The sequence below is a fragment of the Azospirillum sp. genome (genome assembly GCF_035628975.1).
Lineage (GTDB): Bacteria > Pseudomonadota > Alphaproteobacteria > Azospirillales > Azospirillaceae > Azospirillum.
Window position 1 is genome coordinate 1 of record NZ_DASPIS010000053.1, and the last position, 49525, is coordinate 49525.

Sequence of the window (49525 nt, forward strand, 5' to 3'; positions counted from 1 at the left end):
GTGGCGTCGGCCGCCATGATCCTGCTGCAGATCGCGCTGGGCATCGCCACCCTGCTGACCGTGGTGTGGATCCCCGTCGCCGCCGCCCATCAGGCAGGCGCGATCCTGGTGGTGTCGATGCTGGTGTGGCTGCAGTTCGAGTTGCGGCCGGTGCGGCGGGAGTAAGGGCATCCGGACTCCGGCAACGATCACCGCTCCGGATACAACGTAATTTGAGAAGACGCAGTGTGGTTCGGAAACTAAGGCGTGACGGCCTGCGTCACGCCCCTTCGGCCAGATCGTACATCGCGTCGATGTCCGCGATCAGGACCTTGTTGCCTTCCTGGAGCGAGATGACGCCCGCGGTCTTCAGCTGGGTGAAGGTGCGGCTGACCGTCTCGGTGGTCAGGCCCAGATAGTCGGCGATGTCGGCGCGGCTCATCGGCACGAAGACCGGATTTTCCTTGTGGCCGCGGCGGGCGGCCCGCTGGGACAGCATCAGCAGGAAGGAGCAGATCTTCTCCTTCGCCGTCTTGCGGCCCAGCAGGAGCATCTGGTCCTGAGCGGCGGCCAGTTCGTTCGACGCCATCGAGAACAGGCGCCGCTGCATCTTGGGGAATTCCTCCAGCAGCGCGTCGATCTTCTTGCGCGGGAAGCGGCAAAGCGAGGCGCTGGTGACGGTCTCCGCGGTGTAGGCATAGCTGTCGTTGACGGCCAGCCCCAGGAAGTCGCCGGTCACCAGGAAGCCGGTGATCTGGCGGCGCCCGTCCGGCAGCAGCTTGTACAGCTTCACCGTACCGGAGGTGACGTTGTAAAGCGCGTCGGCCGCGTCGCCTTCGGCGAACAGGGTGTGGCCGGCATCGATGCGCACATTCTGCAGAATGTCGGCAAGACGGCGCAGCTCCTCCGGTTCCAGCGCGGCGCAAACCGTCAGGCTGCGCACGGGACAGGCCCCGCAGGGATTCATTTCCGTCGCAGCGCTCTTTTCCCGAGCGCGAACCGTATCAAAAGGTGGCATGGACGAACCCAGCCTTTCATTCCGCATGGGCTCATATTGGTGGCAATCGCTGAGAATCGCAACCTCGCACGCATACAACCTTTTCTTTGCCCATACGGGCTTTGGCACTATTGCCTCCGGACAGCCTCCGGGGCGGCCGGTTCGGTCCCGGACCGGGGGGCCGCCGGCAGGTCGTCGTCGAACAGGACGCGGTGCGCCGCGCCGTCGAGATCGTCAAACTGGCCGGACTTCAGCGCCCACAGAAAGGCCGCCAGCCCCAGACCGCCCAGGCTGAGCGCGATCGCGATCAGATAGAGAAGCTCGTCCATCACCCGAATCCTTACCCGGCAGATCCCGCACAGTCATATCCTGGACGGGAACATCCTTGACGACGGCACCGCGGGCCAGCCGCAGCGCGTTGAGAATGACGATCAGCGACGACGACGACATGGCGAGCGCCGCCAGAAGCGGCGTCAGCATGCCGCCCATCGCGAGCGGCACGGCGCAGAGGTTATACACCAGCGCGATGCCGAAATTCTGCCGGACCAGACGGCCGGACCGGCGGGCGACCTCCACAGTCTCGACGATCGGGCGCAGCAGGCGGCCCTGGAACACCACGTCCGCCGTGGTCTGGCTGACGTCCACCGCGGTGGAGGGCGACATCGACACCGCCGCCGCGGCCAGCGCCGGGGCGTCGTTCAGCCCATCGCCCACCATCAGGACGGTGCGTCCCTCGGCGGCCAGTTCCGCCAGCACGGCGGTCTTGTCGGCAGGCGTCTGCTCGGCCCGCCAGTCGGCGATGCCCAGCCGCTCCGCCACCGCCGCAACAGCGCCACGGCGGTCGCCCGACAGCAGCCGCACCTCCAGCCCGCGGGCCTTCAGCGCCGCCACCACGGCCGCGGCGTCCGGCCGCGGAGCGTCGAGGAACAGGATTCGCCGCGGCTCCTCGCCCGGACGGGCGAGCCACAGCTCCGGACCGGCGGCGTCCTCCGCCTCCAGCGGCGCACCGGTGAAACGGCGGCTGCCGAGCCGGACCTCCCCATCGTGGGTGTCCAGCGACAGGCCGGCACCGGCGATCTCGCGCACGCCCGCGGCGACCGGCACCTGCGGCGCGGCGGCTGCGAGCGCGCGGGCCAGCGGATGCCGGCTGGCCGCGGCCATCGAGGCCGCCAGCGCCAGATCCTCCGCCGCCAGCCCGTCCAGCCGCGGCACCGGGCGTCCTTCGGTCAGGGTTCCGGTCTTGTCGAACACCACCGTGTCGATGCTGGCCAGCCGTTCCAGAGCGGTCGGGCTCTTCAACAGGGTGCCCTGGCGCATCAGGCGGCCGCTGGCGATCACCTGCACGACCGGCACCGCCAGCGCCAGCGCGCAGGGACAGGTGATGATCAGCACGGCGATGGCGTTCATCAGCGCGTCCTGCCACATCGCCGCGCCCAGCAGCATCCAGGCGGCAAAGGTGCTCAAAGCCGCCAGATGCACCACCGGGGCATAGAGGCGCGACACCCGGTCGGCGATGGCGACATATTTGGCGCGGCCCTGCTCCGCCACCTCCATCAGCCGGACGATCTCGGCCAGCAGCGTGCCCTCCCCCACCGCGGTGACGGTCAGGCGCAGTGGCGCGGTCAGGTTCAGCGTTCCGGCGAAGACCTGGTCGCCCGGCCGCGCGGTGCCCGGCACCGTCTCGCCGGTGATCAGGCCGGTGTCGAGGTCGGAGATGCCGTCGGACACCCGCCCGTCCACCGGGATGCGTTCGCCCGCCGCGACCAGGATGGTGGTTCCGCTGGTGACCTGTTCCGGCGGAACGACGGCGCTGGTGCCGTCCTCGCGCAGGATGGTGACGGCGTTGGCGCGCAGGCCCAGCAGCTGTTCCGCCGCCGAGCGCGCCCGGCCGCGGGCCCGCTGGTCGAGATAGCGGCCTACCAGCAGGAAGAACAACAGCATGACGCCGCCGTCGAAATAGGCATGGTCGCCGCTGTGGATCGTCTCGAACAGGCTCATGCCGGTGGCGAGCAGGACACCGATGGTGATCGGCACGTCCATGTTGGTGCGGCCATGGCGCAGGGCCGACAGCGCCGAGCGCGCGAAGGGACGCAGCGCATAGGCGATGGCCGGCATGCAGATCAGCGCCGAGATCCAGTGCATCAGGTCGCGGGTGGCGGTGCCCATGCCCTGGCTGTGGCCGGCCCAGACCGACACCGACAGCAGCATGACGTTGCCCATGGCGAAGCCGGCGACGGCCATGGCGCGCAGAAGCTCCTTCTCGCTCCTCGCCTGGGCGCCGCCCAGCCGGTCCGGATCGAAGGGCACGGCGCGATAGCCCAGTTGGGCGACGGTGCCGACCACCGTGTTGGCATCGGTGACCTTGGGGTCCCAGCGCACCGTCAGCCGGCGCGTGGTCATGTTCATGCGGGCGTGGCCGACGCCCAGCTGGCGGCTGAGCGCCGATTCGATCAGCCAGACGCAGGCCGCGCACTGCATGCCGTCGACCATCAGGTGCAGGCTGCGGGTGCCGTCGGAGTCCTCGCGCGCATGCGGTTCGTAATCCACCGTCGGGGCGTCGTCGGGGCGCAGCGGGCGCGCGGTGGGATCGACGCTGCGGCGCTCGTAGTAGCGCTCCAGCCCCAGGCCGCGGACGAGATCGTAGGCGGCGGCGCAGCCGGTGCAGCAGAAGGGGCCGGCCCCGTCGGTGGCCGTCGTGGCGGAGTTGGAGTTTGAAGCGGCGGCTTGCTCGCCCAGTTCCTGTCCGCAATGGAGGCAGACGCTCATCTCACATCACCCCGATGATCCCGGCCCGGCAATCGCTGCCGATCGGCCCCTTCAAAGCTCACTGCACCCAGACGCGCTTCTGGTCCTGATAGTCGCCGGTGGAGTGGGTGATGACGAAGCGCATGTCCCACTGGCCTTCCAGGTCCAGTTCCACCGGAGCGCCGTAACGGCCTTCGCCCAGATACGGCAGGGTCAGCGTCTTGTCGTGGCCGACGGTGGTCGGACGGATCATCGACACGGTAACGCCGGCATCCTTCAGGACGCGGCCTTCCTTGTCGCGGGCGGTGATGGCGACCAGGGCCTTGCGGGGCTCGGTGCTGGTGAATTCCGCCTGCACCTGCCAGCCGCGTTCGGCCTGGGCGCGGGCACCGGCGAGATCCTTGTTGTAGCTGATGCCCTTGATGAAGTGGTTCTCGGTCTGCACGCCGGTCCAGCTCGACATGGCGAAATGGACCATGATCGCGTTCACCGACAGAACGATCATGAAGAGGCCGACGAAGATCCAGGGGATGTACCAGCCCTTCTGGCGCGGCGGCTTGACACGCTTCGGAGCGGTGGGGCGGTTTCCGGTGGTCGTGCTGATGGTCATGGTCGCTGGCTGCCCTTCGACTGGTCGGCGGCTTCTGGTCGGCAAATTCCGGTGGCCGGTCAGGGCACTATGGCGACCGATTGCCGCAGGTACATTGCGCTGGATCAAATGACAGGAAGTTCACGGAACCGCCAGCCGGCAGGCCGCTTCCCATAGGAAAAGGGCGCCGGGGAGCGAACTCCCCGACGCCCTCCCGGTCGGTTCCGAACGTGTTCCCGGATCGGGATCGGCTTACTTGCCGCCGCCCAGGTTGTGGACGTAGACCGCCAGCGACTTGATCGTCGCGTCGTCCAGACGCTTGGACCAGGCCGGCATCATGCCGGCACGGCCGTTGGTCACCGTGTCCATCAGCGTGGCCTTGTCGCCGCCGTAGAGCCAGTTGGCTTGGCGAAGCGGAGGAGCGCCGATGCCGTCGAGACCGGCGGCGACCGAACCCTGACCAGCGTCGCCGTGGCAGGCGGCGCAGTTCTCGTCATAGACGGTCTTGCCCTTGGCGACCTTGCCCGCATCGGCGGTCTTGCCGTTCAGCGACAGCACATAGTCCGTGACCTGGTCGATCTGGTCGCGGTTCAGGATGCCGTCCTTGCCGAAGGCGGTCATGCCGACGTTCGGCACGCCACGGGTGTCGCCGTCATCCGAGCGGATGCCGTGCTGGATGGTCTTGTAGATGTCGGCCGAGGAGCCGCCCCACAGCCACACGTCGTCGGCCAGCGTCGGGAAGCCCTTGGCACCCTGGCCGCCGGCGCCGTGGCAGGCGGCGCAGTTCTCGTTGAAGTAGGACCGGCCGCCGGCCATGGCGAAGCCCAGCAGGTCCTTGTCCTTCTGGATTTCGTCGACCGACTTGGCGGCGATGGCGGTCAGGAACTTGGCCTGGCCGGCCTTCGCCTCCGCCATCCTGGTATCGAGTTCTTCACGCTGCGAATAGCCGAGGATGCCCTTCGTGTAGGTCTTGCCCAGCGGCCAGGCCGGGTAGAACACGTAGTACACCAGCGACCAGGCGATGCAGACGTAGAAGAGGTACAGCCACCACTTGGGCAGCGGGTTGTTCAGTTCGCGCAGTCCATCCCACTCGTGGCCGGTGGTCTCGACGCCGGACAGCTCGTCCTTGTAATTCTGTGCCATGGTCTAAAGCTCCTGACCATCATCCTTGAGCGGGATCTGGGCGGCGTCGTCGAAGGTGCGGCGGTTGCCGGGCCACATGGCGTAAACCAGGATGCCCGTCAGCAGCAGCATCAACCACACCGTCCAGAAGGACCGAAGCATCACCGTGATCGAATCCAAGTCCATGGATTCCTCCCCCGATTACTGCTGCAGCTGCTTCGGCGACTGGTACTTGGTGAAGTCCACCATGGTGCCCAGCACCTGCAGGTAGGCGACGAGAGCGTCCATTTCGGTGACGGTCTTGTTGCCGGTGAAGTTCGCGACCACGGCCTTCGGATAGCGCTTGGCCAGGGCGGCGGTGTCGCCGTCCGGGTTCTTCTGCGCTTCCAGGTCGGCCTTGGCGTTGGCGATCTGCTCGTCGGTGTAGGGAACGCCGACGATCTTCAGCGCCTTCAGGTGATCGCCGATGTCGCCGTAGCTCAGCGGACGGTCCTTCATCCAGGCATAGCCCGGCATGATGGATTCCGGCACGACAGCGCGCGGGTTCACCAGATGGGCGACCTGCCAGTCGTTGGAGTACTTGCCGCCGACGCGGGCCAGGTCCGGACCCGTGCGCTTGGAGCCCCACTGGAACGGATGGTCGTACATCGACTCCGCAGCCAGCGAGTAGTGGCCATAACGCTCGACCTCGTCACGGAACGGACGGATCTGCTGGCTGTGGCAGTTGTAGCAGCCTTCACGGTAGTAGATGTTCTGCCCGGCCAGTTCGAGCGGCGAGTAGGGACGGACCCCCTCCACCTTCTCGATGGTCGATTCGATGGTGAAGAGCGGAACGATCTGGACCAGACCGCCGATCGACACGGTGATCAGCACGAGCACGATCAGAAGAAGCGTGTTCCGCTCGATCAGATCGTGGCTGAAGCCCTTTTTTTCCTGAGCCATTTCTCGCATCCTTCCCTAGCGTCAGGCCGCGCCGACCGCCGCCTTGTGCGGGGTGGTGACATAGGGCTTCTCGATGCGGACATCGCCCTTCGCCGTGCGCCACAGGTTGTAGACCATGATGAGAGCGCCGATGACGAACAGGACGCCGCCCATCGCGCGGATCACATAGAACGGGTGCATCGCCGCCACGGTCTCCACGAAGGAGTACTGCAGGAAGCCCAGGTTGTCGTAGGCGCGCCACATCAGGCCCTGCATGATGCCCGACACCCACATGGCGGTGATGTAGAGCACGATGCCGATCGTGGCGGTCCAGAAGTGGTAGCTGACCAGACGCATGCTGTAGAGCTGCGAGCGCTTCCACAGCACCGGCACGAGATAGTAGATCGCGCCGAAGGAGACGAAGGCGACCCAGCCGAGAGCGCCGGAGTGCACGTGGCCGACGGTCCAGTCGGTGTAGTGCGACAGGGCGTTGACCGGCTTCACCGACATCAGCGGGCCTTCGAAGGTCGACATGCCGTAGAAGGCGACCGAGGTGACCAGGAAACGCAGGACCGGGTCGGTGCGCAGCTTATCCCAGGCGCCCGACAGGGTCATGATGCCGTTGATCATGCCGCCCCAGGACGGCATCCACAGCATGACCGAGAAGGTCATGCCCAGCGTCTGCGCCCAGTCCGGCAGGGAGGTGTAGTGCAGGTGGTGCGGGCCGGCCCAGATGTAGAGGAAGATCAGGGTCCAGAAGTGGACGATCGACAGGCGGTAGGAATAGACCGGCCGCTCGGCGCGCTTGGGCACGAAGTAGTACATGATGCCCAGGAAGCCGGCGGTCAGGAAGAAGCCGACCGCGTTGTGGCCGTACCACCACTGCACCATCGCGCTCTGCACGCCCGACACGAAGCTGTAGGACTTCATGCCGAACAGCGACACCGGGATGTTGACGTTGTTGCCGATGTGCAGGATGGCGACGGTCAGGATGAACGCCATGAAGAACCAGTTCGCCACGTAGATGTGCGACTCGCGCCGCGTCATCACGGTGCCGATGAACTGGACCGCATAGAGCACCCAGACGACCGTCAGGTACAGGTCGAGGATCCACTCGGGCTCGGCGTATTCCTTGCCCTGGGTGTAGCCCAGGACATAGCTCAGCGCCGCAAGCACGATGAAGACGTTGTAGTTCCAGAAAACGAACTTCGCCAGCCCTTCGCCCCCGAAGAGATGCTGACGGCAAGTCCGTTGAACCGAATAGAGCGAGGTGGCGAACAGCACATTGCCGCCGAACGCGAAAATCACGGCCGAGGTGTGGACGGGGCGCAGGCGCCCGAAGCTCGTCCACTCCAGCCCGAGATTCAGCGCCGGGAAGGCCAGCTGCAGAGCGATGAAGGTGCCGGCCAGGAAACCGACCACGCCCCAGAACACTGCAGCGATCACGAAGAGTCGGATGGCGTCCTCATGGTAACGCACGTCTTCCGACACCCGCTGGCTGCCCAGGGTGGCCCCTGAAGTCAGAGTCGCTGATGTCATACAATCTCTCCCGTTTGCCCCGGGCGGCCGTGAGGCCGCGCCGTCTGGGTTGCACCACCACTGGGTACGTACTGTTAAGGAGCGGGACAGGTTGCACTCGGGAATGCCAAGAGGGACGCCGGGCGCGCCTGTCTCCAATGGGCCCCACTATGTGTAGGGGGGGCTTGTACAACATTGATCTACGTCAACGACCCTGGCGGGCCCGCCCTGCCATCGTTCAGTGTCCTTGCAATCGGCCGGACTGAAATGGACGACAGTTTCATCGCGAAACCCCTTGGTCGACGCCAGATCGACCAAGCCTACCCGCTGGTCTGCGCAATCTCGCCGGGACTGGGGGTCGATCAATGGCGCGCATTTGCCGCAGCGGTGTTGGGCACCGCATCCAAGGGTAGTGGCGCCGGACGCTCCGGCCTGCCCGCGGATGCCGGCATCATCACCGTGCAGAATGCCCAGGGCTATATGCACGGCCTGTTTTCCTACGCGGTGGAGCCGCACCTGCGCCACGGCCGGGTGCTGAGCGTCGACAACTTCGTGGTGCTGGACCTGTTCGACGTGGCCGGCATCGCCGAGACCCTGCTGCGGGCGATGGAGGCGCTGGCCCGACGGCTCGGCTGCGCCGCCATCCACACCACCCTGCCGGAGCGCACCATCCCGCTGGATGCCCGGCGCAACCCGATCCCCGAGTGTTTCCGCACCGAAGGCCACCGGCAGGAGACGATCCGCTTCTGCAAGGATCTGGCCGTGGTCAACGACAATGCCCCCGTCGTGGCGGAGGGCCTGCGCGGGGTGGAGTAGAACCCGCCGGCCGCGCGATACAGGGATCCGTTGCGCGGCGGCAATTTGCCGTTAGGATGCGGCCCCATGAGCGACACCGGCACCAAACCCGTCAAGAAGTACCCGCCGATCCACCTGCAGGCCGGCCGCCAGCGGCGCGTCATGCAGGGGCATCCCTGGGTCTATTCCAACGAAGTCCAGATGGACACCATCGCCAAGGCGGTCCCGCCCGGCAGCCCGGTGCGGCTTCTGGACCCCGGCGGGACCCCGTTGGGCATCTACACCTTCAATCCGCACACGCTGATCGCCGCGCGGCTGCTGTCGAGCGATCCGGCGACCGTGGTGGATCACGCCTTTGTCACGGACCGCCTGCGCCGCGCGGTCGAGCTGCGCGAGCGGCTGTTCTCCCGTCCGTTCTACCGCGTGGTCCATGCCGAGGCCGACGGGCTGCCCGGCCTGATCGTCGACCGGTTCGACGACGTGGTGACGGTTCAGGCCAATTCGGTCTTCATGGACAACCGGATCGACGACATCCTGGCCGCCGTCGACGAGGTGATGGCGCCGCGTGCGATCATCCTGCGCAACGACAGCACTCAGCGGGCGCTGGAAGGGCTGACGGAGGAGACGCGGCTGGCGAAGGGCGAGATCGACGGCCCGATCCGGCTGGAAGAGAACGGCGTGACCTTCTTCGCCAATCCGCTGGACGGCCAGAAGACCGGCTGGTTCTACGACCAGCGCGACAACCGCGCCTTCATCGCCTCGCTCGCCAAGGGCGGGCGGGCCATCGACTTCTACAGCTACAATGGCGGCTTCGGCATCCAGTGCGCGGTGGCCGGCGCCACCCAGGTTGTCGCGGTCGACCGCTCCGCCCTGGCCCTGGAGAACGCCACCCGTGCCGCGGAAGCCAACGGCGTTGCCGACCGGTTCGAGGCGCGCAAGGCCGACGCTTTCCAGGAGATGGAGCGGCTGGGCGCCGCCGGCGAGACCTTCCAGGTGGTGGTGGCCGATCCGCCGGCCTTCGTGAAATCGAAGAAGGATCTGGGAGCCGGTTGCCGCGCCTACCGCAAGATGGCGCGTCTGGCTGCGAAGATCACGGCGCCCGGTGGCTTTCTGCTCTGCGGGTCGTGCAGCCACAATGTCGATCCGCCGACTTTTGCCGAACAGGTCGCCCGCGGCCTGCACGATGCCGGCCGCACCGGCCGCATCCTGCGCAGCGCCGGCGCCGGCGCCGACCACCCGGTCCACCCGCATCTGCCGGAGTCGGCCTATCTCAAGGCGATCGTGCTGCAGTTGGATTGAAGGCGTTCAGGCTTCGGATTGCCCCCTCCCCGACCCTCCCCCGCTTTGCGGGAGAGGGAGTTAAGTGCGAATACGGCGGAGTTCCCTCTCCCACGATCGGACCGGCCTTCGGCCGGCCGAGGATGGGGGAGGGTTAGGGAGGGGGCATCAGGCCCTCACCGCTCGAACAGGCCAACCACCTCGACATGGGCCGACCACAGGAACTGGTCGACCGGCCAAACCTTCACCAGACGATAGCCGCCATCCACCAGCACCCGCGCATCGCGGGCGAAGCTCGACGGATTGCAGGAAACCCCCACCACCCGTGGCACCTTGCTGCCGGCGAGCGCCGTTGCCTGGGCTGCCGCACCGGCGCGCGGCGGATCGAACACCACGGCATCGTAACGATTGAGGTCCTTGGCGCTCAGCGGGTTCTCGAACAGGTCCCGCCGTTCCACCGTCAACCGCAGCCCCTGCACCGAGCGGCCAAGCGCCACCACCGCCGGCTCGTCGCCTTCCACCGCATGAACTGCGGCTTGTTGCGCAAGCGGAATGGAAAAGGTGCCAATGCCGGCGAACAGATCGGCGATGCGGGCCGCCTCCCCCACCCCCTCACGCACCGCCGCAACCAGGGCGGCTTCGCCCTCGGCGCTGGCCTGCAGGAAGGCGCCGGGCGGCGGCTGGATCGGAACGCCGGCGAAACGGATGAAGGCCGGGCGGCGGTTCGCCACCGGTTCCGGAGCCGCGCGGTCGGTGGGTTGCCAGGCGATGCGGGCGATGCGCTCCGGCTCGAAGGCGACCAGCGCCTCGCGCACGGCACGGTCCAGGCTGCGCGGCCCGACCAGCAGCAGGTCGGCCCCGCCCTCCAGGTCGGTCAGCACCACATCGGCGTCGCCGCCATCCGGCAGGATTTCCGCCAATACACCACGCAGGGGCTCCACCAGGGCGAACAGGCGGGGCGCCAGCACGGGGCACTCCTCCAGGTCGACCAGCCGGTGGCTCTGGCGTTCATTGAAACCGAACCAGACGCGCTTGCCCCGTTTCAGCGCCGCAAAGCGGGCGCGGCGGCGCGCACCGGCCGGCGTACGCGCCAGCGGTTCCAGCGGCACCCCACCCAGCCCGACCCGTTCCAGCGCCCCGCTCACCATCCCGATGTTCCAGGCCGCGTACGTCGCATCATCCATGTGTTGGAGCGTACAGCCGCCGCAGCGGCCGAAATGGCGGCAGGGCGCCACTTGGCGGCCAGGGCCGGGTTCAAGGATTTCAACAAGTTCGGCCCGTACGCCTTCCCCCTTTCCATCGCTGCCGCCGATGCGTACGCGCACACGGTCGCCGGCCACCGTATAGGGCACGAACAGGCGCAAGCCGTCGGCGAACGCGATTCCATCGCCGCGCGCACCGACGTCGGTGATGGCGACCTCCACTTCCCGCGTTTCGGCGGGTGCATGGTTGGTCTTGCGGGCAGGCGGGCGTCCCTTGGCGAAGGGGCGCTTTGCGGGGCGCGTCATGACGGGAGGTCCGGTGAGGGAGATGTGGGCCTCCCTTTACGCCTCCAGCAGCTTGGCGCGCAACGGTTCCGGAATCGGGGTCGGGCGATGGGCCGCCTTGTCGACGATCACCGCCACCGCTTCCTGGGTGGCGATGCAGAGGTCGCCCAGGAATATGGCGCAGCCCAGCGTGATCGAACTGGTGCCCAGCCGCAGCGTCCGCGCGCCGACCCGCACGGTGTTGGGATAGAGCAGCTCCGCCTTGTATTCGATCACGCTGCGGGCCAGCACGACGGTCCAGGGAACCTCGTCGGTGAAGCCGCCGACCTGATGGATCAGGGCGACGCGCGCCTGCTCGAAATAAACCCCGATGGCGTTGTTGTTGACGTGCCCCACCGCATCGAGGTCGTTGAAGCGCACGCGCTCCTCCCACCAGAAGCGATAAAGGGCGGAGCTGGTCAGGTCGGGCGTGCCGGTCATGCTGTTCCCTTGCCGTATAGGTCAATCCGCTTCCGGACTGTGGCGTATGGTCGGGGGGTGGCGCAAGCCCGGCCTCCCGTTTACGGTCGCTATTTGCGGCGGCCCCCGCGAATTCCCGCGCCAATCGCCGATTGGGCGTGTTATTGGAGTCGAACCAACCCTCCGCAACGGACCGGACGATGAGCAAGGACACCACCAACCAGACGGCCGAGGCGCTGTTCGAAAAGGCGCTGTCGATCGCCGAAAAGCATCTGGATGAGGCGATCAAGGAAGGTGGCCCGCTCGGCCCCTACATCGCCGTCGCCATGATCGAGGCCGCGGTGAACGCCGCCGTGGACGAGACCAGCCATGAAGACGTGATCGACATGCTGCGCGACCTCGCCGCCCAGATCGAGGCGGACGCCGACGAGGCGGAAGAGGACTGAGCCTCAGACAGTTACGGACCCTGCCTGCCGGCGCGCCTCGCGCCGGCGCAGGATCTCGTAGACGACGGCCCCCAGGATGGTCAGCGCGATCAGCACCAGCGACAGCGCGTTGACCGCCGGGGTCAGGCCGGTGCGCACCTTGGTCGCGATGTAGACGGTCAGGGTGGTATCCAGCCCGCGCACGAACAGCGTGGTGTTGTAGTTCTCGAAGCTCTGCAGGAAGGCCAGCAGGGACGCCGACAGGATCGCCGGCATCAGGTACGGCAGCGTGATGCGCCGGAACACCTGCCCATGCGTGGCGCCGAGGTCGAGCGCAGCCTCCTCCAGCACCGGGTCGAACCGCTCCAGCCTTGCCGAGAACAGCAGCATGGCATAGGCGGCGATGAAGCTCGATTGCGCGACCACGGTCAGAAACAGCCCGCCGCTGACCCCGAACCACTCCCGCCAGAACACCAGGGTGGAGATGCCGACGATCACCCCCGGCGTCAGCAGCGGTGACACCATCAGCGCGTAGAGGAAAGTCTTGGCCCGGCTGTGCAGCCGGTCGAGCAGCAGCGCCGCCGCCAGCCCCAGCGGCACGGCCAGTGCGATCACCCCCGCCCCCACCATCAGGCTGGTGCCCAGCGCCGCCCACATGCGCTGGTCGTCCCACAGCGCCTGGAACCAGTTCAGCGTGAAGCCCATCCACGGCGTCACGGTGGGAAAGCGGCTGCTGTTGAAGGTCGCCGCCGCCATGATGCCGAGCGGCAGGAACAGATAGCCGAAGAACAGCACCAGATAGGCGCCGGTCAGCAGGCGGCGGAGGCGGGCGGCGGTCATGGTTGCGGACTCATGTCGCGACGGCTCATTTCGCAATATCGGCCAGCCCGACGCGGAACAGCCGCATCGCGCCCAGGATGAAGCCGATGCACAGCACCAGCAGGATGAAGGCGTAGGCCGCCCCCTGGTTCCAGTTTCCGCCCTCGAAGAACCAGTTGTAGATGATCTCGGTGAACCAGCGGCTGTTCGGCCCGCCCAGCAGGGCCGGCACGGCATAGCTGCCGGCCGCCAGCATGAAGGTCATGATGCAGCCGACGGCGATGCCGGGCTTGGCGTGGGGCAGCACGATGCGACGGTGGATGCGCAGCCAGCCGGCGCCAAGGTCCCGCGCCGCCTCGATCTGGTTGCGGTCCAGCGATTCGATGGCGTTGTAGAGCGGGAAGACCATGAACAGGATGTAGACATACACCATGCCGACGATCACCCCACCATCGCCGCCCAGGAAGCGCCGCGGCTCGTCGATGATGCCGAGATTCAGCAGGATCGCGTTCAGCGGCCCGTTGAAGGCCAGGATGATGTACCAGGAGAAGGTGCGCAGCAGCTCGTTGATCCAGAAGGGAACGACCAGCATCAGGATCAGCAGCGGCAGCCGCCGCTTCGGCGCCACCTGGGCCAGATAGAAGGCGACCGGATAGCAGACGGCCAGCGTGGTCGCCGTGACCAGGGCGCTGGCCCAGATCGTCTTCAGGAAGATCGCCAGATGGATCTGGTTGGTCCACAGCGTCAGGTAGTTCCTGACCGTGAACACGTCCTCCGGCCCGCCGAGCTTTGAAGGCGGCAGCGACGGCCGGAAGGAGAAGCCGATCATCATCAACTGCGGCAGCACCACCAGCAGCGCCAGCCACAGCGCCACCGCCAGCAGGATCACCCCGGTCAGGACCGGGCCGTACCGGCGAAGAACCTCCGTCATTCGGGCGCTGCTCCAGCCTGTTGGACCGGTCCGACGCCTAACATGGGGATTCCCGCCGGCGCAAGCGCGGCTATATGACGATGACGTTCAGACGAGGGGCAGCCTGATCAACCCAGATTGTGCTTGGCCACCACCGCGGCGAAGTCGTCGCCGAAATGCTCGCCGACGCGGATGACGGAGACGCCGTGCGGGATCTCCTTCAGCGACGGGTGGTCCAGGTTCAGCGAGGTCAGCAGCGCCATCGGCACATGATGGGTTACACTCATCGCGCGCAGGCCGCGGATCAGGTCGAGGCCGGACAGGCCGTCCATCACCATCGACGCGATGACCATGTCCGGGGGTACGCGGACGGCGAGGCTGATCGACTCGATCGGGTCGGTCACCGTCATGGTGCGGAAGCCGCAGGCCGCCAGCTCCGTCCCCAGCTTCTTGGCGACGACCTTGGAGGGGGTGACCAGCATGATCTCGACGTTGCGGACCTCGACGTCGGTGACCTGGAACTCGTAGCGCACCGGAAGCGCGCGGATGATCCGGTTGGTCTCGGCCAGCAGCGGCTGTTCGGCGCGGTCGACCAGTTCGGAGATGCGGTCGATGAAGGTCTGGGCGTCGATCAGCTGCTTCTCGTCCAGCCGCTTCAGGCCGCTGAGGTAATCCTCCAGACGGTGGGCGACGAGGCTGACGGTGGGATAGCCGAAGCTGGTGCCCATGCCCTTGAAGTTGTGGGCCTCCAGCCGCAGGACGCCGATGGTCTCGGCATCGGTGCGCTGACCCTTCACGCGGTCCGCCAGCGTCGCGTTCATCAGCTCCAGCCGATCGCGCGCGTCGTCCACGAACTCCATGCGCAAGCGGTCTTCGAGGTCGTCGGTCGACAGGTACGAGGCCATGGAGCGGATTCCGGCGCGGGGAGAGAGGTACCCCGAACGTACACCAAAACCGTGCGCCGAAACAGACGCGGCGCGCCCCTATGTGCAAGGGCGCGCCGCGCGTAACGAAATTACCGGGTCGTGCAAGATGTCAGAGCCGCGCCAGCAGCCCCTGGAACCAAGCCAGCCGGTCTTCGGCCTGGGCGATGTCCAGATCGAGCCAGGAGGCGAAGTGGCTGTCGCTGCCGACGTCGCTGCCGACATCCGCCCGCTTCAGGTCGCCCAGCCGGGCCAGTTCGGTCTCGCAGAGCGCCACGAGGTTGTCGATCTGGTCGCGCTGCGACTCGACGTCCAGCAGGTGCAGGAAGCGCAGCTTCAGCGCGATGACCAGCTTGTTCAGCCCATCGGCCGACGGTGCGCGGACATTGGCGCGCATCAGCGTCTCGAACTCCGCCCGGCCGGTCTCGGTCGGCCCCAGCAGGGCGTTGTCTTCCATGCCGCTGCCGTCCAGCGCCTCGATCAGCCCCTCGTAGCGCAGCATCTCAAGCGAGGTGCCCATCAGATCCAGCGACGGACCCATGATGCGGTCGAGAAAATGACGAACGGAGCCGGCCAGATCGGCGTAGCGCAACGGCCCGCCCTGGATCAGGGTGCCCAGGACGACGAGGCGCACGGCCTCCTTCGGCATCAGTGAGTTGTCACGGTACATGGCGAACCCCCTGGGCGATGCCCCGGAAAGACGAAAGGACGGAATGGACGGCACGGTCACGGCCGGCCCGCAGCAAAGAAACTGCGAACCGGTCGCAACACTATCCCCAAGTTAGGGATGGCCGACCCATATGTCCAGAGGACAAAACGTCCTTGCCGCCAAAGGGGTCTTTGACAGGGGCCTCCGCCTCAGGCGGCGAGCCGCAGATCCAGCCGGCTCCACACGTCCAGCAGCGCGTCCACCAGCATGCCCATCTGCGCATCGGTGTGCAGCGGGGTCGGGGTGAAGCGCAGCCGCTCCGTCCCGCGCGGGACGGTGGGGTAGTTGATCGGCTGGACGTAGATCCCGTGCCGCTCAAGCAGTTCGTCCGAGGCGCGCTTGCAGCGGTGGGCGTCGCCGACCATCAGCGGAACGATATGGCTGACCGACGGCATCACCGGCAGGCCGGCATCGGCGAACATCCGCTTCAGGGTGGCCGCACGTTCCTGATGCTTCGTCCGCTCGGTCTGGCTGTTCTTCAGGTGGCGGATGGAGGCCAGCGCCCCCGCCGCCAGGACCGGAGACAGCGAGGTGGAGAAGATGAAGCCCGCGGCGAAGCTGCGGACGCAGTCGATCAGCGCGCTGGAGCCGGTGATGTAGCCGCCCTGCACGCCGAAGGCCTTGCCCAGCGTGCCCTCGACGATGGTCAGCCGGTCCATGGCCCCGTCGCGCTCGGCCACGCCGGCGCCGCGGGCGCCGTACATGCCGACGGCGTGCACCTCGTCCAGATAGGTCATGGCGCCGTGCTTGTCGGCGACGTCGCACAGGTCATGGATGGGGGCGATGTCGCCGTCCATCGAATAGACGCTTTCGAACGCCACCACCTTCGGACGGCCGGGAGCGATGCCGGACAGCAGTTCGTCCAGGTGCTTGGGGTCGTTGTGGCGGAAGATGTGCTTCTCGGCGCCCGAGTTGCGGATGCCGGTGATCATCGAGTTGTGGTTCAGCGCGTCCGACAGGATCACGCAATTGGGCAGGATCTTGCCCAGCGTGGTCAGCGTCGCGTCGTTCGACACATAGCCCGAGGTGAAGAGCAGCGCCGCTTCCTTGTGGTGCAGGTCGGCCAGTTCGCGTTCCAGCAGCACATGGTAGATGTTGGTGCCGGAGATATTGCGCGTGCCGCCGGCACCGGCGCCGACCTGGTCCAGCGCGTCATGCATCGCCTTCAGCACGCTCGGGTGCTGGCCCATGCCGAGATAGTCGTTGGAGCACCAGACCGTGACCGGACGCTCGCGCCCGTTGGAATCGCGGAAGGTCGCCGTCGGGAAGTTGCCCGCATGGCGTTCCAGGTTGGCGAACACCCGGTAGCGGCCGTCCTGCTTCAGGGTCGCAATCTGGTTGCGGAAGAAAGTTTCGTAATCCATCGCGCGTTTCCGTTCGCGTTCGTCCACACGGTCGGCTGCACCGCTCAGGGCATAAGGGCTAGGCCATTCGTCCGGCGCATCGAGAGAATGGCATGATCCTTACCGATACGCCACCCGGCATTGATCGAAATCAAGCCGCCGTCGCATGGGACCTTCGCACAAGTGGGATGGTCCCATGCCCTGTGGATAGCGCATGGCCGCTTCCCGCCATCAGGCCGGCAATCGGCCATGACTTGGGACCGACACGGCAAATATGGGCTGTACTTCCACAATGACCATGCGTTCAGTCCGGGAATACGTGCGCATGCCTGTCTTGACCCGGCGGTCACTGGAAAGAGTCGGAGAATCGTCCATACCGGTAGGAGGCCATGGCCCCCGCCGCACCAGGGTGCCGGACGCGAGAAACCGGCGCAAAAAGCCCCCATCGCGCGCATCCGCCGGACCTGCCCCAAGGCAGCCGGCCCGGCGGAATCGAACGGGAGTATCCTTACTTGGTGCCGAACATGCGGTCGCCGGCATCGCCGAGCCCGGGGACGATGTAGGCGTTCTCGTCCAGATGGCTGTCGAGAGCGGCGGTGAAGACCTTCACGTCCGGGTGCGACTCGTGGAAGCGGCGCACGCCTTCGGGCGCTGCGACCAGCGCCATGAACCGGATGTTGTGGTCGTCCACGCCATGGCGGTTCAGCACGTCGCAGGCATGGGCGGCGGAGTTGCCGGTCGCCAGCATCGGATCGACGACGATGAACAGCCGCCCTTCGGCCGGGGGCAGCTTCACCAGATATTCGTGCGGCTGCTTGGTGTCATGATCGCGATAGAGGCCGATATGCCCCTCGCGCGCCGACGGCACCAGTTCCAGCAGGCCGGCCGACATGCCGAGCCCGGCGCGCAGCACCGGCACGACGGCCAGCTTCTTGCCCAGGATCACCGGCGCGTCCATCGGCTGCAGCGGCGTCTCGATCCGCTCGGTGGTCAGCGGGATGTCGCGCGTCAGTTCATAGCCCATCAGCAGCGAGATCTCGCGCAGCAGGGTGCGGAACCCGCCGGTCGACCGTTCCTTGTTCCGCATATGGGTCAGCTTGTGCTGGATCAGCGGATGGTCGAGGATGAACAGGTTGGGGAATTCGGGCAGGGTGCGCATGGAATCCGGATCGCGGCTGACGGTAAGGTTATCGCGATCCTAGCGCGTCCGGGGGGCCGGGGCCAAGGGGGCTGACCGGAAAGCTGCTGCTTGCCCCTAGCCCCGCCCCGCCTTCACCGGAACGGCCTTCTGTTCCGGCCGGTCGATGCCATAGCGGATCACGCGGTTGCGGCCGGAATTCTTGGCCTGATAGAGCGCACGGTCGGCGCAGACCACCAGATCGTCGACGGTCAGGTCGGACACTGCCTCCACCAACCCGAAGGATGCGGTGACGGGGATCACCCGGCCGTCGGGCAGCACCACCGGCGAGCGCATCAGATCGACGCGCAGCCGCTCGATCACCGCATAGCCCTCGTCCAGCCCGGTTTCCTTCAGGCAGACCAGGAACTCCTCGCCACCCATGCGGAAGGCTTCGTCGAAGCTGCGGACGCCGCGGCTGATGACGGCGGCGGTTGCGGCCAGCACCCGGTCGCCGATGTCGTGGCCGTAGCTGTCGTTGATGCCCTTGAACTTGTCGATGTCGCACAGCGCGACGCAGAAGGGCTGGCCGGTGCGGCGATATCGATTGTGCTCGCGCTCCAGCGCCTCGCTCATGCCGCGGCGGGTGCGCAGGCCGGTCAGCGGGTCCAGGCCGGACGCGGCGGCGGCGAAGGCGCGCTCCATCCGGCGCAGATGCAGCATGAACTCCTCGAAACGGCCGATCACCCCTTCATATTCGGCCTCGGTCGGCAGTTCGCCGCCAGACGCCTTCAGCAGGATCAGCCGGGCCTGGCGATGCATCTGCTCGTGCAGGTTGGCCAGCTTCTGCACGGCCGGCTGCTGCAGCAGGTCGTCGCGGCTGGCGGCCTGACACCAGGCCTGGAAGGAGGCCGGGGCCGACGACCGCTCCCCGCCGCGGCCCTCACGGTAGAAAACGGCGCGCTGCCACTGGCCGATCCAGCGCAGATGCTCGTCGAGCACGGCGCCGAGCGCCTCGGTTGTGGACGGAGTGGTCGAATCGCTCATGGGCGCATCCTACCCGACGGCGCAGGGTCCCGCCATGCGATCAAGATAAGCCGAAGCATTCGTCTAAAACAGATCGCTTTCGGGTCAAATCGCCCCTAAAGCCCGGCGACCGTCGACAGGAAGGCGCGGACCAGCGCCGGATCCTTGTGGCCGGGTCGGTCCTCCACCCCCGACGACACGTCGACCTCGGTGGCGCCGGTGACGCGCACCGCCTCCGCCACATTCTCCGCCGTCAGGCCGCCCGACAGCATCCAGGGGCGCGGCCAGCTGCGGCCGGCCAGGATCGTCCAGTCGAAGGCGATGCCGTTGCCGCCGGGCAGCGCCGACACCTTGGCCGGAGGCTTGGCGTCGAACAGCAGCCGGTCGGCCACCTCCGCCGCCTCCAGCGCCGCGGTCAGGTCTTCCGGCCCGCCGACCCGGATCGCCTTCATCACCGGCAGGGCATAGCGACCCTTGATCTCGGTGATGCGGCGCGGCGTCTCGGCGCCATGCAGCTGGATCAGGTCGAGCGGCACCTGCCCGGTCACATGCTCCAGGAACTCGTCGTCGGGATCGACGAACAGCCCGACGGAGCGCACGCCGGTCGGCAGCAGCCGGGCCAGTTCCGCCGCCATCGGCGGGGCGATGGCGCGCGGGCTGCGCGGATAGAAGACGAAGCCGACATAACGCGCCCCGCCGGCGACGGCGGCGCGCAGGCTCTCGGGCTCGGTCAGGCCACAGATCTTGGCGGCGACGGTCATGCGGTCCCCTCAATTTCGGCGACGATACGGCGGGCGGCGGCGGCCGGGTCGGGGTCGGCGGTGATCGGGCGGCCGATGACCAGATGGTCGGCACCGGCGGCCAGCGCCTCCGCCGGGGTCATGATGCGCTTCTGGTCGTTGGTGGCGGCCCAGGCCGGACGGATGCCGGGCACCATCAGGATGAAATCGGGTCCGCAGGCGGCGCGGACCAGAGCCACCTCGGCCGGGGAGCAGACGACGCCGTCCACCCCGGACGCCTTGGCGAGCTTGGCCAGTCGGACAACCTGCTCGGCCACCGGCACCGACTGCCCGACAGCGCCGAGATCGCCCTCGTCCAGGCTGGTCAGCACGGTGACGGCCAGGATCTTGGGCCGGTCGGCCCCGGCGCTCGCCGCCGTCTCCGCCGCCGCGCGCATCATCGCCGGCCCGCCGGCACTGTGGATGGTCATGAAGGCAGGCTTCAGCGGCAGCGCCGCGCGCACGCCGCCCGCCACCGTGTTGGGAATGTCGTGCAGCTTCAGGTCGAGGAACAGCGGCGGTCCATCTTCTCCCACCACGGCGCGGACGCCGGCCGGCCCCCGGGCGATGAAGAACTCCAGCCCGAGCTTGATGCCGCCGACGGCCCCGGCCACCTGCCCGGCGATGCGGCGGGCGGCGTCGATCTCGGTGGTGTCGACGGAGCAATAGATGCGCGAGGCTGGCGCGGTCATGGGCAGGCGGTCTCCAGAAACCCGAATGCGGATGGTCCGGCACCCTAGCAAGGGATGGGGCCATGCGCCAGAGCGGGGGATGGCATCGGTCCCCGGCTCCCCGCCTGGACCCTGCTCAGGCGTGTTCCGCCGTCCACCGCTCCATTGCCGCGAACAGGCCGGCGGCGGTGGCGCAGGCGACGGCCAGCGCCGGGGGATCGGCGAGTTCCTCTTCCAGGCGAATCATCAGCGCCTTCCAGGCGCCGACCATGTCGAGCCCATCGGACGCCAGGAAGCGCGCTCCGCGCCCAGCGTCGAAGCCAAGCGCGCGGGTGATCCCCGGCAGCATCGCCCGCCCGCCATGGGCCGAACCGTCCAGGACGTAACGCGCCGCCAGCCGGGCCGGTGGACTGTCGAGCGGCGGCAGGCCGGCCATCTCCGGCAGCGCGTCCGGTTCGGTGCCGAGAACCCGCAGATCCTCGCGCAGCAGCGCCATTCGCGCCGAACCCGCCTCTCCCAGCGCCCGTTCGACCGGCGCGTTGAAGCCGTAGAGCACCGCCAGCGCGCGGGCATATTGGCCGGCCGTGATGTCCGGCCGGACCAGCGGCTGCAGCACCGCCGCCTTGTCCAGCCGGTCGTGGCTTTCCCGCGTCGCGGCGCGCAGCGCCTGCCTTGCCGGTCCCATGTTTCCTCGTTCCCCGTTCCGGTCAGGTTGGCGCCAGCACGCCGGGCAGCGGCGTCGGACCCTGGCTGGATTCCTGCTGCCGCGCCCACAGGGCCGCATAGGCGCCGCGGGCGGCCAGCAGGTCGGCGTGGCGGCCGCGCTCGATCACCCTGCCGGCCTCCAGCACCAGGATCTCGTCGGCGTCGATCACGGTGGACAGCCGGTGGGCGATCACCAGCGTGGTGCGGCCGCGGCTGACCTCGCGCAGGTTGGCCTGGATTTCCCGCTCGGTGTGGGTGTCCAGCGCACTCGTCGCCTCATCGAACAGCAGGATCGCCGGGTCCTTCAGGATGGTGCGGGCGATGGCGACGCGCTGCTTCTCGCCGCCGGACAGCTTCAGCCCGCGTTCGCCCACCGTGGTCTGGTAACCGTCGGGCAGCGCCATGATGAAGTCGTGGATATGGGCCAGCCTTGCCGCCCGCTCCACCTCCGCCGGGCTGGCGCCAGGATTGCCGTAGGCGATGTTGTAGAAGACGGTGTCGTTGAACAGCACGGTATCCTGCGGAACGATGCCGATGGACGCCCGCAGCGAGGCCTGGGTGACGTTGCGGATGTCCTGCCCGTCGATCATCACCCGGCCGCCATTGACGTCGTAGAAGCGGAACAGCAGCCGGCTGATGGTGGACTTGCCCGCCCCGGACGGACCGACGATGGCGACCGTCTTGCCGGCCGGCACGCTGAAGCTGACATCCTTCAGGATCGCCCGGCGCGGGTCATAGCCGAACTCCACCCCCTCGAAGCGCAGCTCCGCCCCGTCGACCTCCAGCGGCTTCGCGCCGGGACCGTCGGCCACCTCGCGGTCGACCGCCAGCAGGGTCACCATCGATTCGATGTCGATCAGCGACTGCTTGATCTCGCGATAGACGACGCCGAAGAAGTTCAGGGGCTGGTAGAGCTGCAGCAGATAGGTGTTCACCAGAACGAAGTCGCCCAGCGACATGCTGCCGTCGACGATGCCCTTGGCGGCCATGCCCATAACCATCGCCAGCCCCAGCGAGATGATCGCGGACTGCCCGACATTCAGCAGCGACAGGCTCTGCTGGCTGCGCACCGCCGCCGCCTCATAGCTCTGCAGGGCGCCGTCGTAGCGGCGGGCCTCATGCTCCTCGTTGCCGAAATACTTGACCGTCTCGTAGTTCAGCAGGCTGTCGATCGCCTTGGTGTTGGCCTTGTTGTCGGTGTCGTTCATCATGCGGCGGAACTTGATCCGCCATTCCGACACGAAGAAAGTGTAGAAGATGTAGCCCATCACCGTGACAAAGGTGGCCAGCGCGAACCAGATGCTGAACAGCTTCCACAGGATGGCGCAGACCAGGGCGATCTCCACCAGCGTCGGCACGATGGAGAACAGGGTGTAGCGCAGCAGCGATTCGATCGCCCGCGTTCCGCGCTCCAGCGAGCGGGTCAGGCCGCCGGTCTGGCGTTCCAGGTGGAAGCGCAGCGACAGCGCGTGCAGGTGCCGGAACACCGACAGCGCCACATTGCGGATGGTGCGCTGCGCCACCGTGGCGAAGACGGCGTCGCGCAGCTCGGCGAAGATCAGTGAGGTCACGCGGGCAAGGCCGTATGCGACAATCAGTCCCAGGGGGATGGCGACGGCCGCTCCCGCCCCCGCCCCGCCGGCCGGCGTCAGGGCGTCCACCGCATGCTTGTAGAAGATCGGCACATAGACGTTGGCGACCTTCGCCCCCACCAGCAGGAGCATCGCCAGCACCACCCGCACCCGCGTTTCCAAGGAATCCCGCGGCCAGATGTAGGGGGCCAGCGAGCGGATCGCCGCGCGCAGATCGCCGGAAGGACGGGAGAAGGCGCTGGAATCGGAGCTGGCCGGGGGGCTTGGCGGAAGACTGCGGCGCATCGGTCTGTTCAGGTCTCGGGGACTGTTCGGGACATCGTGGCGGGGATGGCGCCGTTCCGAAGAGCCGTCGCAAAGGATTGGGGTCAGGCGACCTAACCTAGGGATCCGTGCAGCGTCGTCAAAGGGGCATGTCACCTCTTTGGCACGTTTTTGGCGCGGCCCTGGGCAGCCTGCGGTGCATTTCCTGTCGCCATGGCAACGGACTGGAAACCATCTTCCTCTACCCTGCCGGGCGTATCGCGTTCGATCCGCACCGCAGACCAAGGCATTTGACCATGCAGAACGCCAGTTTCGCCGGCCGATTCAAGGTGGGCACCCGCATCCAGGTGGGTTTCCTTCTGATCCTCGCCCTTCTCACCCTGGTGGCCGCACTGGGCGTCCGGTCGCTGTGGACGGTGGAGGAGGGCTTCACCCGTTATGCGTCGATCTCCGACAACTCGATCAGAATCTCGGACATCGACAGCCTGGTCGCGAACATGCGGCGCAACGTGGTCAACTACTCCTTCTCCGGCAACGATGCCCTGGTCGCCCCGACCCAGGCGCAGCAAAGGACCTTGTCCGAAATGCTGCGGACCTCGCGGGACGCCACGCTGGATGAGGGGCGCCGCGCCCTCATCGCCCGCATGTCGCAGAAGGTCGACAGCTACAGCGCCAACTTCGCCCAGCTGGTGAAGCTGCGCGAGCAGCGCGACCGGCTGGTGTCGGACGAGCTGGTGCCGCTGGGCGTCAAGGCGCGCGAGGGGCTGAGCCAGGTGATGGCCGGCGGGATCGCCGCCGGCGACTTCGAATCCTCCGCCTATGCCGGCCAGGCGCAGGAATCGCTGATCCTCGCCCGCCTCGCCGCCCAGCGCTTCCTGACCGATCCGACGGCAAAGGCCGAGGAGGAGGTGCGCACCCGCGTAGAGGCGTTCATCAAGACCGCGACCGCACTGACCGTCCGTCTGACCGACCCGGCGCAGAAGCGCGCCGCGGAGGATGCGGTGCAGACCGCAAGCCGTTACCTGGACAGCTTCAGGCGCGTCGTCACCGCCGTCGGCGATGCCCAGACGTTGGCCTTCGTCACCATGGTGAAGGAGGCGGAGGAGTTCGGCGAACTGGTGGAGAAGACCGTCGCCTCCCAGACCGACTCGCGCAAGGCTGTGCTGACCGGCGCGCAGACCGACATGGAGCGCACCACCACCCTGCTGATCGGCATGGCGGTCGGCGCCTTCGCCATCGGTATCCTGATCGCCCTGGTCACCGCCCGCTCCATCGTCCGTCCGGTGGTGCAGATGACCGGCACGATGACGGAACTGGCCGCCGGCAACCTCGCCGTCGATGTCCCCGCCCTGGAGAACCGCGACGAGATCGGCCACATGGCCAAGGCGGTCCTGGTGTTCAAGGAGAACGCCGTCGAGAAGAAGCGGATGGACGAGGCCGAGCGCGAACGGCTGGAGGCCGAGCGTCGCGCCGCCGAGGCCCAGCGCGCCCGCGAGCAAGCCATCGGCGAGGAGATCGCCACCCTGATCGACGCCGTGTCGAAGGGCGACCTGGAGCGCCGAATCGATCTGGCCGGCAAGGACGGCTTCTACAAGACGATGTCGGAAGGCATCAACCGCCTGACCGACACGGTGGAGGCGGTCATCGCCGACCTGGGCGAGGTGCTGAGCGCGCTGGCCCAGGGCGACCTGAACCGCCGCGTCACCCGCGACTACCAGGGCGCCTTCGAGCGGGTGAAGACCGACGTCAACGCCACCTCCACCCGGCTGGCCGAGATCGTCGGGCAGATCACCCAGGCGGCCGAGACCATCGCCGCCGCCGCTGCCGAGGTGTCTCTCGGCTCCTCCGACCTCGCCGACCGGACCGAGCAGCAGGCCTCCTCGCTGGAGGAGACCGCGGCCAGCATGGAAGAGCTGGGGGCGACCGTGCGCTCCAACGCCGACAACGCCCAGCGCGCCAACGTGATGGCGACCCAGGCCCGCGGCTCCGCCGAGTCGGGCGGCGGCGTCGCCGGCTCCGCCATCGAGGCGATGCGCCGGATCGAGGAATCCAGCCGCAAGATCACCGACATCATCGGGGTGATCGACGAGATCGCCTTCCAGACCAACCTCTTGGCGCTGAACGCGGCGGTCGAGGCTGCGCGCGCCGGCGATGCCGGACGCGGCTTCGCCGTGGTGGCGCAGGAGGTGCGGCAGCTGGCCCAGCGCTCCGCCCAGGCGTCGAAGGAAATCAAGGGTCTGATCCTGGACAGCGACGCCCAGGTCAAGGACGGCGTCGATCTGGTCAGCAAGGCCGGCGACGCGCTGCAGGGCATCGTGTCGGGCGTGCAGCAGGTGGCGACCCTGATCGCCGAGATGGCCTCGGCCTCGGCCGAGCAGGCGACGGCGCTGGACGAGATCAACTCGACCGTCGCCAACATGGACGAGATGACGCAGAAGAACGCCGCCCTGGTGGAGGAGACCACCGCCGCCGCCCAGGCGATGAGCGGTCAGGCCGGCGACCTGAAGGCGCTGGTCGGCTTCTTCAAGTTCGACCAGGCCGCCGGTTCCGGCTATGGCGCGGCGCCCCATGCCATGACCGGCACCTACTCCGCCCCGGCCACCCGCCGCCCCTCGGCCCAGACCCAGACCCTGGCCCGCGGTACGGCCGCCAAGCCGGCGGCGAAGCCTGCCGCCCGCGGCACCGGCGGCGCCCACAGCCATGTTGCGGCCAAGCCCGCGGCCCGCACCGATGCCCCGGCGCGCGGCACTGCGACGGCGGTTCCGGTGCTGAAGCACAGCGTCAGCGACGACGACGATTGGAAGGAGTTCTGAGTGGCAGGGGTAAGTCGGCCTTTGCGCTAAAAGCCTGAATTAACGAATCGGTGGGGATTGCGTGCTGCAATTCCCGCCGATTTCATTTTTTGCGCTCTCGTCCCTGGAGGACACCATGTCCCGCCGCCCCCTCAGGCACCGCCTTCTCCCCCTCGCCGCCCTGCTGCTGCTCGGCGGCTCGCTGGCCGGCTGCGGTGCCGTCACCGGCGTGGCCGGCGGCGCCGTGAGCCTCGCCGGCACCGCCGTGGACATCGCCGGCACGGTGGCCGAAACCTCGGTCGACGTGGTGACCTACCCTCTGCGGTGAGGCGGAGCGTCAGGCCGGCGGGTCGTCGAAGCCGTATTGGACGAGTTCCTCAAGATTGCCCGGCCGCAGGATGCTGTTCATCGTCGCCAGGATGTCGGCGACGTTGAGATAGTAGGTCTGCATCCGGCGCAGTTCGGCGTTACCGTCCTCGCCCAATGCGGTGGGGCCATGTGTTTGGGCGATTTCGTTCAGTTCGTCGTATTCTTTTTTCCAATGGATCGCCCACTTGGCCCGATCTTTCGCTGCGCGTAGCGAAACGTCGGGCGTGACATAGACCCGAACCCGGTCGAGGAAGGCCGCGTTCTCGAACCGGCTGGTCCGCCATATCTCGCTCAATTCGAACATGCAGTTGGGCGAGCGCAGGTAACGGTCACTGAGAATCACGAAGATGCGGTCGCCCGCACCGATCCGGCGCATGAAGGCGGTAAGGCTATCGCCGACCCTCAATTCTTCCTTGTCGCGCCGGATGATGCGTCCACGCTCTTTGGCCTTCGCGCACAGATCATTGATGAATGTCGTGTGCGCCCTGCCTTCCGGACTGTCGTCGCTCCAGGCATAGGAAACATACCAGTTGGGACCGGCGGGCGCGGTTTCCTGCTGCGGCGGCTTGTCGAAAACCAAGGGTATTTCTTCCCGTTCGGGTTTGCTGCGCTTGGGATGGTCCACATTCTCGGCCCGCAGGCCGATGCGGCTTTGCGCCCGCTCGACGATCTCGATCAGGCGGTCGAGCAGCAGGGCGGCTTGCCCCTTCTGGGTCCGCACCCGAATTTCGCCCTGCCAGGGCTCCGGACCGGTCGGCACCTGTTCGATGCGCAGGCGGCTGCCACAGATCTTTTCATAGCCGCAGAGCCCGCCCTTCCAGTAGAGCGCGCGGTCGCCGGCCTTTTCGCCGATCTCCGCCATGATGGTGCGGATCAAGCCGTCATGCAGCAGGGGATAGCGGAAGACCGCCTGCTCCGTCGGCTGGTCCTCGTCCCACAGCCCGCCGAGATCGGCGCGGACGCTGTCCTCCGCCGGCAGCAGGTCGGGGGCGATGTATTCCACCACCCGCTCCCGGCCGTCCGGGATCTCGCGGTGTTTGAAGCAGATGCCGCAGGACAGCATCATGCTGACGAACAGTTCCCGGTCGGCCGGCAGATGGTCCTCCCACACCAGCCGGTCGAGCAGGTCGCGGGTGAAGCGGCCATTGTTGTGGCGGATCTGCTGCAAGGCGCCGCGGTCGCGGTCGAAGACGGCATAGATCGCCTCCAGCGCCCAATTCTGGTCCAGCACGACATGGTTGTGGAACAGTCCAGGCCGATAGAACACGGTGCCTTCAGCATCCAGCCACACCAGCAGAGCCTCCGGCGAGGACACGTCGTCCTTCTCGGCACAGATCGCCGTGAACGCCTCCATGGTCAGCAGGCGGTGGCGCCGTTCGGCGGGCGGGCGGGCTTCGTCCTCGTCCCGCATCTGCTCCAGCCGGCGCTGGACCCGTAGACGGCCGGCACCGACCTTCGCCACCCCCAGCCGGTCCGGGTCGCGCATCCAACCAACCGCATCGCGCAGGCAGTCCCTGAGGGCGTCGAAACGCCGTCCGGTCTCGGCGCTGACCCTCAGGATGTCGCAGTAGCGGTCGGGGGCGTTCAGCAACTCGTCCGGGGCGGGGGGACGGGCTTCCTCCTGGTCCTTGCGTTCGCACCGGGTCTGGATCACCAGACGCGGGCTGTAGCGGTGCCCCTGGTGATGCGCCACCGCCAGCCAATAGGGCAGCGGCTGGTTGCGGAACTCGAGCCCGCCATACGTATGGGTCGGCTCGTCTTCGACCTCGCGCGCCCACACCACGGCCAGCAGGGCCGGGCTGCTCAGGAACAGCGCATGCGCGCCGTGATAGATGTCCTGGCCGCCGAAATCCCAGACATGCAGACGGATCTGCGACTCCCCGTCCAGATCGATCCGCCCGATCCGGATGCCGTGGGTCGAGACCGACTCGGACTCGAACGGCAAGCCGGCCAGTTTGCGGGCGATCTGCGTCTTGCCGACCCGGCCATTGCCGAGCAGCAGAAGCTTCACGGTTGGGACGACCTCCTCACCGGCTTTGATGAGGTCAGCCCAATGGGCACACAGCCGATCCAGGCAGTCGTCATAAGGTTCCTGAGACAAGACCCCTGCCGTGGGAATGCCGGGAATTTCTACATTCCAAAGATACAAGCGCTTCAAGCTGCTCAGACCGCTGAGCGGGGACAAGTCGCTCAAGGCCGTGTTGGAACAGTCCAAATGCTGCAAGCTGTTCAGACCAATGAGCGGGGACAGATCGCTCACCGATGTGCTGGAACAGTACAATTGCTGCAAGCCGCTCAGACCGCCGAGCGGGGACAGGTCACTCACCGATGTGCCGGAACAGTTCAAATGCTGCAAACCATTCAGACCGCTGAGCTGGGACAGGTCGCTCACCGACGTGCCGGAACAGTTCAAACGCTGCAAGCCATTCAGACCGCAGAGCGGGGACAGGTCGCTCACCGATGTCTCGGAACAGTTCAAATGCTGCAAGCCATTCAGACCGCTGAGCGGGGACAGGTCATTCACCGACGTGCCGGAAAAGAACAACTGCTGCAAGCCGCTCAGACCGCTGAGCGGGGACAGGCCACTCACCGACGTGCCGGAAAAGGACAACTGCTGCAAGCCGCTCAGACCGCTGAGCGGGGACAGGTCGCTCACCGACGTGGCGGAACAGGACAACTTCTGCAAGCCATTCAGGCCGCTGAGCGGGGACAGGTCGCTCACCGACATGGCGGAACAGTCCAACTCCTGCAAGCCGCTCAGTCCGCTGAGCGGGGACAGGTCGCTCACCGACGAGCCGGAACAGTTCAACTGCTGCAAGCCATTCAGACCGCTGAGCGGAGATAGGTCGCTCACCGACGTGGCGGAACAGTCGAAATGCTGCAAGCTGCTCAGACCAATGAGCGGGGACAGGTCGCTCACTGACGTATCGGAACAGTTCAAATGCTGCAAGCTGTTCAGACCGCTGAGCGGGATTAAACTCGTGATATCCGACGCATCAGTTATTAAAATTCTGAGAAGTCCAAAAGATGAAAACCTATGTTGCTGGGCGCGAATTTTATTCCCAACAAAATCATCCCACCAATCCGCCCCCAAATCCAATTCCTGGAGATGAGTCAGGGCGAACAGTTCCTCCGGCAGCCATTCCAACTCCAGGTTCCGCAGGCTCAGCCGTCCGGTCCGCTGCTCCGCTTCCTCGGCGATGCGCTCCAGCGCGATCACCATGCCGTCCTGCTTCGGAGTCTTCTCAGTTACCATAAGTTCCACTGCCCGGACCTTCGACACCGCCGCCGCTCGATCCGATCAGTTTAGCACAATCCCCGCATACCCTCCATGGACGGATCAACGTCTTGCGGTGATCCGTCCATGCGGTGGTTACAGCCCTCAGTCGATCAAATCCTCGACCTCGCGGACGCGGCCGTTGTCGATCATGAACTGGACCAGTTCGGGGCGCTGCTTGCCCAGCGTGAAGTGACGCTGGCGCACCGCGGCGACCAGTTCGCCGCGGCGGCCGAGGATGTCGTCGGCGAATTCGGTCATGCGCAGGTTGGGCCAGGTCTGGGCGCGGATGGCGACCACGGCGGCGACCGCGTCGGCGGCCGGGCGGTCGGGCTGGGCCTGGGCCAGGATCATGGTCAGGGCGGCGGTGGAACGCGACACGCCGGCATGGCAGTGGACCAGCAGATGGCGGCAGTCCACCGGATCGGTCAGAAGGTCGCGGCCGAAGGCCAGGATGCGCTCCACGTCCGCGCGTTCCGGCGCGATCTGGCCGCGGGTCGGCTCGATGATGTCGTGGAAGCGCAGTTCCAGCCGCTCATGCTCACCGTAATCGCCGAAGTCGCTCGGCTCGGTCATCTCGGGATCGAGAATGGACAGCACATGGCTGACCTTGCCGCCGCCGAAATTGCAAAGCTCGCTGAGACCGCAGACGGTCAGGCCGAAGGGAACGAAATCGCTGGCCATCATTCTCTCGTTCGATTGCGGATAAGGGGGAAGCGCGGGGCCGGGGGCCGCATTTGGCACCCCGCGCCGCGCCCCCGTCAACCCGGCAACCGTTCGTATGCGGGCCACTTTGCCCGGATAAGCCCGATCAGAACACGTTGAACAGGTACAGCAGGATGATGATCGGGATCGGAATGCCGACCAGCCACAGCAGGATGCCTTTCATGGCGCGTCTCCTTCCTTCGGTCTGATGGATGTCGCGGCCGGTCCGGTCCCGGCCCTCTCATCCATCATCAACGGCCGAGCCGCCGGTTCGTTGCAGCGGCGCGACCGACTGATAAAGAGATGCGCCGAAGGAGATCAGTCCTCCCCGCCGCCATCGCCGCCGCCATCCGCATCGTCGCCGGCATCGTCCCGTGGGGGCTGCGCAGGGCGCGGACGGGGCTGGCGCAGCTTCTTCAGCAGCAGGGAGAAGGGCTTCAGCGCGGTATCGAGGATCGCCTGATCGCCCTCCAGCCGCGACAGCAGGAAGGCGCCGGCCTCCAGTGTGGAGACGCTGTCACGCCGCGGCTCCTTGCGCGCCTGCCCATAGAGCGAGCGGAACTGCGGATTCAGCACGATGCGGCGGCACTTCAGCAGCCAGGCATTGCGCCACCACAGGGTCTTGGCCTGGCTCCAGGTGCCGTCCAGGACGATGACGCCCTCCAGATCCTCCAGGATCTCGGCGCTGTCGCGGAGCGGCTGGCCGTTCTTGTCGACCACCGCCACCTCGGCCCGCGGGGCGCCACCCTCCTGCACCGGCCCGAGATACAGCACGCCCCAGCGCTTGGGATCGACCTCGCGCCCCAGGATGCGCTTCAGCCCCGGCCAGCTCAGCCCGACCTTTACCATCGAATTGGCGAACTGCAGATGGGCGATCTGGGCGGTGCCGAGATTCTCCCGCTTCTCCTGCGGGTGCTGCAGGATCAGCAGGAACACGCCGTTGTCGATCGGCTGCACTGCCTCGCAAATGCACAGGTGATTAGGTTTTAGGCAGTTGGGGCAAGATTCGGGGGCGGGGGCGCTGTGCATGGGAGGTACGCATTCCTTGAAGAGGATTGGCCGCGAATATGGGTTGGAATGGCGCGGAAGGGAACACATCTCACTCGCAGAGCGGCGGCTGCCGACCGAACGGTGACCGCCGCCACGGCATGTACGACAGATCCCCCCAACCACACCCCGTGTCATACCGGTTCATCTGGGTTCAAAGTGGCTTCGTATAAACCGTTTGTAGAGACTTATTCGTGTGTCATGGACCTCGTGTGACGCGCTTAACAGCTGGCCTGGAACTTGCGTAGTTAATATCCAGGCAAACAGGACGACGGGTGGGCCAGGACCGGCCTTTGTCAGGCTGATCCGCGGTGCCATCCGGCGCTCAGAAGGAGACCTGCCATGCTGCCCGCCCACCTTGCCGACCGCCTGCTGAAGCAGCGCCGCGATGCCGACACGGCGGAATTCGCCCGCCAGCTGCCGCTGTACGCGCCGCTGGACGCTGACGACCCGCGCTGGATGACCGAGCCCGACGAATCGGAACAGGCCGCCCGCCGCGAGCCCGATTGGGCGACCGACTACTGAGCGGCAACTCCTGACGGCACTCACCGGCCGGCGGCAGCCGGGCGGTGACCCGACAGACCGCTCTCCCGGCTTGACTGTCGGGTGTCGGACATCTGCCACCGGTTTCCGGCCCTGGGATCTCCGATGTTGGGCTCTCCGATGTTGGGATCTCCGGTGTTGGGTTCTCCGGCATCGCGCCAGCCCTCCTCCTCGCGGATGAGGGTCCAGCGGCCCGGACGGCCGCCACGGCAGCGTTCCAGCGCGACGGACCAGCGGGGCGCTCCCAATCCCGGCAGGCCTCCGGCCGGGCGCGGGGCCCTATCCTCCTCCTCATCCTGGCTGGGTGCCGCATCCAGCCGCCAGCGGGTCACCGCGGCGCTGAGCCCCTCCGGCCCCTTATCGCTCCACCGCCTGTTCCTGCAGGCTGGCGCTCCGGCGCTCAGGTCCAGCAGGAAACCGGTCACCCCCGACGACTCGGCGGCCAGCTGCAACCGTCGGCTGGCGGTGAGGTCCACCCCCTCCAACTCGCCCAGCACCGCCGACAGGGCGGAACAGCGCAACGCCTCCTCCATCGCCCAGAGCGCATCGACCGCCCGCACCGCCCGTACCGCCACCAGCCGGTCCGGCGTCAGCCCATGGGCCGCCAGACCCGGCGCATAGAGGTCGCGCCCCCGCAGGATCCACAATGCCGGAGCCTTCGGCGTCGCCAGCCGGCCCAGCAGAGTGGCGGCGAAGCCGGTGCCCGCACCCGGATCCTCCGCCGTCACCGCATGCAGGCAGCCCAGCGGCAGGCCGCCGTTGGGCAGATGCGCGTCGATCGCCTCCACCCCGAACGGCAGCGTCCGCCCGCCCTCCCCGCCCGTCCCCTCGATCCGCCGGATGTGTGCGCGCAGGTCGGCCAGCACGCCGGCACGATCGCGCGGCGCAGAGTCCGCAGGCACGGAAGGGGACGGCAGGGTGGACATGACTCGGCTCCGCTCGACAGGCATATGTTCCTGATATGTTCTATCACGGAGCCTTGTCGAGGGGGAGTCTGCGACTCCTGTCTTGTGTTGGGATAGGATCCTGGGGCCGGATGTGCCGGGACCAGATCGCCCAGGTCAGTTGGCGATGGGTGTGGCGCCGATCTTGCCGCGCGGTGCCGCCTTGATGGTCGGGCCGGCATTGTCGACGGGCTTTTCCAGGGTGGTGGAGGTGCCGCGGCTGCCGCGCGGCGTGTTGCCCTTCAGGCTGAGCAGGTGCAGCCGGACATAGGCGGTGGAGCCGCCGGCCTTCACCGCCACCCAATCGCTGTTGCGCACCCGGCCCAGCGTGCTGACCGCCTGCCCGGCGCCCAGCGTGGCGACGACGCCCGACCCGGCGGCGGGCTGTGCATAGACCGGGGTCGATCTGTCCACCTGCCATTCCCCATACATCGGCTCCAGCCCGGCCCCGCCGTCGGGCGCGGTGCGCACGGTCGGCGGGTTGGGAATGCGCTGGTACGGCATGCAGCCGGGAACCGTCAGCGTGACCAGGGCCACCATCAGCGGAAGGGTACGCAAACGCCGGATCATCGCTCACCTTGGAGGGGGCAGGGTGAAGGCAGGAAAGGCCGCGGGGCCTTCGGCGCGACCATACAGGAGGCAGGCTCCTCTTCGCCACCGCAGCGCAACCAGGATCGCTATGCGCTTTTTGGGGCGGTCGGACCCGAAGCCGGAGCGCAGGGATTCACCCCCGGCCTGCGTATCTCGACAATCGGGCACAGCTCCGACACCGGCCGGACGGCCATGTCGCAGAGCGAACTTCGATACAAGGCATCGACGAGGTTGCCGCGTAGACGTGTGGGTTCGGATGCGCGGCACGGGAAAAGGCGGTCGGCGGGTGGCGCCGGCCGCCTTTTCTTTTGGAAACGCCCGTCAGACCGCCCGGTCCGTCAGACCGCCCGGCCCTCAAACCGCCCGGCTGTGCCGGCCGGCACCCTTGGACAGGTGGGTGTCGAAGCGGGCGGCGACGATGCGCATCAGCGGGCGGGCGCTCTCCGGCACATGGACACGCCGTCCCTCCACCACCGCGACGCCGTCGGCGACCAGATCGGCCATGCCCTCCAGTTCTGCGTCGAAGGCGGACTCGGTCAACCCGTGGGCACGGGCGATGGCGGCGGTGTCGACCGACAGGTCGCACATCAGCCGCATGATCAGATCGCGCCGCACCTTGTCGTCCAGGGTCAGCGCGATGCCCTTGCCGGTGGGCAGGCGGCCTTCCTCGACAGCGGCGGCGTAATGGTCGAAGGGCACGGCGTTCTGCACATAGCCCTGCGGCAGCGCGCCGATGGAGGAGGAACCGAAGCCCAGCAGCACCTCGGCGTCGTCGGTGGTGTAGCCCTGGAAATTGCGGCCCAGCCGCCCTTCCTCCTGCTGCACCGCCAGTTCGTCACCGGGACGGGCGAAATGGTCGAGACCGATGGCGCTGTAGCCGGCGGCGGCCAGCGTGTCGCCGATGGCGGCGAACTGCTCCCACCGTCCCAGCGAGTCGGCCAGCACGGATTCGTCGATCTTCTTCTGGTGGGTCTTCATCCACGGCACATGGGCATAGCCGAAGACCGACAGGCGGTCGGGCGCCATCTCCAGCGCGATCTCGGCGGAGCGGGCGACGCTCTCCACCGACTGGTGCGGCAGGCCGTACATCAGGTCGAGGTTGACGCTGGTGATGCCGGCCTCCTTCAGCCAGGCCAGCGCCTGTTCGGTCACGGCGCGCGGCTGGACGCGGTTGATCGCCTGCTGCACCGTCTCGTCGAAATCCTGCACGCCCAGCGAGGCGCGGTTGACCCCGGCGCGGCCCAGCGCCGCCGCCATCTCCGCCGTCAGGGTGCGGGGGTCGATCTCCACAGCCAGTTCCGCATCGGCGGCCACGTCGAAGCGGGTGCGCAGCAGCGCGATCATCGCCTCGAAATCGCCGGGCGCCATCATGGTCGGGGTGCCGCCGCCGAAATGGATGTGGCGCACCGCCAGCCGGCCGGGAATGCGGTCGGCCACCATGGCGATCTCGCGCCGCATATGGCCGAGATACTCGGTGATCGGCTCATAGCGGGCGACGATCTTGGTGTGGCAGCCGCAGTACCAGCACATCTTCTGGCAGAAGGGCACATGCAGGTAGAGCGATCCGGAGCGCGCGGGATCGATCGCCTCCAGCCAGCCGCCATAGACGTCGCCGTTCACCTCGGGCGTGAAGTGCGGCGCGGTCGGGTAGCTGGTGTAACGCGGCACCCGCAGCCCGTCATACTTGGCGAGCAGCGCGGCATCGACACCGTGGGAACGGGACGGATTGGCGGGGGCCGGCTGTACGGCCAGAGCGGTGATGGCGTTCATGAGCGACAGAGTGCCGCAGCCACCCCACCCCCGCCTTGATCCACGTCAAGATCACAGGGGCCGGTGCTTTCAGCGCTTCGTCCCGGCGGCGGCCAGACGCTGCTCCAGATGCTCGTGCAGCAGGTTCAGGTTGGCGCGGTTGGCCTTGAAGGCGATGTCGAACACGGTCCCCACCACCGGGATCGACCCAGCCGCCCAGTCCAGCGCGACGTTGAAGGCCATGCGGGCCAGCAGCGCCTTGGGCAGGTCGAAGCGGGCCGCTTCCATGATGATGTAGGCCGAGACCACGGCGGTCGCGGTATCCCCCGCCACCGGCACGATGCTGGCGATTCCGTCCAGCCCGATGGGAATGCGGGTGAAGGGAATGCGCCAGCGGCTGTCCATCAGCCGGGTCAGGCGGCGAAGCCGCTCCAGCCGCTGGAAATCGATGGGGACGGTGCTGCCGGAGCCGCCCGGCGGGAGGTCTTCGGCAAGGTCGCGTCGGCGTGTGCGGATGGCGTCGATCATCGCAAGTCCCCCGATCAGTCGGTCCCGCGCCTGACGCGCGAATCCCCGCAAGGGAAGAACCCGTCACCGCCCCCGCGGGTTCCGCACGCGACGCGCAAAGTTCGCACCACAAACAAATACCATGGCCGGATATCCCTGCCGACAATCTTCAACCGCTGCCTTCAACCACCGCGGCTTCAGATGTCGATGGCCGCCGGGACGGCCATGCCGCTCACGGCCGCCCACATCCGCGATGCCCGGCAGCATCGCATCTTGTCTTTCCATGCGGTTGATCGATTGGAAGACATGGAGCTGCCAGGCTTCCGTTGGAGGTCGCTGAAAGCGAAAGATGCAGATGCCGCCGCCGACAGACACGACGCGGCGAATTGACGCGCACGATCATCTAAGCCGCTGCCTCTGCTCGGATTTTCCGAATCGAATACTTTCCTCTCCCGCGGCTTATGCCTTTTGAACGCTGGCAGCGCCTGCAACCCCTGGACACAATACAGCCAACGCATCAGCAAGGCCGCGGGGACGTTCAATCCCGCGGCGCGGGGGCAAGGCCGGCAAACGGCCGCCCGTTTCGGAGGAAACGACCATGACCACTCTCTATTGCGCCTGCTGCGGCAGGCCGTTCGTCCGCACGTCCGCGCGCGGTCCGGCGCCGCGCTACTGCTCACAGGATTGCCGCCTGCAGATGGCGGTACGCCGCCGCGCCTGGACACCCCGGATGGAGGCCGGCAGGCCCGACAACGGACGGATGGACAACGGACGGATGGACAACGGACGGATCGAGACCGGCCGGACGGACGCTGCGGCCTGGGGGCGCCGGGCCTTCGGATCCTGATCGGCCCCGCATCATTCCTCTTGCATCAGCCGCCCGGCGTCCCATCTCCGCCGGAGCGGCTATAACCGAATTCCTGCGGCTAAATCGCTCCCGCCCCTCTTGCAGCGGGCGGGAACCGACCTCATCTGCGCGCGGTCACGCTGGCGCCTTGCGGTGCCGGCGCACATTTCCCTGACAGCGCCCACCGACCGCCGGAGCCCCGCTTCTTCATGCTCGACCTGCTCGCAGACCCGAATGTCTGGGCCAGCCTTCTGACGTTGACCGCGTTGGAGATCGTGCTGGGCATCGACAACATCATCTTCATCTCGATCATGGCGTCGAAGCTGCCGCCCGAACAGCAGCAACGCGCCCGTCAGGTTGGCCTGGCGCTGGCGCTGCTGACGCGCCTGGCCCTGCTCGCCTCCATCGCCTGGGTGGCGCAGCTGACCCAGCCGCTGTTCACCATCGCCGGATGGGAGGTGTCGGGCCGCGACCTGATCCTGGTCCTGGGCGGCCTGTTCCTGCTGGCCAAGGGCACGCTGGAGATCCACCACACCGTCGAAGGCCATGAGGAGGGAGGCACGGCGCCGAAGCACGCCACCTTCACCTCGGTGGTCGTCCAGATCATGTTCCTGGACATCGTCTTCTCGCTCGACAGCGTCATCACCGCCGTCGGCATGTCCGACCATCTGCCGGTGATGGTCGCGGCCGTGGTCATCGCCATGGCGGTGATGCTGTTCGCCTCCGGCCCGGTCGGCGACTTCGTCAACCGTCACGTCACGGTGAAGATGCTGGCGCTGTCCTTCCTGCTTCTGGTCGGCGTCGCGCTGGTGGCGGACGGCCTGGGCTTCCACATCCCCAAGGGCTACCTGTACTTCGCCATCGCCTTCTCCACCCTGGTGGAGGCGCTGAACCTGCTGGCGCGGCGCAAGGCGAACCCCGGGCATTGAGGCCGCATCGAGGTCAAGGGGGCACGCGCTTGGCGCGGCGCCCCCTTCTTCCATCACGCCTCGGCGCGTTCGGCCATCATGTGCTCGTAGGCGACCTTGAACAGGTCGCGGATCGACACGATGCCGACAGCGCGCTTGCCCTGGGTTATGGGCAGGTGGCGGTAATGCTTGTCGTGCATCAGCTTCAGCGCATCGACCGCGTCGGCGTCGGGCGGCAGGCTGTCGGGGTTGCGGGTCATCACCGTCCCCACCTCCACCGCCGACGGGTCGAGGTCCTTCGACAGGACCTTGTTGTTCAGGTCGCGCTCGGTGACGATGCCGATCAGCGCGCCATGGTTCACCACCAGCACCGCGCCGATGTTCTTGTCGGCCATCATCTTCGACACGGTGGCGACGGAGGTATCCTCCGGCACCAGGATCAGTTCCTGCGCCTTCACGACGTCCGGAACCAGCTTGCGTTTCATGGACTCCCCCAGGGTCTGGTTGTTGTGGACCAGACTGTAGCCAAAGCGGACGATGGGGGAGAACAGCGGTATTGCTGCGGGCGCGGCGCCGATTGTCGCAGGCAAACCTTACGAATACTTACGAATTGTTGGGCTAGGCATTGGGGGTGGCCAGCGCCGGTCCTGCCGACGACCGCCGCCCGGCGATCACCATGCCGGCCGCCAGCAGCACCGCGCCGAGCAGCACGGCGGCGGCGGCCCCCAGCAGCGCGGCGTTGAAGCTGCCGGTGTGCGTCACCACCAGCCCGGCGGGCAGCGGCCCGATGATCTGGCCCAGCCCATAGGCGGCGGTCAGCGCTCCAACCACCTTGGCCGATGCGCCGGCCGACAGCTGCCGTCCCAGTGCGAAGGCCTGCGACACGATGCCGACGAAGGTGCCGCCGAACAGCAGGGCGGAGACGACGGCGACCGTCGGCGAGCCGGTCATCGGCAGCAGGATGGTGACCGCCTGCGTCAGGTGCGCCAGGATCAGCGACCACCAGCTGCCGGTCCGCCGGGCGACCGCGGCCCAGAACACCCCGGCGCCGATCGCCCCCAGCCCGGCCACCATCCAGGCCGCCTCGCCCACCGCGGCGGTGCCGGGATCGGTCTTCAGGATCGACACCAGGAAGGTGGCGGACACGATGTAGCCGCCGCCCTCCAGGAAATAGGCCAGCGTCAGCAGCAGAAGCGGGGCCGACAGCCCGCCCGCCCGCGCCGCGGCGGCGTTGCCCGCCGTCCCGGCCGCGGCGGCTTGCGGCTGCGGCGCCGGATCGCGCACCCAGAGGCCGGGCAGCAGCCCCAGCACCGCGCAGATCGCCCCCAGCGCCAACCAGTCGCCGGCCCAGCCCAGCCGCCCGCCGAACAGCGCCACGAACAGCCCCGACGAGGCGATGCCGAGCCCGACCCCGGTATAGAGCCAGCCGGCGAAGCGTTCCCCACCCTGGCGTGCCAGCGTGTCCAGCACCATGGCGATGCCCAGGATGAAGATGCCCGCGCTCGACACCCCTGACAGGAAGCGCAGGACCAGCCAGACCGGCATCGCCTGCCCGGCATCGCCCAGGTCGAGCCCCATCGCCGCAGTGGTGGCGACGCTGAGCAGCAGCGACAGCCGGAACACGGCGGTGCGCGCGGCGCCGTGCGGCACCAGCCCCATCCCCAGCGCGCCGACGAAATATCCCAGATAGTTCAGCGAGGCGAGCAGCCCGGCGCCGTCGGCTCCCAACCCGGTGGCCGCCTGCATCGCCGGCAGGATCGGGGTGAAGGCGAAGCGCGCAACCCCCATCGCGATGGCAAGCCCGATCACGCCGCCGACCAGCACCCGAACCATGATCCACGCCCTCTCGGTTTTCGGCCGGCTCGTTGGACCAGGGACTGTTCGGCCAGCCGATTGATTCGATCATCCATCATGGCTGCCGCCCGGCCCTCATTTCCAATGAATTGTTCTGATGGTAAGCTCCACTCCCAGTGATGGGTGCCATGCGTTTGCAGGAGGCGTCGCGATGGATCTCGCCGGTTTGCGGGTGGTGAAGGCGGTGGCCGATACCGGCAGCGTCAGCCGGGCGGCCGAGGCGCTGAACTGCGTGCAGTCCAACGTCACCGCGCGCGTCAAGCGGCTGGAGGAGGATTTGGGCGTCGACCTGTTCCTGCGCCTCAGCCGCGGGATGGAGCCGACGCCGGCCGGGCGCGTGCTGGCCGGCTATGCCGACCGGGTGCTGCGGCTGGTCGCCCAGGCCCGCGACGCGGTGGCGGAGGCAGCCGGGCGCGGCGGGCGGCTGTCGGTGGGCAGCATGGAATCGACCGCCGCGGTGCGGCTGCCGCCGATCCTGGCCCGCTTCCACCGCGACCATCCCGACGTGGAACTGACCATCGCCCCCGGCCCGACCGAGACCCTGCTGGCCGAGGTGCTGGCCGGGCGGCTGGACGGCGCCTTCGTCGGCGGCGAGGTGGAGCACCCCGACCTGACCGCCCGGCGCATCTTCGACGAGGAGCTGGTGCTGGTCGAACCCGCAGCCGGCCTGACCACCGACAGCGCGCGGCGCACCCTGATCGTCTTCGGCCGCGCCTGCGCCTATCGCGGCCGGGCCGAGATGGCGATGCGCGAGGCCGGTCGCGTGCCCTTCCGCGTCATGGAATTCGGCGCGCTCGACGCCATCCTCGGCTGCGTCGGCGCCGGCATGGGGGTGACGGTGATGCCGCGGTCGGTGGTGGAGCGCGATCCCTGGCGCGAGTTGCTGGCGGCGCGGCCGCTGCCCGACACGCTGGCCCGCATGCCCACCCAATTCGTCCGCCGCGCCGACGCCATCGAGACGGGCAGCCTGCGCGCCTTCCTGGCGGCTGTGTCGGACGGTGCCCCCGTAAACGATGCCATTGGTGGTGCGACAGGGTCGCCCACATCACGCGCAGGGTTGAACGGCTTGTCGGCGGCGTGCTAGGCAGGCGCGGGTTGGCCATCCGGCCCGGTGCCACGCGCGTGACCTTTTGGAAACGGCTTCGATCCGCCCGCAAGGAGCACCCTTTGGGGATGCCCTTTGGGGCGATACCGGAACAGCGACGCGCGGCCGACACCGCAGGCCGGAACAGCGGAGAAGAGATCATGCCCTACGTCGTCACCGACGGCTGCATCAAGTGCAAGTACACCGACTGCGTCGAAGTCTGCCCCGTGGATTGCTTCTACGAGGGTGAGAACATGCTGGTCATCCACCCCGACGAGTGCATCGACTGCGGCGTGTGCGAGCCGGAATGCCCGGCCGAGGCGATCGTCCCCGACACCGACGACCGCGCGACCAAGTGGCTGGAGCTGAACCGCGACTATTCGGGCCAGTGGCCGAACATCACCCGCAAGAAGGACGCGCCGGCGGACGCCGACGAGTTCAAGGGCGTGGACGGCAAGTTCGAGAAGTTCTTCTCCCCCAAGGCGGGCTGAGACCGAACCAGCGGATGCGGCCCGGCTTGCCGGGCTTCCCCAGGGAAAACCCACGACTCTTCCGAGTCGGGCCGCATCAACCGATTGCATCCGCCGATGTTGCCATGCAAAATCGACGGGTCGGCCATGGCCGGGCGATGGACGATTTCCGCCCGGGTGCTTGCGCGTTCCCTTTGTAACTCGGGCGTAACATCGCTATAATGCGCGCCCGGAGCCGGCCTCCGCGCCATTGCCGGTTTTCCCTTCGCTCAAGGACTCGTGGCTTTTGTGATCGTCGTGGATGGGCCCCATCCCCACGGCGCCATAACTGTCCGGGGTCCTTTTTCGTCCCTTCCACCGGGACGGCAAAATGGCGTGATCGCGAGAAGTGAGAGCCAATCCAAATGTCGAACAAGCTTGACTTCGAAGCCGGTGACTTCGTCGTTTATCCGGCTCATGGCGTCGGTCGGGTCGAAGGGATCGAGACCCACAGCATCGCCGGACTCGAGGTTCAACTCTACGCGATCACGTTCGAGAAAGAGCGGATGACGCTCAAGGTTCCCGTCACCAAGGCGCGCAACGCCGGCCTGCGCCGCCTGTCCTCCAAGGACCGCATCAAGGTCGCGCTGGAGACGCTGCAGGGCCGTTCGCGCGTCCGCCGCACCATGTGGAGCCGCCGCGCCCAGGAGTATGAGGCCAAGATCAACTCCGGCGACCCGGTGTCCATCGCCGAGGTGGTGCGCGACCTGTACCGTGGTGCCGACCAGTCCGACCAGTCCTACAGCGAGCGCCAGATCTATCAGGCCGCCCTGGAGCGTCTGGCCCGCGAGCTGGCCGCCGTCGAGAAGATCGACGAGACCAAGGCGACGGAGCGTCTGGAGTCGGTGCTGTCCAAGGCGGCCTGACGCCGGGGCAGGATACGTTCCGAAAATCCGTCCGTGACACGAACGGGCGCGCGGCTGCTACGTCAAGCCGCGCGCCCGTCTCGTTTTTTCACCTTTGTTTCGGCGGCATGACACGCCTAAACTCCCCGCCGCCTTCCGGCTCCGGCACTTGCCGGCACCACCGGACGGGCCGCTGACACCGGCTTCGCGAACGACGTCGAAGGGGATCGAGTTTGGGTCTGCCGCCGCGCCTTGGTCATCCCGCCCGCCATGCCGGGACCATCGTCGCCGCCGTCGAGGACGACAGCCGCTTCGCGTCGCTCGGCCGTCCGCGCCGCGTCTGGGCCATCGGCGCGATCCATGCCCAGCCCGACCGGCTGGACGTGATCCACCATGCCATCGGCCAGCGCTTCCGCCCCGGCGACCGGCTGGTCTATCTCGGCAACATGATCGGCTTCGGCGACGAGGTGGTGGAGACCATCGACCGGCTGCTGGCCTTCCGCATCGCGCTGCTGGCGATGCCGGGCATGATCGCGTCGGACATCGTCTATCTCCGCGGCCAGCAGGAGGAGATGTGGCAGAAGTTGCAGCAACTCCACTTCGCTCCCGATCCCCGCACAGTCCTGGACTGGATGCTGCGCCAGGGCGTGGCGCCGACGCTGGCGGCCTATGGCGGCAACCTGGAGGCGGGCATGGCGGCGGCGCGCGGCGGTGCCGTGATGCTCGGCCGCTGGACGCGTGAGCTGCGCCAGTCGATGGCCGCCCATGCCGGGCACGAGGCGCTGTTCAACGCCCTGCGCCGTGCCGCCTACACCGGCGGCCCGGTCGGAAGCCCGACTGGAATCCCGGGCGGCGATGGGACGGATGACGGAACTCCCGGCGCCAGCAGCCGGGGCGGCGGCAGCCTGCTTCTGGTCAACGCCGGCATCGACCCGCGGCGCCCGCTGACCGGCCAGGGCGATGCGTTCTGGTGGGGCGGCGCCGCCTTCGCCCGGCTGGACCAGCCCTATGGCGCTTTCCGCCGTCTCGTGCGCGGCTACAACCCTCTCTGGTCGCCTGAAGACCCCAGCGTGGAGGTCGGCCCGGTGACGGTGACGCTGGACGGCGGCTGCGGCCGTGGTGGGCACCTCGTCTGCGCCTGCTTCGATTCTTTCGGCGAGATGCTGGACCTTTTCCAGGTGTGACCCACCCTTAGGTCCAGCCCGAACCTTCCGCCCGTCCATCCTGTCCCCGCATACCGCTCCCGCCATCCTCCGGAATGCCATCGAATAGGCCTCCGGCAAAAATCGTCCATCCCTTGTGATCCGTTCCCCCTACACCTGCGTATGATTCCGCAACAGGGCGCGCTCATGCTTGTTGTGTAACCCGACGGCATCGACCGGGGGCGGGCGGCAACGGCGAAGACCCGAAAGTACGGGGATATGCGAAGGAACACGATGCCGCCCAGACGGGAAGGAAGGGACGGATGGCATACATCGACGATCCGGAGACTCAGCGTGCAAATCTGAGCTTCATCAAGGCATCCATGCGCGAACCGTTGCTGTCGCGCGACCATGAATTCGACCTCGCCCGAAAATGGCGCGAAGGGAATGACGAACGCGCCCTGCATCAGCTGGTTCGGGCCTATACCCGTCTGGTGGTGGCCACCGCGTCCCGTTTCCGCAACTACGGCCTGCCGATGGGCGATCTCGTCCAGGAGGGCAATGTCGGCCTGATGCAGGCGGCCAGCCGCTTCGAGCCCGACCGCGAGGTGCGTTTCTCCACCTACGCCGCCTGGTGGATCCGTTCGGCCATGCAGGACTACATCCTGCGCAACTGGTCGATCGTGCGGACCGGCACCACCGCCGCGCAGAAATCCCTGTTCTTCAACCTGCGCCGCCTGCGCGCCAAGATCGACAGCGCCACCCAGAACGGCAGCGGCGCGCCGCTGACCAGGGAAGGCCGCGAGTGGATCGCCGGCGAACTGAAGGTCGAGGTATCCGAGGTCGAGGCGATGGAAATGCGGCTGTCCGGCTCCGACCAGTCGCTGAACACGCCGGTGGCCGACGGCTCCGACGACGACTGGCAGGACTTCCTGGCCGACCAGCGCCCCTCGCCGGAGGATGTGGTGATCGGCATGCGCGACGCCAACACGCGGTCGCAGTGGCTGGCGGAGGCGTTGGGCGAACTGAGCCCGCGCGAACGCACCATCATCCGCGAACGCCGGCTGCGCGAAGAAGGCGCCACGCTGGAGGAACTCGGCCGCGAACTGGGCGTCAGCAAGGAACGCGTGCGCCAGTTGGAGCATCGGGCACTGCTGAAACTACGGCAGTCGATGCTGAAGCGGGTCGAGGATTCCGACGACCTGCTGGCGGAGGCGTGAAACTTACGGCCCCCTCCCCATCCCTCCCCCGCTCTCAGCGGACCTTCGGTCCGCCTGTCGCGTCAGCACAAAGCGGAGCTTTGTGCGAGAGCTTCGCGGGAGAGGGGGTAGGATGCTTGTGAGCGTAACGAAAATGCAAAGCGGCGGCAGTCCCCTCTCCCGCGAAGCGGGGGAGGGTTAGGGAGGGGGCAACGACAAAGCCCCCCACCCCCTCAATGCCGGAAGTGCCGCATTCCGGTCAGCACCATCGCCAGACCCTTCTCGTCCGCGGCGGCGATCACGTCGTTGTCGCGGATCGAGCCGCCCGGCTGGATCACCGCCGTCACACCCGCCTCGGCAGCGGCCAGCAGGCCGTCGGCGAAGGGGAAGAAGGCGTCCGACGCGACGACCGAGCCCTTGGTCAGCGCCTCCGGCAGGCCGGCGGCCTTGGCGGCTTCGGCCGACTTGATGGCGGCGATGCGGGCCGAATCGACGCGGCTCATCTGGCCGGCGCCGACGCCCACCGTGGCGCCGTTCTTGGCATAGACGATGGCGTTCGACTTCACGTGCTTGGCGACGCGGAAGGCGAAAAGCAGGTCGGCCAGCTCCTGTGCGGTCGGGGCACGCTTGGTGACGACCTTCAGCTCGGCCGGGTTGACGCGGCCGCTGTCGCGGTTCTGCAGCAGGAAGCCACCCGACAGCTGCTTGATCATCATGCCGGGCTCGGCCGGGTTTGGCACGTCCTTGGTCAGCAGCACGCGCAGGTTCTTCTTGGTCGCCAGCAGGGCACGGGCGGCCTCGTCGGCGTCCGGGGCGATCACCACCTCGGCGAACAGCTTGGAGATCTCCTCGGCCGTCTCGGCGTCCAGGCTGCGGTTGACGGCGATGATGCCGCCGAAGGCGCTGACCGGATCGCACAGCAGGGCCGAGCGGTAGGCCTCCAGCAGGTTGGACCCTTGCGCCACGCCGCAGGGGTTGGCGTGCTTGATGATGGCGACGGCCGGCTGCTCGAACTCCGCCACCAGCTCGAAAGCGGCGTCGGTGTCGTTCAGGTTGTTGTAGGACAGCTCCTTGCCCTGCAGCTGCACGGCGGTGGCGACACCCGGACGCTTCTCGCCGGTGACGTAGAAGGCGGCCTGCTGGTGCGGGTTCTCGCCATAGCGCAGGGTCTGGGCCAGCGCGCCCGACAGGGTGGTGCGCGGCGGGAAGGTCTCGCCCAGCTGGCCGGCCAGCCAGGTGGAGATGGCGGCGTCGTAGGCGGCGGTGCGGGCATAGGCGCGCTGGGCCAGCTTGCGGCGCAGGGCCAGCGTGACGCAGCCGTCATGGGTCGCGAGTTCGTCCATCACCGCCTCGTAGTCGGACGGCTCGGTGACGATGGCGACGAAATCGTGGTTCTTGGCGGCGGCGCGGATCATCGCCGGCCCGCCGATGTCGATGTTCTCGACGCAGTCGTCATAGGCCGCGCCCTTGGCAACCGTCGCCTCGAACGGGTAGAGGTTGACCACCACCAGATCGATGCCGGGGATGTCGTGCTGGGCCATCGCGTCGGCATGGATGTCGCGGCGGGCCAGGATGCCGCCATGAACGCGCGGATGCAGCGTCTTGACGCGGCCGTCCATGATCTCCGGGAAGCCGGTGTGGTCGGAGACTTCCCGGACCGGCACGCCGGCCTCGGCCAGACGCTGGGCCGAACCGCCGGTCGACAGGATCTCGACGCCGCGGGCGGCGAGCGCCTTGCCCAGTTCCACCAGACCGGCCTTGTCGGACACGGAGATCAGGGCGCGGGTGATGCGGACCTTGTCGGGAGCGGGGGCGTGGTTGGCTTTGGGCGGGCTCATGGCGTCATCCTGATCGCTGCGGGTGTTGCGCAAGACCGCAGGCAACCGGGGAGACCCGGACAAGCACGGAAGAAGAAAAGCACGGACGGCCACGGAAATGCCGCTCAGCTGTGCTTATCCCTGCCTGCCCCCGGCGATGCCGGTCCGGACGGACATGGATAAGCACGGCGTGAAGAGTCCCGTGGTCGTCCGTGCTCCAAATCCCGTGTTCATCCGTGTTTCCACGCCTTCTCCCGAAGGGTATAGGCCCGGCCACCGCGGATGGGCGCGATTTACGCCGCCTTGCGCTCGCGGCGCAAGGCCCATTTCACCGTCAGGCCTTCGGGGCCGCATTGTCCCTGCATCATGATCTGCCGGGTGCGGCGCGGCTCGTCCCCGCTGCCGAGATAGACGCTCTCCGCCACCTCCAGCACGGCGCCGGTCACCCGCATGCGCCAGGCATTGCCGCTGGGCAGGCGCAACAACACCTGATCGTTGCTTCCATTCCCCGGCCCCTGCACCGGCACCACCTCGACATTGGGATGCAGGTGGAAGCGAATGGCGTAGGGCTGCGGCTGCGGCGTGGCGCCGATCACCGGTTCCAGCGTGTCCTCGCCGCGCAGATCCTCGCCATTGTCGGCCAGATAGACGCGGCGGCGGTGCAGAAGGCCGAAGCCCTTGCTGTAGCCGTTGTGGCTAGCGACCACCAGCATGGCGCCGTCCGATTCCTGCCGCTCGCAATTGACATTCGTCGGCCGGCGGCCCAGCCCGCCCTTCTCCAGAACCTCCGACGAGTTGGTGTCGGCGACCACCATTGTGGAATGGGCAGATGTCCCGGCCAGCGCCGCACGCCAGGGGCCGCGCTGGGACGGGTGGCTGCCGCAATTGACGATCAGCCGCTCCTTGTTGACGGAGACCTCCATCGACAGGGTGCCGGCATGGGCACTGCGGTCCAGCCCCACCGGCGGCGGCGCGCCGGTGTCGAGCAGCACCAGGGTGCGCCCGGCGAGCAGCCGTTCGAACCCGGTGTGCGGCGCGCTCTTCAGCGGACGGCCGCGGGCGTCGGCCTGGGCCAGCACCGTGTCGATCAGCGCCGGGTCCTCCTCCCGCCCGCCGTTGAACAGGGCGAGCCCGCCATCGACGTGGCGGAAAAAGCGGAGCGCCGGCGTCATGCGGTCGATGGCATGCTGGAGGCTTTCCGGCACCTCCTCCCTCGCGACGCGCAGAACGGCGCGCATGTCGATCAGGTCGCGCAGAACCCGCATCTGGATCGACGGGTTGCGCTCCACATGGCCGCCGTCGGGCAGGATCTGGCGCGGCAGCTCCTTGTCGAGCAGGCGCAGCGCCTCCCGCGCCGCCTTGTCCTGGTCGGGCAGGCAATAGCCGCCATAGAGCAGGCCCTTGATCGCGCCGATCAGCCGCTCGCCGTCCAGCTTGGCCGGTGCCACGCGCAGCAGATGGCGAAGCTGGCGCGCCATGCTCTCGAACACCCGGGCGCGGAACTCGTCGTCGGCGGACGCGCAGTAGAAGTCATGCAGACCGATCCAGCTGGCCAGCCGCGTGCCCAGCACGTCGGGCGCCCAGCTCTGCGCATGCCAGCCGCCATTCTGGTCCAGCCACGACCACACAAGCACCCGCGCCCGCCGCCGCGCGGTGTCGCCGCCGACCGCGCGCAGGTCGCGCAGCCATTCGAAGCCGTGGGCGGCGCGCAGCCAGCCCGGGCTGGCGCCCTGGGGCCGCCAGTTGGGCGCGCCGTTGGGGTCGACCATGACCGCCTGTCCGGCGAAGCCCATCCGGCCGGCCAGCATGGCGTTGCCGTTGCCGGTGTCGCCCGGCCAGGGATCGGGCGGGACCACCGCCAGCGCCCCCGGCGCCTTGCCGCCCAGCATCAGGGCGTAGAGGGGATTCCCATAGGCAAGGCGCGCCATGCCGCTGCGAAACCGTCCGTTCCCGTCGCCCATCAGCGCCAACTCCTTCAGGACCGCGAGCGGCGTCGGCGGCCGGCGGAGGGTGATGATGCGGTGCGGGAGAACACAGACGAAAGCATAGGTCGTGTCGTATCAATTCGCCGCCCGCACCGCAAGACGGGCCTGGGATTTATCCCCCGCTGCGGAACGGATACGGCCTTAATCCGGGCGCCATCAGTCCGGGCGACGGCGCAGCCGTGCGACGAAGAAGCCATCGATCCCGCCGAGATCGGCCAGCATCCCCGGAAGGCTGCGGACCTCGCCGGCCTCGTTGATCGGCTCGGACAGGCCGCCGAGTTCCTCGGCGGTGACCGGCCAGCGCTCCACCCGCCTGTCCTGGTCCAGCAGGCGGGCGATCTGCGCCTCGCCCTCCTCCGGCTGGATGGAGCAGGTGCAGTAGACCAGCGTGCCACCGGGCTTGACCAGCTCGACCGAGCGCGCGAGCAGTCGCGACTGGGCACGGGCCAGCTTGGCGATATCGTCGGGCGTCTTGACGCGCAGGATGTCGGGATGGCGCCGGATCGCCCCGGTCGCCGAGCAGGGCGCGTCGAGCAGCACGGCGTCGGCCGGCTCCTCCGGCTCCCAGGTCGCGGCGTCGGCGGCCAGAACCTCGGCCTCCAGCTTGAGGCGCTTCAGATTTTCGGTGACCCGCTCCAGCCGGCGGGCCGAGCGGTCGATGGCGGTGACCTGCGCGCCCTGCACCACCAGCTGCGCCGTCTTGCCGCCGGGGGCGGCGCAGAGGTCGAACACCCGCTTGTCCCGAAGATCGCCGAACAGCTTGGCCGGCAGCGAGGCGGCGAGGTCCTGGATCCACCACTCCCCATCCTCGAAACCCGGAAGCTCGATCACCGATCCGCCGGGCGGGCGGCGCAGCGATCCGGTCGGAAGCAGGGTGGCGCCCAGCCGCTCGGCCCAGCCCTCGGGGTCGGACTTCACCGTGATGTCCAGCGGCGCCTCGTGCAGGTGCGCCTCGACGATGCCGCGGGTGCGGGCGGTGCCATAGGCGGACCGCCAGGACAGCCACAGCCAGTCCGGCGTGTTCAGCCGCCCGGCATCCTGCCGCGCCGCCATCTCCACCCCTTCGCGGCCGATCCGGCGCAGCACGGCGTTGATCAGCCCCTTGTAGGGAGCGGCATTGCGCGCCGCCGCCAGTTCCACCGCGGTGTCGACCGCGGCATGGGCGGGAGTGTTCAGGAACACCAGCTGCGCCGTTCCCAGCCGCAGCATGTCGTGGATGGCGGCCTTGGGCAGGCCCGGCTTGGCGAGGCTCGACTGGATCAGCTCGTCGATCTGGCCCAGGCGGCGCAGGACGGTGGCGACCAGCAGGCGGACGAAGCCGCGGTCGCGCGGCTGCAGCGCCGCCAGTTCGGGATGCGCGTCGAACGCGTCGTCGAAGGGAACGGACTTGCGCAGCACGTCGCGCAGCAAGTCGAGCGCAACGCCGCGGGCGGCGAGGGAAGTGTCGGTCATGGATAAGGATCTAGCGCGCCGGACGGCCACTGTCGATACGGGATGCCCCAGGGTCATCGCATTTGGCCGAGGATTGATCTGGCGAAATCGTCGGACCATCCTGAGCGTTTGCGCTTGCGTCGGATGGAGACGTCTGGGCGTGCTCGGTTTAAGACGTTGAGGGCGATCTTGCGCAGTGTGGCGAGG

General features: G+C 67.7%; 47 protein-coding genes and 1 pseudogene. 14 read left to right on the forward strand and 34 right to left on the reverse strand.

All coding sequences use genetic code 11. From position 1 onward, the window contains the following. Positions 1-259: 259 nt before the first annotated feature. The 8 genes from VD964_RS11745 to ccoN all read right to left on the reverse strand — a co-directional run bounded on the left by VD964_RS11745 (position 260) and on the right by ccoN (position 7892). Positions 260-946 (reverse strand): Crp/Fnr family transcriptional regulator, encoded by a 687-nt coding sequence (locus tag VD964_RS11745; protein WP_149223987.1) that lies wholly within the window; start codon positions 944-946, stop codon positions 260-262. A gap of 158 nt (positions 947-1104) precedes the next feature. After that, a complete protein-coding gene (gene ccoS, locus VD964_RS11750) occupies positions 1105-1305 on the reverse strand; it encodes a cbb3-type cytochrome oxidase assembly protein CcoS (protein ID WP_310111591.1) in 201 nt (66 codons plus the stop codon). Next, complete coding sequence (locus VD964_RS11755; protein WP_324868773.1) at positions 1211-3742, reverse strand: heavy metal translocating P-type ATPase; 2532 nt, start codon at positions 3740-3742, stop codon at positions 1211-1213. The genes ccoS and VD964_RS11755 overlap by 95 nt, the downstream gene beginning before the upstream one ends. A gap of 58 nt (positions 3743-3800) precedes the next feature. Beyond that, positions 3801-4331: a FixH family protein gene (locus VD964_RS11760; protein WP_194909864.1), complete on the reverse strand. Its 531-nt coding sequence runs from the start codon at positions 4329-4331 to the stop codon at positions 3801-3803. Between the two features lie 231 nt (positions 4332-4562). After that, positions 4563-5453 (reverse strand): cytochrome-c oxidase, cbb3-type subunit III, encoded by an 891-nt coding sequence (ccoP, locus tag VD964_RS11765; protein WP_324868777.1) that lies wholly within the window; start codon positions 5451-5453, stop codon positions 4563-4565. Between the two features lie 3 nt (positions 5454-5456). Then, positions 5457-5618: a cbb3-type cytochrome c oxidase subunit 3 gene (locus tag VD964_RS11770; protein WP_012972963.1), complete on the reverse strand. Its 162-nt coding sequence runs from the start codon at positions 5616-5618 to the stop codon at positions 5457-5459. Between the two features lie 15 nt (positions 5619-5633). Then, entirely contained in the window at positions 5634-6374 is a 741-nt protein-coding gene (gene ccoO / locus VD964_RS11775; RefSeq protein WP_324868781.1) for a cytochrome-c oxidase, cbb3-type subunit II, read from the reverse strand. A gap of 21 nt (positions 6375-6395) precedes the next feature. After that, complete coding sequence (gene ccoN, locus VD964_RS11780; protein ID WP_149223981.1) at positions 6396-7892, reverse strand: cytochrome-c oxidase, cbb3-type subunit I; 1497 nt, start codon at positions 7890-7892, stop codon at positions 6396-6398. 246 nt (positions 7893-8138) lie between these two features. Here ccoN and VD964_RS11785 point away from each other — a divergent pair, with 246 nt between their 5' ends. Both VD964_RS11785 and VD964_RS11790 read left to right on the forward strand, forming a co-directional pair. Further along, positions 8139-8687 (forward strand): hypothetical protein, encoded by a 549-nt coding sequence (locus VD964_RS11785; RefSeq protein ID WP_324868784.1) that lies wholly within the window; start codon positions 8139-8141, stop codon positions 8685-8687. Positions 8688-8753: 66 nt separating this feature from the next. Further along, entirely contained in the window at positions 8754-9965 is a 1212-nt protein-coding gene (locus tag VD964_RS11790) for a class I SAM-dependent rRNA methyltransferase (protein WP_324868786.1), read from the forward strand. Positions 9966-10120: 155 nt separating this feature from the next. Here VD964_RS11790 and VD964_RS11795 read toward each other — a convergent pair whose 3' ends face one another. Together VD964_RS11795 and VD964_RS11800 are read right to left on the reverse strand one after the other, a co-directional pair. After that, positions 10121-11452 (reverse strand): class I SAM-dependent RNA methyltransferase, encoded by a 1332-nt coding sequence (locus VD964_RS11795; RefSeq protein WP_324868788.1) that lies wholly within the window; start codon positions 11450-11452, stop codon positions 10121-10123. A 36-nt stretch (positions 11453-11488) separates the two neighbouring features. Beyond that, complete coding sequence (locus VD964_RS11800; protein ID WP_324868790.1) at positions 11489-11911, reverse strand: thioesterase family protein; 423 nt, start codon at positions 11909-11911, stop codon at positions 11489-11491. Positions 11912-12090: 179 nt separating this feature from the next. Here VD964_RS11800 and VD964_RS11805 point away from each other — a divergent pair, with 179 nt between their 5' ends. Further along, complete coding sequence (locus VD964_RS11805; protein ID WP_014248877.1) at positions 12091-12336, forward strand: hypothetical protein; 246 nt, start codon at positions 12091-12093, stop codon at positions 12334-12336. A gap of 3 nt (positions 12337-12339) precedes the next feature. Here VD964_RS11805 and VD964_RS11810 read toward each other — a convergent pair whose 3' ends face one another. The 11 genes from VD964_RS11810 to VD964_RS11860 all read right to left on the reverse strand — a co-directional run bounded on the left by VD964_RS11810 (position 12340) and on the right by VD964_RS11860 (position 23194). Continuing rightward, the gene (locus VD964_RS11810) at positions 12340-13155 is read right to left on the reverse strand and encodes an ABC transporter permease (protein ID WP_324868795.1); all 816 of its coding nucleotides are present in this window, start codon (positions 13153-13155) and stop codon (positions 12340-12342) included. A gap of 25 nt (positions 13156-13180) precedes the next feature. Then, the gene (locus VD964_RS11815) at positions 13181-14065 is read right to left on the reverse strand and encodes an ABC transporter permease (protein WP_324868797.1); all 885 of its coding nucleotides are present in this window, start codon (positions 14063-14065) and stop codon (positions 13181-13183) included. Between the two features lie 107 nt (positions 14066-14172). Continuing rightward, entirely contained in the window at positions 14173-14949 is a 777-nt protein-coding gene (locus VD964_RS11820; RefSeq protein WP_324868798.1) for an Hpt domain-containing protein, read from the reverse strand. A gap of 130 nt (positions 14950-15079) precedes the next feature. Further along, a complete protein-coding gene (locus VD964_RS11825) occupies positions 15080-15637 on the reverse strand; it encodes a hypothetical protein (protein WP_324868799.1) in 558 nt (185 codons plus the stop codon). A 188-nt stretch (positions 15638-15825) separates the two neighbouring features. After that, positions 15826-17040, reverse strand: coding sequence for a 5-aminolevulinate synthase (hemA, locus tag VD964_RS11830; protein ID WP_324868800.1), 1215 nt, complete (start codon positions 17038-17040; stop codon positions 15826-15828). A 487-nt stretch (positions 17041-17527) separates the two neighbouring features. Then, complete coding sequence (gene upp, locus VD964_RS11835) at positions 17528-18178, reverse strand: uracil phosphoribosyltransferase (protein WP_324868801.1); 651 nt, start codon at positions 18176-18178, stop codon at positions 17528-17530. A 96-nt stretch (positions 18179-18274) separates the two neighbouring features. Further along, complete coding sequence (locus tag VD964_RS11840) at positions 18275-19183, reverse strand: diguanylate cyclase (RefSeq protein ID WP_324868802.1); 909 nt, start codon at positions 19181-19183, stop codon at positions 18275-18277. Between the two features lie 95 nt (positions 19184-19278). Continuing rightward, a complete protein-coding gene (locus tag VD964_RS11845) occupies positions 19279-19923 on the reverse strand; it encodes a phosphoribosylanthranilate isomerase (RefSeq protein ID WP_324868803.1) in 645 nt (214 codons plus the stop codon). After that, a complete protein-coding gene (pyrF, locus tag VD964_RS11850; protein WP_324868804.1) occupies positions 19920-20633 on the reverse strand; it encodes an orotidine-5'-phosphate decarboxylase in 714 nt (237 codons plus the stop codon). Before pyrF ends, VD964_RS11845 begins: the two co-directional genes overlap by 4 nt. Positions 20634-20748: 115 nt before the next feature. Then, positions 20749-21297, reverse strand: a complete 549-nt coding sequence (locus VD964_RS11855) for a biliverdin-producing heme oxygenase (RefSeq protein WP_324868805.1) — start codon at positions 21295-21297, stop codon at positions 20749-20751. 22 nt (positions 21298-21319) lie between these two features. Continuing rightward, positions 21320-23194, reverse strand: a complete 1875-nt coding sequence (locus VD964_RS11860; protein ID WP_324868806.1) for an ABC transporter ATP-binding protein/permease — start codon at positions 23192-23194, stop codon at positions 21320-21322. A gap of 275 nt (positions 23195-23469) precedes the next feature. Here VD964_RS11860 and VD964_RS11865 point away from each other — a divergent pair, with 275 nt between their 5' ends. Beyond that, positions 23470-25986 carry a methyl-accepting chemotaxis protein gene (locus VD964_RS11865; RefSeq protein ID WP_324868807.1) on the forward strand — a complete coding sequence of 839 codons (2517 nt, stop codon included), beginning with the start codon at positions 23470-23472 and terminating at the stop codon, positions 25984-25986. 115 nt (positions 25987-26101) lie between these two features. Beyond that, a complete protein-coding gene (locus VD964_RS11870) occupies positions 26102-26293 on the forward strand; it encodes a hypothetical protein (RefSeq protein ID WP_324868808.1) in 192 nt (63 codons plus the stop codon). A 9-nt stretch (positions 26294-26302) separates the two neighbouring features. Here VD964_RS11870 and VD964_RS11875 read toward each other — a convergent pair whose 3' ends face one another. The 3 genes from VD964_RS11875 to VD964_RS11885 form a co-directional block, all read right to left on the reverse strand. Next, positions 26303-29557, reverse strand: coding sequence for a leucine-rich repeat domain-containing protein (locus VD964_RS11875; protein WP_324868809.1), 3255 nt, complete (start codon positions 29555-29557; stop codon positions 26303-26305). A 159-nt stretch (positions 29558-29716) separates the two neighbouring features. Then, positions 29717-30298 carry a protein-tyrosine-phosphatase gene (locus VD964_RS11880; protein WP_324868810.1) on the reverse strand — a complete coding sequence of 194 codons (582 nt, stop codon included), beginning with the start codon at positions 30296-30298 and terminating at the stop codon, positions 29717-29719. Between the two features lie 336 nt (positions 30299-30634). Further along, positions 30635-31273, reverse strand: a complete 639-nt coding sequence (locus VD964_RS11885) for a tRNA-uridine aminocarboxypropyltransferase (protein WP_324868811.1) — start codon at positions 31271-31273, stop codon at positions 30635-30637. A gap of 432 nt (positions 31274-31705) precedes the next feature. On the opposite strand from VD964_RS11885, the gene VD964_RS11890 reads away from it, so the two are divergent. After that, positions 31706-31888 carry a hypothetical protein gene (locus VD964_RS11890; RefSeq protein ID WP_324868812.1) on the forward strand — a complete coding sequence of 61 codons (183 nt, stop codon included), beginning with the start codon at positions 31706-31708 and terminating at the stop codon, positions 31886-31888. A 20-nt stretch (positions 31889-31908) separates the two neighbouring features. Here the strand turns inward: VD964_RS11890 and VD964_RS11895 are convergent, their stop codons facing one another. The 4 genes from VD964_RS11895 to VD964_RS11910 all read right to left on the reverse strand — a co-directional run bounded on the left by VD964_RS11895 (position 31909) and on the right by VD964_RS11910 (position 35718). Then, a complete protein-coding gene (locus VD964_RS11895; RefSeq protein ID WP_324868813.1) occupies positions 31909-32832 on the reverse strand; it encodes a hypothetical protein in 924 nt (307 codons plus the stop codon). 135 nt (positions 32833-32967) lie between these two features. Further along, positions 32968-33408 (reverse strand): SH3 domain-containing protein, encoded by a 441-nt coding sequence (locus tag VD964_RS11900; protein WP_324868814.1) that lies wholly within the window; start codon positions 33406-33408, stop codon positions 32968-32970. A gap of 387 nt (positions 33409-33795) precedes the next feature. After that, complete coding sequence (gene hemN / locus VD964_RS11905; RefSeq protein ID WP_324868815.1) at positions 33796-35211, reverse strand: oxygen-independent coproporphyrinogen III oxidase; 1416 nt, start codon at positions 35209-35211, stop codon at positions 33796-33798. A 69-nt stretch (positions 35212-35280) separates the two neighbouring features. After that, entirely contained in the window at positions 35281-35718 is a 438-nt protein-coding gene (locus VD964_RS11910) for a DUF4112 domain-containing protein (RefSeq protein ID WP_324868816.1), read from the reverse strand. Between the two features lie 180 nt (positions 35719-35898). On the opposite strand from VD964_RS11910, the gene VD964_RS11915 reads away from it, so the two are divergent. From VD964_RS11915 to VD964_RS11925, 3 genes are all read left to right on the forward strand, one after another. Next, on the forward strand, positions 35899-36087 hold the full coding sequence (locus VD964_RS11915; protein ID WP_324868817.1) for a hypothetical protein: 189 nt from the start codon (positions 35899-35901) through the stop codon (positions 36085-36087). 208 nt (positions 36088-36295) lie between these two features. Further along, positions 36296-36544, forward strand: a complete 249-nt coding sequence (locus tag VD964_RS11920) for a hypothetical protein (RefSeq protein ID WP_324868818.1) — start codon at positions 36296-36298, stop codon at positions 36542-36544. 209 nt (positions 36545-36753) lie between these two features. Then, positions 36754-37473 carry a TerC family protein gene (locus tag VD964_RS11925; protein WP_324868819.1) on the forward strand — a complete coding sequence of 240 codons (720 nt, stop codon included), beginning with the start codon at positions 36754-36756 and terminating at the stop codon, positions 37471-37473. Between the two features lie 53 nt (positions 37474-37526). On the opposite strand, the gene VD964_RS11930 is transcribed toward VD964_RS11925, so the two are convergent. Together VD964_RS11930 and VD964_RS11935 are read right to left on the reverse strand one after the other, a co-directional pair. Beyond that, complete coding sequence (locus tag VD964_RS11930) at positions 37527-37937, reverse strand: cyclic nucleotide-binding/CBS domain-containing protein (protein WP_310111485.1); 411 nt, start codon at positions 37935-37937, stop codon at positions 37527-37529. A gap of 133 nt (positions 37938-38070) precedes the next feature. Further along, positions 38071-39285 (reverse strand): YbfB/YjiJ family MFS transporter, encoded by a 1215-nt coding sequence (locus VD964_RS11935; RefSeq protein WP_324868820.1) that lies wholly within the window; start codon positions 39283-39285, stop codon positions 38071-38073. Positions 39286-39457: 172 nt separating this feature from the next. On the opposite strand from VD964_RS11935, the gene VD964_RS11940 reads away from it, so the two are divergent. The 5 genes from VD964_RS11940 to VD964_RS11960 all read left to right on the forward strand — a co-directional run bounded on the left by VD964_RS11940 (position 39458) and on the right by VD964_RS11960 (position 44106). Beyond that, complete coding sequence (locus VD964_RS11940) at positions 39458-40390, forward strand: LysR family transcriptional regulator (RefSeq protein ID WP_324868821.1); 933 nt, start codon at positions 39458-39460, stop codon at positions 40388-40390. Positions 40391-40551: 161 nt separating this feature from the next. Further along, on the forward strand, positions 40552-40881 hold the full coding sequence (gene fdxA, locus VD964_RS11945) for a ferredoxin FdxA (RefSeq protein ID WP_063635431.1): 330 nt from the start codon (positions 40552-40554) through the stop codon (positions 40879-40881). A 383-nt stretch (positions 40882-41264) separates the two neighbouring features. After that, on the forward strand, positions 41265-41765 hold the full coding sequence (locus VD964_RS11950; protein WP_014248912.1) for a CarD family transcriptional regulator: 501 nt from the start codon (positions 41265-41267) through the stop codon (positions 41763-41765). Between the two features lie 212 nt (positions 41766-41977). Beyond that, a complete protein-coding gene (locus VD964_RS11955; protein ID WP_324868822.1) occupies positions 41978-42928 on the forward strand; it encodes a hypothetical protein in 951 nt (316 codons plus the stop codon). A 281-nt stretch (positions 42929-43209) separates the two neighbouring features. Continuing rightward, positions 43210-44106 carry an RNA polymerase factor sigma-32 gene (locus VD964_RS11960; RefSeq protein WP_324868823.1) on the forward strand — a complete coding sequence of 299 codons (897 nt, stop codon included), beginning with the start codon at positions 43210-43212 and terminating at the stop codon, positions 44104-44106. A gap of 212 nt (positions 44107-44318) precedes the next feature. Here the strand turns inward: VD964_RS11960 and purH are convergent, their stop codons facing one another. The 4 genes and pseudogenes from purH to VD964_RS11980 all read right to left on the reverse strand — a co-directional run. Continuing rightward, on the reverse strand, positions 44319-45923 hold the full coding sequence (purH, locus tag VD964_RS11965) for a bifunctional phosphoribosylaminoimidazolecarboxamide formyltransferase/IMP cyclohydrolase (protein ID WP_324868824.1): 1605 nt from the start codon (positions 45921-45923) through the stop codon (positions 44319-44321). A gap of 272 nt (positions 45924-46195) precedes the next feature. Continuing rightward, positions 46196-47863 carry a heparinase II/III family protein gene (locus tag VD964_RS11970; protein ID WP_324868825.1) on the reverse strand — a complete coding sequence of 556 codons (1668 nt, stop codon included), beginning with the start codon at positions 47861-47863 and terminating at the stop codon, positions 46196-46198. Positions 47864-48043: 180 nt separating this feature from the next. After that, positions 48044-49339, reverse strand: a complete 1296-nt coding sequence (gene rsmB, locus VD964_RS11975; protein WP_324868826.1) for a 16S rRNA (cytosine(967)-C(5))-methyltransferase RsmB — start codon at positions 49337-49339, stop codon at positions 48044-48046. 53 nt (positions 49340-49392) lie between these two features. Beyond that, positions 49393-49525 (reverse strand): annotated as a pseudogene (locus VD964_RS11980) (ISAs1 family transposase); the annotation flags it as partial.

Bases quoted from the DNA above. Each gene is read 5' to 3' on its own strand.
- VD964_RS11960 (WP_324868823.1), top strand. From the start codon at position 43,210: ATGGCATACATCGACGATCCGGAGACTCAGCGTGCAAATCTGAGCTTC.
- VD964_RS11970 (WP_324868825.1), bottom strand. From the start codon at position 47,863: ATGGGCGACGGGAACGGACGGTTTCGCAGCGGCATGGCGCGCCTTGCC.
- VD964_RS11890 (WP_324868812.1), top strand. From the start codon at position 31,706: ATGCTGCCCGCCCACCTTGCCGACCGCCTGCTGAAGCAGCGCCGCGAT.
- VD964_RS11865 (WP_324868807.1), top strand. From the start codon at position 23,470: ATGCAGAACGCCAGTTTCGCCGGCCGATTCAAGGTGGGCACCCGCATC.
- VD964_RS11950 (WP_014248912.1), top strand. From the start codon at position 41,265: ATGTCGAACAAGCTTGACTTCGAAGCCGGTGACTTCGTCGTTTATCCG.
- VD964_RS11845 (WP_324868803.1), bottom strand. From the start codon at position 19,923: ATGACCGTCGCCGCCAAGATCTGTGGCCTGACCGAGCCCGAGAGCCTG.
- VD964_RS11755 (WP_324868773.1), bottom strand. From the start codon at position 3,742: ATGAGCGTCTGCCTCCATTGCGGACAGGAACTGGGCGAGCAAGCCGCC.
- ccoN (WP_149223981.1), bottom strand. From the start codon at position 7,892: ATGACATCAGCGACTCTGACTTCAGGGGCCACCCTGGGCAGCCAGCGG.
- VD964_RS11920 (WP_324868818.1), top strand. From the start codon at position 36,296: ATGACCACTCTCTATTGCGCCTGCTGCGGCAGGCCGTTCGTCCGCACG.
- VD964_RS11840 (WP_324868802.1), bottom strand. From the start codon at position 19,183: ATGAGCGATTCGACCACTCCGTCCACAACCGAGGCGCTCGGCGCCGTG.
- VD964_RS11800 (WP_324868790.1), bottom strand. From the start codon at position 11,911: ATGACCGGCACGCCCGACCTGACCAGCTCCGCCCTTTATCGCTTCTGG.
- rsmB (WP_324868826.1), bottom strand. From the start codon at position 49,339: ATGACCGACACTTCCCTCGCCGCCCGCGGCGTTGCGCTCGACTTGCTG.
- ccoP (WP_324868777.1), bottom strand. From the start codon at position 5,453: ATGGCACAGAATTACAAGGACGAGCTGTCCGGCGTCGAGACCACCGGC.
- VD964_RS11895 (WP_324868813.1), bottom strand. From the start codon at position 32,832: ATGTCCACCCTGCCGTCCCCTTCCGTGCCTGCGGACTCTGCGCCGCGC.
- fdxA (WP_063635431.1), top strand. From the start codon at position 40,552: ATGCCCTACGTCGTCACCGACGGCTGCATCAAGTGCAAGTACACCGAC.
- VD964_RS11860 (WP_324868806.1), bottom strand. From the start codon at position 23,194: ATGCGCCGCAGTCTTCCGCCAAGCCCCCCGGCCAGCTCCGATTCCAGC.
- VD964_RS11855 (WP_324868805.1), bottom strand. From the start codon at position 21,297: ATGGGACCGGCAAGGCAGGCGCTGCGCGCCGCGACGCGGGAAAGCCAC.
- hemN (WP_324868815.1), bottom strand. From the start codon at position 35,211: ATGAACGCCATCACCGCTCTGGCCGTACAGCCGGCCCCCGCCAATCCG.
- VD964_RS11745 (WP_149223987.1), bottom strand. From the start codon at position 946: ATGAATCCCTGCGGGGCCTGTCCCGTGCGCAGCCTGACGGTTTGCGCC.
- VD964_RS11770 (WP_012972963.1), bottom strand. From the start codon at position 5,618: ATGGACTTGGATTCGATCACGGTGATGCTTCGGTCCTTCTGGACGGTG.
- VD964_RS11805 (WP_014248877.1), top strand. From the start codon at position 12,091: ATGAGCAAGGACACCACCAACCAGACGGCCGAGGCGCTGTTCGAAAAG.
- VD964_RS11910 (WP_324868816.1), bottom strand. From the start codon at position 35,718: ATGATCGACGCCATCCGCACACGCCGACGCGACCTTGCCGAAGACCTC.
- VD964_RS11935 (WP_324868820.1), bottom strand. From the start codon at position 39,285: ATGGTTCGGGTGCTGGTCGGCGGCGTGATCGGGCTTGCCATCGCGATG.
- VD964_RS11925 (WP_324868819.1), top strand. From the start codon at position 36,754: ATGCTCGACCTGCTCGCAGACCCGAATGTCTGGGCCAGCCTTCTGACG.
- VD964_RS11820 (WP_324868798.1), bottom strand. From the start codon at position 14,949: ATGGCCTCGTACCTGTCGACCGACGACCTCGAAGACCGCTTGCGCATG.
- ccoO (WP_324868781.1), bottom strand. From the start codon at position 6,374: ATGGCTCAGGAAAAAAAGGGCTTCAGCCACGATCTGATCGAGCGGAAC.
- ccoS (WP_310111591.1), bottom strand. From the start codon at position 1,305: ATGGACGAGCTTCTCTATCTGATCGCGATCGCGCTCAGCCTGGGCGGT.
- VD964_RS11930 (WP_310111485.1), bottom strand. From the start codon at position 37,937: ATGAAACGCAAGCTGGTTCCGGACGTCGTGAAGGCGCAGGAACTGATC.
- VD964_RS11825 (WP_324868799.1), bottom strand. From the start codon at position 15,637: ATGTACCGTGACAACTCACTGATGCCGAAGGAGGCCGTGCGCCTCGTC.
- VD964_RS11760 (WP_194909864.1), bottom strand. From the start codon at position 4,331: ATGACCATCAGCACGACCACCGGAAACCGCCCCACCGCTCCGAAGCGT.
- pyrF (WP_324868804.1), bottom strand. From the start codon at position 20,633: ATGACCGCGCCAGCCTCGCGCATCTATTGCTCCGTCGACACCACCGAG.
- VD964_RS11875 (WP_324868809.1), bottom strand. From the start codon at position 29,557: ATGGTGATCGCGCTGGAGCGCATCGCCGAGGAAGCGGAGCAGCGGACC.
- VD964_RS11815 (WP_324868797.1), bottom strand. From the start codon at position 14,065: ATGACGGAGGTTCTTCGCCGGTACGGCCCGGTCCTGACCGGGGTGATC.
- VD964_RS11870 (WP_324868808.1), top strand. From the start codon at position 26,102: ATGTCCCGCCGCCCCCTCAGGCACCGCCTTCTCCCCCTCGCCGCCCTG.
- purH (WP_324868824.1), bottom strand. From the start codon at position 45,923: ATGAGCCCGCCCAAAGCCAACCACGCCCCCGCTCCCGACAAGGTCCGC.
- VD964_RS11785 (WP_324868784.1), top strand. From the start codon at position 8,139: ATGGACGACAGTTTCATCGCGAAACCCCTTGGTCGACGCCAGATCGAC.
- VD964_RS11790 (WP_324868786.1), top strand. From the start codon at position 8,754: ATGAGCGACACCGGCACCAAACCCGTCAAGAAGTACCCGCCGATCCAC.
- VD964_RS11795 (WP_324868788.1), bottom strand. From the start codon at position 11,452: ATGACGCGCCCCGCAAAGCGCCCCTTCGCCAAGGGACGCCCGCCTGCC.
- upp (WP_324868801.1), bottom strand. From the start codon at position 18,178: ATGCGCACCCTGCCCGAATTCCCCAACCTGTTCATCCTCGACCATCCG.
- VD964_RS11810 (WP_324868795.1), bottom strand. From the start codon at position 13,155: ATGACCGCCGCCCGCCTCCGCCGCCTGCTGACCGGCGCCTATCTGGTG.
- VD964_RS11940 (WP_324868821.1), top strand. From the start codon at position 39,458: ATGGATCTCGCCGGTTTGCGGGTGGTGAAGGCGGTGGCCGATACCGGC.
- VD964_RS11880 (WP_324868810.1), bottom strand. From the start codon at position 30,298: ATGATGGCCAGCGATTTCGTTCCCTTCGGCCTGACCGTCTGCGGTCTC.
- VD964_RS11915 (WP_324868817.1), top strand. From the start codon at position 35,899: ATGTCGATGGCCGCCGGGACGGCCATGCCGCTCACGGCCGCCCACATC.
- hemA (WP_324868800.1), bottom strand. From the start codon at position 17,040: ATGGATTACGAAACTTTCTTCCGCAACCAGATTGCGACCCTGAAGCAG.